Origin of the sequence: Rathayibacter sp. VKM Ac-2835, assembly GCF_013266705.1 — a bacterium.
Classification (GTDB): domain Bacteria; phylum Actinomycetota; class Actinomycetes; order Actinomycetales; family Microbacteriaceae; genus Rathayibacter.
In genome coordinates, this window is sequence record NZ_JABSNQ010000004.1 from 111,722 (window position 1) to 166,682 (window position 54,961).

The window sequence follows — 54,961 nt, forward strand, 5'->3', positions numbered from 1 at the left end:
TGGGCGTCGATGTCCTCGCCCTCCTCCTGCGGCCCGAGGCGGCCTCGGAGGACGTCGACGAGGACCATGACGGCGGAGAGGGTGAGGATCCCGCTGACGAGGAAGGGGAACACCCGCGGGCCGACCTGGGTGCCGGCCCCGGGGACCCGGATGGAGAACGCTCCGACGAAGACGAACACGCCGAGGGCGACGGCGAGCACGACGAAGATCAGCTCGCCGATCCTCCGTGCCCGCTCGCCGTCCGCAGGAGGGGCGGCGACCGCCCCTGCCTGCGAGACGGGAGGTGCGGACCGGGACATCAGTCGACCAGGCCGATGTTCTTCAGCGTCGCGCCGACCTCCGTGATGTCGGTCTCGAGGAAGTCGCCGAACTCGTCGCCGGTGAGGAACGCGTCGGTCCAGCCGCGCGTGTCGAGCTCGCTCGTCCACTGCTCGCTGGCGTGCAGCTCCGTGACGAGGTCGGTCAGCGCGGCGGTCTCCTCCTCGGACAGGCCGGACGGCGCGAGCACGCCGCGCCAGTTGGTGAGGGTCACGTCGTAGCCCGCGTCAGCCATCGTCTCGACGTCGGGCAGCGACTCGACCGGCTCGGCCGACGAGACCGCGAGGGCGCGCATGGTGCCCGCGTCGATGTGCTCGAGGAACTCGCCGACGCCGGAGATGCCCGCGCCGACGTTGTTCCCCAGGATCAGGGACACGGCCTCGCCGCCGCCGGAGTTCGGGATGTAGTTGAGCTTCTCCGAGATCTCGGTGCCGGAGAGGCCGGCGGCCTCGAGCAGGAGACCGGCGAGGATGTGGTCCGCGCCGCCGGCGGAGCCGCCGGTCACGGTGACGTCCTGGCCGTTCTCGACGATCGCCTCCGTGAGGTCCTGGAGGGTCTCGTACTCGGACTCGGCCGGGACCACGACGACGAGCGCCTCCTCGGTGAGGCGCGCGATCGGGGTCGTGTCCTCCATGCGCACGTCGGCGGCGTTGGTCTCCACCGCGCCGACCATCACCAGACCGGTGACCATCAGCGTGTTCGGGTCCTGCTCGTTGGCGAGCGCCGCGAGGCCGACGGTCCCGCCGGCTCCGCCGATGTTGGTGACGGGCGCGGATCCGACGAGGTCCTGCGCGGTGAGCAGCTGCGACATCGATCGTCCGGTCTGGTCCCAGCCGCCGCCGGGGTCGGCGGGGACGATGATCTGCAGCGACTCGACGGCGCCGCCCGAGCCGCCGCCGGAGCCGGTGGCGGGTGCTCCGGCGTCTCCGCCGGAGGAGCAGGCGGTGAGGGCGAGGGTCGATGCGGCGAGCACGACGAGGAGGGGCTTGGTTCGCATGGCGGTTTCTCTCCTTTGAGAAGGGCCCGGGTGCGGGATCGGGCGGGTTCGCGGCGACCGCGGACGGCGCGGTGCGCACGACAGAAGCTAGTGAGCGCCCGGCGGACGGCAGGGGTTACGGAACTAAGACGCCGGTTCCGTAACTATTGGTCTGCGCTCGAACGCTCTCGTTTCGATCTCGACGGGCACGGCGGCGGGTGGGCGGGGGTCATGATGGGCGGGTGGGTCGAGCACTGTCGCTTCGAGTGCAGCTCCTGGTTCTCCAGGCGCTGATCGTCGCCGTCGCCGTCATCGCGACCGGACTCGTCGCTGGCTCACTCCAGGAGCGCTCCCTGCGGGCGTCCTACCTCGACCGCATCACCGGGGTCGCCCGGTCGGTGGCGAACCTGCCGGCGATCACCGCGGCCTTCGACGACGAGGACCCCTCGGTCGTGATCCAGCCGATCGCCGAGGTGATCCGGGAGGCCTCCGACGTCACCTACGTGGTGGTCACGAACCGCGAGGGTCTGCGCTACTCCCACCCCGACACGGAGCGGATCGGGCAGCGCGTCTCGACCGATCCGTCGGTGCCGCTCGCCGGCGACACGTTCGTCGGCACGCAGACGGGAACGCTCGGCGAGTCCTGGCGCGTGAAGGTGCCCGTCTTCGACGCCCAGGGCGCCGTGATCGGGACCGCGTCGGTCGGGATCCTCGAGTCCGCCCTGCGCGAGGATCTGCTCGGTCACCTGGGCTGGCTGCTCTGGGCGATGGGCGGCGCCGCCGTTCTCGGCATCTTCGGCGCGGCCGGGGTGACCGCCATCATCCGGCGCCGGATCTTCCGGCTCGAGCCGAGCGAGATCGCCTCCCTCGTCACCCAGCAGGAGACGATGCTCCACCGGCTCTCCGAGGGCGTGATCACCGTCGACGACACGGGCCGCATCGTCGTGTTCAACGACGCCGCACGCGCCCTGCTCGGCCACTCCCCCGATCCCGCGCAGGCACCGCCGCGGGCGGAGGACGTGCTCGACGCGCCGCTGCTCGAGGTGCTCGAGTCCGGAGAGCGGGAGGGACGGCTCGTGCTCGCGGGCGAGCGGATCCTGATCGCCCGCGGCACGGGCACCCGCAGGGGCGACCGGACGGTCGGAGGGACGCTCCTGCTGCGCGACCACACCGAGCTGCACCAGCTGCTGCAGGACATGGACGGCGCGCAGTCCCTGACCGCGGGCCTGCGGGCCCAGGCCCACGAGTTCGCGAACACCATGCACGTCGTCTCCGGCCTGCTCGAGCTCGACTGCGTCGATGACGCGAGGGCGTTCCTCTCCCGCCTGGGCACGAGCGGGCCGCTCGGCGTCGGCGGGGCGATCGCTCCGGAGATGGTGATGGAGGATCCCGAGCTCACCGCGCTGCTGATGGTCAAGAGCGCGCTCGCGCGGGAGCTCCGGATCGATCTCGCGGTGTCCTCCACTCCGGACGCCGAGCTGCTCGCCGGACGCCTGCCCTCCGTCCTGCGCGACGACGTCGTCACGATCGTCGGGAATCTGGTCGACAACGCCCTGGAGGCCTGCGGCGCCGGTCACCGGGTGCAGGTGACGTTCTCCGTCGAGCGCGGAGAGCTGCTGATCGAGGTCGACGACGACGGCGAGGGGATCGCCCCCGACCGCTACGAGCACGTCTTCGAGGAGGGCGTCTCGTCCAAGCGGGGAAGCGCCGGCGCCGAGCACCGCCTCCACGGCCGCGGCATCGGGCTGACGCTCGTGCGCCGCGTCGCCGAGCGCAACCACGGCGCCGTCGCCGTGAGCGGATCGGCCTGGGGCGGCGCGCGCTTCACCGCCCGCCTCGGCCTCCCCTCGGCGACCGCGGCCCGAGGTGCCTCGTGAGCGCCCCGCTGTCCGTCGTCATCGTCGACGACGACACCTCGATCGCCACGCTGCACGAGCGCTTCGTCGCCGCCCACCCCGGCTTCCGCGTCGAGGAGGTCGCGTTCGACGGGCCCTCCGCCGTCGCCGCGATCCTCGCGCGGCGCCCGGACGTGGTCCTGCTCGACTTCCATCTGCCGGGACACTCGGGGCTCGAGGTCCTGCGGGCGGTCCGCGCCGCGGCCGGCCCGCAACCCGACTTCATCGCCGTCACCGCCGTGCGCGACGTGGAGAGCGTCCGAGCGGCCCGTGCGGCGGGAGTGCACCACTACCTCGTCAAGCCCTTCACCGCCTCGGCGCTGCGCAACCGGCTCGACGAGGTCGCTCACGACCGCCGGCTGTTCCAGGGCGCCTCGGGGCTCCAGCAGAGCGAGATCGACGCGCTCTTCACGCCGGGCCCTCGCGGGGCGAGCACCCCGAAGGGCCTCAGCGTCGAGACGCTCGAGTCGATCGTCGGCGCCCTCCGCGTCGACGTGGACGTCTCGGCGACGGAGGTCGGGGCGGCCGTCGGGATCTCCCGCGTCAGTGCCCGCCGCTACCTCGAGTACCTCGTCGGCTCCGGCCGGGCCACCCGCACGCTCCGGTACACGACCGGCCGGCCCTCCAGCGCCTACACCCTCTCGGGCTGATCCGCCCTCTCGGTCCGACCCGCCCTCTCGGATCGACCGTCCCCGCCCTCGCGGATCCCGGCCGGCCCGGCTAGACCGGGGTCGACTTCAGCAGCCGTGTCACCGCGATCATCGCGCCGCCCACGACCGCCGGGATCCCACCGCCGGGGTGCACCGAGGCGCCGACCCGCCACAGCCAGGGCCGCCAGGGGTCGCTGTAGGAGGGGCGGTGGAAGGGCCCGCTCTGCCAGGAGGGACGCGCCGCGCCGTAGAGGGCGCCGTGCGGCTCGCCGCCCTCGCCGTAGTACTGCGGATCGAGCACCGTCTGCTCGGCGAGGTAGTCGGTGAGAGGCCTCTCGAGCCCCATCGCCTCCGAGACGCGGTCGACCTCGCGCCGCACGAAGGGGTGCTCGACCGTGTAGCGACCGCCGTCGGCGGGCGCGGTGAGCAGGACGCCGAGGGTGCTGTGCGGATTCGGGTACACCTCGCCCGCGCGGTACTGGTTGACGAACACCATGGTGTCCGCCGGCTCGTCGCCCGCCTCGAGGCTGCGGTGGAGAGCCGCCGGCTTCGTCGGCAGCACCACGCTGTGCGTCGCGATCTCCGCCGGCAGCTCCTCCCGCAGCACGCCGTACACCGCGATCGCCGAGCAGGAGAGGGTGCGGGGGCGCAGACGGGGAAGCGCCGGGATCCGCGACGGACCCGTCAGCGCGGCGAGCCGGTCGGCGTCGACGGCACTGACGACGAGGTCGGCGGAATACCGCCCGGCGTCCGTGGTGACCGACCCGCGCTCGATGCGGACGACCCTCTCCCCGGTGCGCAGCTCGACCCCGGCCGCCTCGGCCAGCCGGCCCAGCGCGAGCACGATCTCGTACACGCCCCCGCGCGGCACCCAGGCCCCGGTCTCCGCCATGATCGCCGGCATGCTCGCGTAGAGCGCGGGGGTGCGCGAGGGCGAGACACCCGCGTTGAGGGTGTGGATCGCGATGATCTCGCGCAGCCCCTCCGGCAGCCACGGCAGGCTGTCGAGGTAGGCGCGCGTGGTGAGGCGCGAGCCGTAGACGGCCAGCAGCCTGCGCAGGGCGGGGAGGGCGGCGCGGTCGAGGGGGTCGGCGAGCAGCAGCTCGGTCACGTCGTCGGCGAGCGGCGCGTGCAGCTCGGAGAAGCGGCGCCAGGCCGGGTACCAGGGGTGCTCCGGCGCCACCGGCAGGGAGGTCTCCTCCCCGTCGAAGTAGTAGCGGCCCACCTCGGGCATCCGCACCAGGTCGAGCCGGCCGGCGTCCCCGACGCGGTCGGTCGTGCGGCCGTCGTCGCCGAGGCGCCGCAGCAGCTCGTCCCACACCGCGGGGAACGTCACCAGGGACGGCCCGGTGTCGATGCGGTCCTCCCCCAGCCGGAGGCGACGGCTCTTCCCACCGAGCTCGGCGGAGGCCTCGAGCAGGGTGACGCGGTGGCCCGCGTGCGCGAGCAGCGCGGCGGCGGTGAGTCCGCCCATTCCGCCGCCGACCACGACGACGCGGCTCACGACTCGCCCCCGAGCACGATCGAGACGAGGAGCAGCACTCCGGCGAACGACCCCGCGATGTACGGGAAGGCGACCGAGAGCCGGTACAGGCGGTGACCGGTCTCCGGCGTCGGGGCGCGCAGCAGGCTCGCCACGAGGACGCCGGCGATCAGGAGGTTGGCGGCGGCCACCGGCACGCTGACCACGGCGAACAGCGCCGTGGAGACGATCCACCAGGCCCCGCTCCAGAGGGCGGTCCCCCGCGGGCCGAGCCGCACCGCGGTGGTCGTGATGCCCGCATCGCGGTCCTCCACGATGTCCTGGACCGCGTCGAAGGCGTGCTTGGCCACGCTCCAGGCCATCAGGCCGAGGGCCGCGGGCCAGACCGGCGACACCTCGAAGGCCGCGGGCACGATGACCAGGGGCAGCGCGTACGCCGCATTGCTCAGCGAGTCGAGGAACGGCCGCGCCTTGAAGCGCAGCGGCGGGGCGGAGTAGAAGACGAAGACGCCCGCGTAGAGCAGGATCGCGGCGTTCGCGAGCGGCGGCAGCGCGAGGAGGAAGTAGACGAGGAACGGCAGGTTCACCGCGGCGACGGCCCAGGCGATGAGCCGCACCTCGGACTGCCGGATCCTCGCGCCCTCGAGCGAGCCCTTGCGGGGATTCGCCGCGTCCGTGTCCTGGTCGTAGATGTCGTTCACGCCGTAGATCAGCAGATTGAACGGCAGCGTGAGCCACAGGATGATCGGCAGGGCGCGCAGGTCGAACAGAGCGCCGGTGAGCCACACGGCGACGAGGCCGGAGCCGATGGTGTTGATCCAGAGCACCGGTCGCGAGATGTGCACGAGGCGGCGCACGGCGGCACCGATTCCGAGCGGCGCGGTGCTCGCCGTCCGCTCACTGCCATCAGTCACTCGCCCGAGGCTACCCGGCCTCGGAACGCAGGGTGATGACTTGCGGGCCACACTGGGGGGATGCGTATGATGCTCGCCACCGCCGGCACCCGGGGCGATGTGGAGCCGTTCGCGGCCCTCGCCCGGCACGCCGTCGCCCGCGGTCACGAGGTTCTGCTGGCCCTGCCGGACGACGCGGACGCCCCCGAGGGGGTGGACACCGTGGCCCTCGGTCTGGACGCTCGGCGGGTGCTCTCCCCCGCCGGTCGCACCCCGTGGGCTCTCGCGCACCACCTGCGCCGGGAGGTGCGGCCCGCGATGCGGCGGATGCTCGCCACCGCCGTGCGGGAGACGGTCGCCTTCGAACCCGACGTGGTCGTCCACCACCCGCTGATCCTCAGCGCGCCGATGGCGGCGGACGCGCTCGGCGTGCCCCGCGTGCTGGTGGAGTTCGCGCCGGTGGCCACGCCGAGCGAGCGCTTCCCCGCCGCCGGCGGTCCCACGGCCACCCGCGACCTCGGCGCCTACAACCGGCACACCTACGCCGTGCCGCGCAGTGCCGCGCGGCTCTTCGAGGCCGACGTCGCCCGCGCCGCCGCCGAGCTGCCGGGCGGTCGTCGTCCGGCCGGGCGGTCGCCGTCGCGCGCGACGCTCATGGCGGTGAGCCCCGCGCTGCTGCCGCGGCCCGACGACTGGCCGGAGCGGGTGCACCAGACGGGGGCGTGGTTCTCGGAGTCGTCGGCGTCTCCCGATCCCGCCGTCGCCGAGTTCCTGGCCGGCGGACCCTTCCTCGTCGCGTCGTTCGGCTCGATGGCGACCGGAGACGCCTCGGCTCGCGGCGACGCGATCGTCTCGGCCGCCCGCGCCCACGGCCTGCGGGTCCTGCTCGTCACCGGCTGGGGCGGCCTGGCGCTGCCGGCGGAGTCCCGCGGCTCCGACGTGCTGGCGGTGCGGGCGGCGCCCTTCGACGCGGTCCTGCCGGGCGCGGCGCTCGCCGTGCACCACGGCGGGGCCGGCACCTCCCACGCCGTCGCCCGGGCCGGCGTGCCGGCCGTCGTCGTGCCCGTCACCGCCGACCAGCCGTTCTGGGCCGCCCAGCTGCACCGGCAGGGACTGGCCGCAGCACCGGTCGCCCTGCGCCGCCTCTCGGGCGGCATCCTCGTGCCCGCGATGACCGACGCCCTGTCGCGGCGCGAGCGGGCCGCGGAGGTGGGCCGTCTCATGCGGACCGAGCACGGGGTCCAGCGGGCGCTGGACGCGCTCGAAGCCCTCTGAGACGAGGCGACCCGACGATCATCGGACGGGTTACGACGGGCGCGATCGGAACCGCGCCGTCGCCCGGCTCGGGCCGTCCGGTGTCCGCCTCCCCCGGCCCGGGCCGCGACGATCCCGCGGAGAGGGACCTCTCTCCCGTCGCGTCGCCCCCGGCGGGGTATCGGCACCAGGATGCTCCCCTCGAAGTCAACTAAGTTGACTTCATTGCTCGACGACAGATTGCTCGACCACAGAAGGAGAACTCATGTCCACGACTCCCGCACTCACCGCCCAGAGCTCGATCGGGGAATGGCTGAATAACCCCGAGGGCTCTGCTCTGATCCGCGACGTGCTCGGCGGCGCCGCCGGCGGCTTCGACGAGGCGAAGCTGGCGCCGGTGCGATCGCTGCCGCTGCAGCAGCTGGTCGCGCTCAGTCAGGGGCAGCTCACGCAGAGCGTCGTCGACGATCTGGTGCTCCGGGCGAACGGCGGCGTCATGCCCGAGGCCGTCGAGAGCACGGGCTGGCGCGAGAGCGTCGTCGCCGGGCGCTTCACGGGCAGGACCGTGATCGTGACCGGCGCGGCGTCCGGGATCGGCCGCGCCACCGCCTCCCGCATCGCCCGCGAAGGAGGGCGCGTCGTCGCCGTCGACATCTCGGCCGAGCGGCTCCAGGAGTTCGCGGCCTCGCTGCCCGACGCCGAGATTGTGCCCGTCGCCGGCGACATCACGAAGCAGGACGACATCGACGCGATCGTCGCGGCGGCCGGTGAGCGGATCGACGGCCTCGCCAACATCGCCGGGATCAACGACGACTTCTCCCCCGCCCATGAGACCTCGGACGCGGTGTGGGACCGGGTGATCGCCATCAACCTCACCGGCGGCTTCAAGCTCTCCCGCGCCGTGCTCCCCGCGATGCTCGCGGCCGCGGCCGGATCGATCGTCAACGTCGCCTCCGAGGCGGGGCTGCGCGGCAACGCGTCCGGCAACGCCTACACGGTGTCCAAGCACGGCGTCGTCGGGCTCACGAAGAGCGCCGCCTTCATGTACGCGGGCAGCGGGATCCGCGTGAACGCGGTCGCGCCGGGCGGTGTCGCCACGGGGATCCCCTTCCCGCCGAACGTCTCCGAGGTCGGCAGTGCTCGCCTCGCCCCGTTCCAGAGCGCCATCCCGTCCGTCGCCTCGGCGGAGCAGCTCGCGGCGTCGATCACCTTCCTGCTGAGCGACGACGGCGTGAACATCAACGGGGCGATCCTGCCCAGCGACGGCGGCTGGTCGGTGCAGTAGCCGCGGGCACACCGGCCGACCGGATCAGGTCCTAGGCGTCAGAAGGCTCTGCAAGGCGTCGCCGTAGCGCTCGACGATCCGGTCGTGGTCGGTGGCGAGGAGCACCTCGTCGCCGACCACCCACATCGAGTGCAGCAGGCCCCCGACGAGCGCAGCGGCCAGCCGAGCGCGCAGGTCGGCGTCCGACCCCGCCATGCGAGCGCGCAGCGGGGCCACGAACGCCTCCTCGTGCACGGCGCGGAGCCTCGCGCCGATCGCGGGCTCGCTCCCGCCGCGCACCAGGGCGAGGAAGACCGCCTGCGTGTCGCGCTCGTCCTCGAGCATCGTCGCGAGGAACGTGCGGCCGAAGTCCTGCAGCGGCACGTCCAGCTCCGGGCGGTCCCGGATGCTCACCTGCATCACCTCGAGGAACAGCGCCTCCTTCGATCCGGACCTGCGGATCACGACGGCGGGATCCACCTGCGCCTCGGCGGCGATCTCGCGGATCGTGACCCGCGAGTACCCCCGCTCCCGGAACAGCCGTTCCGCCGCCGCTCGGATGCCCGCGCTGAGGTCGGCAGGGGAACGGCGAGGCACGGTGGTCGATCGTACCGGCGAGCAGCGGGGTCCGCGGCGATCGAGGCTCGCGCGGTCCTCCTGTCCGCAACCGGACGTGTCCGCTAGAGGGTCTTGCCGCGAGGCGTCCCCGCCGGAACACTGAACCCGATGAGCACACACGGCGTCCGCGCCCCCCGGCCCTCCGACCTCGCGCGACGCACACTGATCGGTGCCGCCTGGTCGACTCCGGTCGTCGCGGTCGCCGTGGGCGCGCCGATGGCGGCGGCCAGCACCGCCGGGCCCACCGCCCGGGTGGCGTGGGACGGCCCGACGGGCGTGCAGAAGGAGTCGTCCCTCCTGCTCCTCGTCCTGCAGCCCCCTCCTCGCGACGCCCCGGTCGTCCGCGGGACCGGAACTCTCACCCTGACCGTCCTCGAGGAGTACGCCTTCTCGCCGGCGCGATCGGTCGTCGCGCCGGCGGGATGGACGGTGATCGACGACCACGGCCGGACGATCACGATGATCGCCCCCGCCGGGGTGCGGGCGGGCACCAAGGGCTTCAACGTCGAGTGGGGTGAGCTGTCGGGCAACTGGACGACCACGGCGACGTGGACCGAGAGCGACGTCACCGGCTCCGTCTCGTCGGCCATCGAGGTCGGACCGCGGGGCTTCCCCGCGATGCAGTGGACGACCAACCCCGCGGTCCGCGGCGGGACGTCGACGCTCCGGCTGACGGTACCGGCCGACTGCTACGCGATCGGCTACCAGGGGCTCGTGGTGATCCCGGCGGACCTCTTCGACGCATCGATGATCACCCTGCCCGCGGGCTGGTCCGTCCTCGACGAGGGCGATCCCGCGAACGCCTACGTCGGCGGCCCGACCATCGCCGGTGCGACCGACTTCGGCTTCGCCTTCGGCCCGGGCTCCTCCCCGATCAGCCCCGTCGTGCAGTGGATCGCACCGACGGCTCCCGGCACGACGCCGATCCAGGCACGACCGCCCCTCCGGCTCGCCCCGGCCTGACGCGCGCCCCGGCCTGACGCGCGCCCCGGCCTGACGCGCGCCCGCAGTGCGTCGCCGTGCCGACACCGACAGCCACTGCTTTCGAGTTCGTCGGTCGGATCCCGGCGATTTCCGCACCCGGGACGAGTCATCTGTGGTCTGCTGAGCTGCGCGCGGATCGAGCCGTGTCCCGCCCAGCACGCCGCTCGGGCGCCGCGCTTCCCCTGAACAGAAAGAGATCCGTGGAGCAGTCCGCCCCTCAGCACCCGTCCACCTCTGCACCGCTGACGCGCCGAGCACTCACAGGCCTGGCATGGAGCGCTCCCGTCGTCGCTCTCGCGGTTGCAGCACCGGCAGCAGCCACGAGCCAGCCCACTGAGACCGTCGGGCTTCGAATCCTCGAGCCGACGATCGAGGCGAGACCCGGAGAGACCTTCCCCATCCGAGTCCAGTTCCTCGACGCGGCCGGCCAGGGCGTCATCGCGAAGCTGGTGATCGTCAATGGTGACGGCGCCCTGATGTTCTCCCACCCCGGATACCGCGGCGGCGAATTCGACTCCACCACCTACGCCACCACAGACCAGACCGGCTCGGCGACCTTCACCGCGGAGCTCGACTCCGGCACCTCCCCAGGCCAGAACTACGACTACAGCGTGCGCAGCATTGGCAGCACCAGCACTGTCACCCTCGGGAAGGTAGTCGTCGTCTAGCGGCACTCCCGTCCCGGGCGCCGGAATAGCCAGGTGCTCCTCGCGCGCTTCCGCAGGCGTCTCCGTCAGAAGGCCGTCGAGTCCGTGTCGACCACGACCTCTGCCGCGATCCTGGACAGCGTCCCCTCCGCTGGCAGCATCGCCGCGCATGTCCTGGACCTAGGTGGGCGACGATCACTGCACGGGCTTCACCCGGACGGGTGCCAGGAGTGGGGCTGATGCGAGCTGACCTGGAACCGGTACCGTGCGAGCGGATCGTTGCGCTTGTGCGGCGGCACGAGAGGGGAATCACATGCTCCGACAATCCAGCCGCCGAGTGCGCATGACATCCATCGGCATCGCAGCCATGACTTTCGCCACCGCACTGACAGTCGGTGCCGCCGTGCCGGCACAAGCCGACGTCGCGTACGGGACGCTGCAGGGAACGGTGAGCGGCGCCGGAGCTGGTCCCGTCGCTGGCATCGACGTGATCCCCGTGAGTGACCAGGGGTACCAGGTCGGGGACGGTGCAACGAGCGATGCGGAGGGCCACTACTCCCTGAGCGTCGAGACCGGCTCTTACCAAGTGGCGTTCCTCCCGCCGACGGGGAGCCCCTGGGCGGCGCAGATGTGGGACGGGGTCCTCACCACTGCGGAAGCGTCCGAAGTCGACATCGTCGCCGACTCCACTACGACGGCCGACTCGACCCTGATTCTCGGCTCGACCGTCTCCGGCCGGGTCACCTGCGACGGCGTCCCCACCGGAGGCATCTCTGTCGGAGCCGTGAACCGCATCAACCTCCTGTTGGGGCGTGGGGCAGTGACGAACCCCGATGGCACCTACGCGATCACCGGCGTCATCCCGGGCAACGTCGAGATCTCGTTCCAGCCCTTCCCCATCGACTGCATCCCCGAGTTCTGGAAGGACGTCCCCCTCGGAGGAACTCCGACGCCTCTCCTCGTGACCGCGGGCCAGGACCGCTCAGGCATCAACGGTGAGCTTTCGAGCACCGAGGCACCCGAGCCCGCCATCCCGGCGAAGGTCGCCGCGGTCCTCGAGCGCCTGGGCATCGACGCGACCGACCCGCGCATCGCCGCCGCCTGCACGACCACGGCCGACTCCGCGCTGCAGCGCCGGATCGAGCGCCTCGGCGCGAACGTGCCGCTGTCCACCATCCGCCAGGTTCGCGCAGCGCTCTGCTGACCCCGGCATCGGCCGACCATCTCGATGAGACGGATGACCAGCCGTTGAGAGAAGCGGTCGTCGGCGAATGCCGGCGGCCGCTTCTTTTCGTCTCGAGCCCGACCACACAGTGCAAGCGCAGCACCGGAGTCGTTCGGCCACGCGAACCGGTAGCTTCCGTGACGCACCGACCGACGATCGTTTCGCACTCAGCTGCGCCGACTTCAGACATGCCGCAACACCTCCACGTTGAGCGCCAGGCGTCGACGTCTTGGTGGCAGGACTACTCACCAGGCACGACAGCGCGGGCATCTCGGCGTACAGCTGCTCCAGGCGCGCCAGAGCTCTCTCGTCCGCGATCCGGCGAGCGTCCGAGCTCACAGAGAGTCGTCCACCGGCGGGAGGGCCAGCGCGACCTCCACGGTCCGCGCGTCCTTCAACTGCGCACGCTGCACCGCCCGATACACGGTCGATCGAGCGACCTTGAACTCAGTTGCGAGCTCCGCGACGGTGTAGTTGCCGGCGTGATGCTCTGCGACCGGGTGTGCCTCGATCTTCGGCGAGAGCTTCGGCGCCCGCCCGCGCAGCCGACCCTTCGCCTTCGCGATCTTCATGCCCTCCTTCGTGCGAGAGCGAATGAGGTCGCCTTCGAACTCGGCGACCATTGCGAGAACGTTGAACAGGAGCCGGCCAATCGGGTCCTCCGGATCATGGACCGATCCCCCGATGCTGAGCTTCACCCCTCGGCGCGTGAGCTCGTCGACGATGTCCCGCGCGTCGGTGATCGAGCGCGCGAGCCGGTCGAGTTTCGTCACGAGCAACGTCGACCCGGTGTCGCACGCCGCCAGCGCCTCCCGCAACGCTGGACGATCGCGATTGCGACCCGTGAGACCGGAATCGACGTAGATCCGATCCGACGGAACGCCGGCCGCCTCGAGCGCGTCGCGCTGCGCGGTCGCGTCCTGCTTGTCCGTCGAGACGCGGGCGTATCCCACGAGAGCTGCCATCCGAACAATGTGTCATTTGGCGCCCCGCCATCGGGCATTTCATCGGGCGGGTCTAACGGGACAATCAGGGCCGCGAGATCTCGGCACGTTGTCAGTTTTCGAGGTCCTCTGCACAAGTTCGCAAGGTCCTCTGCACGACGCTTTGGGCTGCCCGTCGCGAAAGGCGGCACACGGCGGCTTCTAACGAAATGCTCATGCCGCTGCACTCTGGAGGGCGGGCGAGAGATATAACGTCAGCGGGCGAACGTGCGCCCGTAGACCGCCACGTCCAGTCGTTCGTCTCCGAGCGGCAACGCAGAGGCGAGGACACCTTCACAAGTGAACCCGAGCCGCTCAGCAACGCGCGAGCTGCGCTTGTTCTCCACCGCCGTCCGAATCTCAACTCGACGGATTCCTCGGCTTCGGACCTCCGTCAGCAACGCAACGCAGGCACGAGTCACGGCGCCACGACCCTCGGCCGCAGCGTCGATCCAGTACCCGAGTTCCGCTGTCTGCGTGTAGGAGTTCGTTCGAAGAGAGGCGGAACCGACGAGAGCGTCGCCGGACATGATGACGGTCGGCAGCACGGATCCCGCGGCGAAGTCCGCCAGCTGAGCACGAGTGAAGGCAGCGGTGCCTTCGAGTGTTTGGTCGTAGAGCGCCCACGACTCCCACCGCCGTAAACGCTCAAGATTGGCGAGCGTCAGAGCGTGCATCTCCTCGACGGTATCGAGGGTGCGTAACGCGAGCCGGAATCCACCGCCGAGTTCGTGAGTGAAACGCATGCGACTAGCATCTCGTAGGCAGCCCACTCCAACTACCGGAGCTGTCATTCGGAGCGTACGCCGGCATCGGGGAGCTACGTCTAGGTGCTCTTGCGCCCGAGGACGCGAAGGCCATCTGATCGCACCTCACCCGTGGGCGAGACGTGACGGTAGAGCGTCTGGCGCGAGATGCCCAGTTCTTTGCACAGGGCGCCGATGTTCGTCTCCGGCTTGCCCATCGAAGCCATCGCGAGTCGCACCTTGGCGGGCGTCATGGTGAACGGGCGCCCGCCGACCCGACCGCGTGCTCGAGCGGACGCGAGGCCCGCCATCGTTCGTTCGGAGATGAGCTCCCGCTCGAACTCGGCAAGGGCCGCGAAGATCCCGAAGACGAGCTTGCCGGCCGCGGTGGTCGTGTCGATCGCCGCTCCTTGACCCGTGAGCACTTTCAGCCCGATGCCGCGGGCGGTGAGGTCATGGACGGTGTTCACGAGGTGGTGAAGGTCGCGTCCGAGCCGGTCGAGCTTCCACACCACGAGCGTGTCGCCCTCGCGCAATGCCTTCAGGCACGACAGCAGACCCGGCCGATCATCCTTCCGGCCGGACGCGAGGTCGGCGTACAGCTGCGCGTCATCGACGCCGGCCGCGACCAGCGCATCGCGCTGCGGATCGGTGGTCTGCGTTCCGTCGGTGTGGAGTTGATCGCTCTGTGGCGGTGTTCTGCGATCGCATCATGGCGGCATCGAGTGACCGTCTGGGGTACACCCAAATCTGACGTCAGGCGCAGGACCCGAGCGCGTCCGAGTAGGGCCGTGTCGGGCCTTGTCTGACACTTGCCCCTGCTGCTCTTAGCCTTCAACTCGGCCGTAGGGCTGGTCGAAATTATTTGCGCTTCAGTTTGTAGTGCTGTCGGGGTCGTGGCTGTTTGTAGTGCTGTCGGGGTCGTGGCTGGCTGCCCAGGTGGCGAGTAGCGCGAGGTTGTCGGCGGAGGGTGAGCCGGTGTCTGCGGTGTAGGTGCCGATGGAGAGGCCAGGTTCTCCTGGCATTTCGAAGACGTCGTAGGTGAGGTCGAGGTCTCCGATGGCGGGGTGTCGGTAGATCTTCCGGCCGGTGCGGTGTTCGTGGACGTCGCGCTCGGCCCAGTTCTGGCGGAATTGTGGGCTGCGGGTGGAGAGTTCGCCGATGAGGGTGGTGAGTTCGGGGTTCAGCGGGTCGCGGCCTGCTTCAAAGCGGAGCATCGCGGCGGTGAGGCTGCACGCGAGCGCCCAGTCTTCGTAGAAGTGGGGGGCGCGAGAGTCGAGAAAGATGAATGTCGCCATGTTGGGGTGATCGACGTCGAAGAGGGGCGCAAACAGGGCTCGTCCGAGCATGTTCGATGCAACGAGGTCTTGGTGGGTGTTGTAGACGACTGCGGGCACATGCATGTTGTCGAGGACTCGTTGCACGGAGGCGCGGACGGTCCTGGTGGGGGCGTCAGTCCGGTGGGAGGGAAGGAGAGGTTGCTCGTGGGCGAGGTCGAAAAGGTGCGCTCGTTCTACGTCGGTGAGTTGAAGAGCGCGGGCGATGGAGCCGAGGACGCTCTCGGAGGCGCCGAGGATCGCGCCTCGTTCCAGGCGTGTGTAGTAGTCGGGGCTGAGCCCGGCGAGAGCTGCGACTTCTTCGCGGCGTAGCCCTGGAACGCGTCGGTCGCCGCCGGTGTCGGGGATCCCTGCGGCGGCTGGGGTGAGGTGGGCGCGGCGAGAAATCAGGAATTCGCGGATCTCGTCTTTGCTGCTCATCGTGGCTCCAGGGTAGATCTGCCGGTGCTGGGGTGCGGCAAGTGCCGCGCCCCAGCGGTGAGGTGGTTCAGAGGGTGAGGAGCACCTTGGTGGCGCGGCGCTCATCCATCGCCTTGTATCCCTCAGCGGCGTCCTCGATGGGGAGGGTGAGGTCGAAGACCTTGCCGGGGTCGATCTTCCGGTCCCAGATCAGCTGGATCAGGTCCGGGAGGTAGCGGCGCACGGGCGCGGGTCCGCCGAGAGCGTGGATGCCGGCGAAGAACAGCTGGATGCCGGGGATCTGAACGTCATAGTTCACGCCGACGTAGCCGAGGTGACCGCCGCCGCGGGTGATCCCAACGGCTTGCATGAACGACTCCTGAGTGCCGACCGCTTCGACGACGGAGTGCGCACCGAGCCCACCGGTCATCTCCATGATCTTCGCGATGCCCGCGTTGCCGCGTTCTTCGACGATGTCGGTGGCGCCGTAGAAGGTGGCGAGGGCCTGCCGTTCTGGGTGGCGAGACATGGCGATGATGCGTTCGGCGCCGAGCTGCTTCGCGGCGAGGACCGCCATCAGGCCCACGGCGCCGTCGCCGACGACGACGATGGTCTTCCCGGGTCCGGCTTGAGCGGCGTCGGCGGCGAACCAGCCGGTACCGAGGACGTCAGAGGCGGCGAGTAGCGACGGGATGAGGTCCGCATCGGGCTGACCGGGGGTGGCGACGAGGGTGCCGTCGGCGTAGGGGATGCGAGCCTTGTCGGACTGGGTGCCGATGGTCGCGGACACGAACTCCGCGTGCACGCACTTGGACTGGAAGCCGGACTGGCAGATCTCACACGTGTTGTCCGAGATGACGAACGAGCCGACCACGAAGTCGCCGACCTTGATCGTCATCACGTCCGCGCCGATCTCCTCGACGATGCCGACGTACTCATGGCCCATCACCTGATGATCGGCGTCCTCGACGCCGCGGTACGGCCAGAGGTCGGATCCGCAGATGCAGGTCGCGGTGAGGCGGATGATCGCGTCGGTGGGGTCGATGATCGTGGGGTCTTCGCGCTCCTCGACATGGACGTCGCCGGCCTTGTACATGATGACTTGACGCATGGGTCTCCTCGGGTTTCGACGCTCGGAGCGTCACCGGTGTGCTGAACGGGCCTGATTGTGGCGGCCCTGCACTCATGTAACGCCTGCGCCGGGTCGCTGTGGGAGGACGAATCCGGGCCCCCCACGATCCCGGGTCACGCTCCTACCGTGAAGCGAGTCGATCGCGTAGTTCTGCTGCGCCGGCTGGTCTTCAGCGTCACAAGCACACCCCCGAAAGGAACCCGTATGACTGAATCGAAGGTATGGCTGATCACTGGCAGCAGCCGCGGAATGGGCACAGAGTTCGCCCGCCGAGCTCTCGAGGTGGGCCACCGCGTCATCGCCACCGGCCGCAACGCTGACCGGGTACGAGACGCGCTCGGGGAGCACGAAAACCTGCTGCCCGTCAGCCTCGACGCGACCGATCCCGCATCGATCGAGACGGCAGTCCAGAGCGGCATCGACCGCTTTGGTCGCATCGACGTGCTCCTGAACAACGCCGGCAACTTCCAGACCGGATTTTTCGAGCAGCTCACCGATGCCCAGATCCGCGGCGAAATGGACACTAACTTCTTCGGCGCTTTGAACGTCACCCGCGCCGTTCTTCCGCTTCTGCGCGCGCAGGGTTCCGGGCAGATCGTCACTGTCACCTCGACCGCTGGTGTTGTCGGCTACCCCTTTGGCAGCGCCTACGCCGCGTCGAAGTTCGCGCTGGAGGGGTGGATGGAAGCCCTTCACGCGGAGGTCGAGCCGTTCGGTATCACCACCACGATCGTCGAGCCGGGAATGTTCCGCACGAAACTGCTGACCGAGGGCGAATCGACCCTCTGGCCGGAGCTGACCATCGACGTTTACACCGAGCAGACCGAACAGCTCAAGGGCATGTGGCGAAACCTCGACGGTAAGCAGCCCGGCGACCCGGCGAAGCTCGCCACCTCCCTTGTCCAGATCCTCGACCTCCCCGAGCCGCCCGAGCGGTGGGTCGCGGGCGATGACTCGATCGAAGGCGTCATTCAGAAGGGCAAGCAGCTCATCACCCAGGCCAACGCCCACCCGGAACTTTCCCGGAACCTGAGCCACGCCTGATCACGTCCCTCGCACCAGGAACGGTTCTTCGTCGACACCGATACCGGATGAACGGCAAATGATGCTGGCGCCCCGGCCGTCCACCCGCTCGTGACGTTGCCGGCCGGCCGCGGCCCGGTCTCTTGACACCTTCCCGACGTACGCGACGGATATCAGTGGCAGGCCCCGGCCTGACCCCCCAGAGCGCGGCCTGGAAAATTGCCGCTCATGGGGGGACGTAGTTCGCCCTGGCAGGGTCCACGTCCGATCGGTTTCGATGGACGTCGGTCGTCGGCACATTACGGCGAGTTGAAGCGCCCCTTCGCTGGGGTTGAACCCGATTCGAAAGCAGGCACCATCATGCGCGGAGTTATCTTGCACGGCCCCGGCGATGTTCGCGTCGAAGAGCGCGAGGATCCCACCATCCTCGAGCCCACCGATGCGATCATCCGCATCACTGCGGCATGCGTGTGCGGGTCAGACCTGTGGCCCTTCCGCGGTTTTGACCCCGTCAAAGAACCCATCCAGATCGGCCACGAGTACGTCGGCGTCGTCGAGGAGGTCGGCTCAGCCGTCACCCGAATCAAAGTCGGCGATTTCGTTGTCGGCCCCTTTGTCACCGCGGACAACACGTGCGAGATCTGCAAAGCCGGGTACCACACCCACTGCCCCAACCATGTGGACATGCCCACCATCGGCATGCAGGCCGAACGCGCCCGCATCCCCCAGGCAGACGGTTCCCTCGTCGCCACTCCCGGCCAGCCCGACGAGGACCTCATCCCGTCGCTGCTCACAGCGTCCGATGTCCTCGCGACCGGCTGGTACGGCGCTGTCTGCGCCGACGTCGGCCCGGGGAAGACCGTCGTCGTCATCGGCGATGGCGCGGTCGGTCTGATGGCGGTCCTCGCCGCGAAGCAGCTCGGAGCGGAGCGCATCATCGCGATGTCCCGCCACGCCGACCGTCAGGCTCTCGCCCGCACCTTCGGCGCAACCGACATCGTCGAGGAACGCGGCGACGAGGGTGTGGCGAAAATCAAGGAAATTACCGGAGGGTGGGGCGCCGACTCCGTCATCGAAGCCGTCGGCACCAAGGAATCGATGTCTCAGGCCATCCGTTCCACCCGCCCCGGCGGACACCTCGGCTACGTCGGGGTACCAGTGACCGTAGAGCTGAACGCGTTCGAGCTGTTCGGCAGCAGCATCAGCTTCACCGGTGGGGTCGCTCCCGTAATCCGGTTCCTCCCAGACCTGGTCGAGCGGATCTGGAACCGCAGCATCAACCCCGGTCTCGTGTTCGACCTCACCCTTCCGCTCGAGGACGCGGCTGAGGCGTACAAGGCGATGGATGAGCGCCGCGCCACGAAGGTACTGCTGCGTCCGTAACACCTCCTACCGGGGCCCGGCAACCTCCCCACCCCATGCTGGGCCCCTTCCCCGCGCCCGCACACGCCTCAAGGAGAACCACTGATGAGCACCATCGCAATCATCGGAGCCGGCCAAGGCCTCGGCCTAGCCGTCGCCCGCCGATTCGGGAAAGAGGGCCACTCCGTCGCCCTCATCGCCCGCAACCAGGACCATCTCTACGCTCTCACCGGCGCACTCACCGCCGAGGGGATCACCGCGGCGGGGTTCATCGCGAACACTCGCGACCCCGACTCTCTCCGGAGCGCGCTGGAGCATGCAGCGGAACGACTCGGCGTGATCGAGGTCCTGCAGTACAGCCCACTCCCGGCGAAGGAATTCATGCGACCGGTGCTCGAGACCGTCGCCGCGGACCTTCTGGGTCCGGTGGAGTTCTCCATCTACGGCACCGCCACCGCCGCCCACCAGGTCATCCCCGGCATGCGTGCACTCGGCGGCGGGAGCATCCTGCTGATCAACGGTGCCAGCGCCGTGCGCCCCGGCGCGAGCGTCACCGGCACCTCTGTCGCGTTCGCCGGACAAGCCGCCTACGGGCAACTCCTCCACGACGCCCTCGCCCCAGAGAACATCCACGTCGGCCAGCTCATCATCCCCCAGGGCATCGGCGGCGGAGACCCCGCACACGAACCTGACGCACTGGCAGACCGGATCTGGCACATCCACACCGACCGGGGCGAATTCCGCAGCTACGCCGCCCCGATGGACGACTAACTCTCACCCTAGTTATCGACGACGGCAACAACCGAAAAGGTTTTCTAGATGACCGACACCGCGAATCAACCCAAGCAGATCGGCGGCGGCCGTCGCGCACTCGGCGAGTTCGCTCCAAAACTCGCCGCACTCACCGACGACGTGCTCTTCGACGACGTATGGAACCGCACCGAACTCTCCGCCCGCGACCGCAGCCTCATCACCGTCGCCGTCCTTACCGCAGGTGGTGACACCGCTCAACTCGAGTTTCACATCGGCCGCGCCGTCGAAAACGGCGTCACGCCCGACGAAGTAATCGAGGCCATCACCCACGTCGCCTTCTACGCAGGCTGGCCGAAGGGTATGGGTGCCATGACCGTCGCAAAGAAGGTGCTCGGCGAGCACGACTCGAAGGAGAACCGTTGAATATCGAACCCACTCCCCCGACCATGAAGAACCCGCCGGAGCAGTTCGCGGGCGACGTCTGGCTCGACATGATCGCCGTCCCGCACGAGGACGGCCCACACATGACCGTCGGCCTGGTCCGCTTCGCCCCCGGCGCTCGGACCGCATGGCACTCCCACGAAAAGGGCCAGTATCTACGCATCACCCAGGGAGTCGGCCGATTCGGTACTCGGGACGGCAACGTTGTCGAAGTGCATGCTGGACAGACGCTCCACACGCCCCCCGGGCAAGAGCACTGGCACGCCGCGGCACCCGGCACCTTCATGGAACACATTGCGATGACCGAGAACGGTGACGATCCGTCCACAACCACGACATGGCGGGAGCACGTCACCGAGAAAGAGTTCAACGACCAGTAACGCCGCGGCGACGCTCAGAACACCCCATCTAGCCGTCAGGCGACCCGGGTCCACACGCGCCCAGGTCAGGTTGCTTCGGACAGTCGCTGGCTACTGACCCGCCTCGCAAAACAGTAGCTTTCTGAGACGCACCATCCGGCGGTCGCGCCACGCTCAATGGATCCGGATTCTCGGGACGTCCGCTGTCTCAGAAACACGTCTTGACGCGTTTCGTCTCAGCGGGGGACGCGGAGGGTGTTTCCGACTCAGAATGAGGTCATGAGGCTTCTCGGTTATACGCGTGTGAGTACGTCGAGCCAGGACGCGCAGCTGCAGCTCGACGCGCTCGTCGCCGCCGGCGTGCAGAAGCGCGACGTCTTCGCGGACGTCACCTCGGGGAGCAAGACCGCGATCGAGCGGACCGGGATGAAGAAGCTCCTCGAGTACGCCGAGGACGGGGACACCGTGGTCGTGTGGCGAGTCGACCGTCTCGGCCGCTCCCTGATCGACGTGCTGAACACGGTGAACCTGCTGCGCGAGCGCGGTGTGCAGGTCCGGTCGATCTCGGACGGCATCGATCCGTCGACGTCGACGGGCCGGCTGATGCTGAACATGCTCGCCACGCTCGCGGAGTACGAGCGAGAACTCATCGTGGAACGTGTCAACGCCGGCATCGCGGCCGCCCGCGCGAACGGCACCCGGTTCGGCCGGCCCCTGTCGGATCCGGTCGTGATCGCGGACAAGCTCGCGATCGCCGCAGATGCGCGAGCGCGCGGTCGCACCGCCGAGGACGCTGCTCGTCTCGTCGGGTGGAGTCGCGCGACGCTCTATCGCCACCAGCAGGCCCACGCGGCCCGCGAGAGTGCAGCGATGTAGCGACTGATGGACGGCCTCGAGCGGTGGCTGGGGTTGAAGGCGCTGTCGCAGGGCATTGACACGACGACTCCGGGCGGCCGGCTGTTTTTCCACATGCTCGCCGCGATCGCGGAGTTCGAACACGACCTCATCGTGGAGCGGACGCACGATGGTCTCGCTGCCGCCCGAGCTCGTGGACGTCAGGGCGGTGGACGGTTCAAGATGACGCCTACGAAGGTGAAGCAGGCGCGTGCGATGTACGACGAGAAGACCTACTCCGTGCAGCAGATCGCGGACACCTTCGGCGTATCTCGCGGCACCATCTACCGCCACCTCACCGAAGACCGCTGACGCAGGGCGCGCGACGCTGGGTGACCGAGAAAGGTGCCCTCGGGGTCGGCGGACGTCTACGGTGAGCGCGTGACGGATCTGCGCATGACTTTTGCTTCCCCAGACGAAAGCGCCGACGCGCAACGTGAGCCCAAGACCGCCAAAGAGAAACTGCTCTACTTCTCAAAAGTAGACCGATCAGTAGGGGCGTTTTTTCGCAATCACGTCGTTTCAATACTTGGATTAATCGCGCTCGGCGCCGTGCTAAATAGCTGGGTACTCGATATTGCTTTTGACCTGGTTCCGATCGGTCACTTACCAGTTCTATACGATCTTTGCCTCGCATACCTGACTGGTTGGTTTTTTCACATCCTCGTCGTAGTGATCCCGGAGCGTCGCAGACTCCGTCACCTTATTCAGACGTTGCAAGGCTCTCTCATGCTCGTCGCGAATAACGGTCACGATCTCATTAGAGACCTAGAATTTATCGGAAAATGTCCAGAGCGGAACATCAATGACGCCCATATTAACCTTGTCCTACGAACTATCGGCAACGGAGGCACTAAATTTGTTGCCGAGCGCTTGTCGGTCGCGCGGGATGCATTTCTCCGGCTTGAGCCGTATTTGACGCTTCTTCCGATCGAACTCACTGCAGCACTACAGCGGGTTGACCAGGTATTTCTTCATGATCAGCTGGATGTTCCGCGAAAGCTGACCTACGACAAGAGTCACACCGCAATGCAACCCGAAGACATTCGAAACAGTGGATCCATGTGGCCAAAAGTCGACGGAAAATATGTGCCGAAACGCTACACGTTGGTGGGGTGGGCCGAGCCGATCAAGGAATACTATCGGCGAACCGAAGCAGTGCGGGCTGCTATTCCCGCAAAGTATCTTTCGAAGAAAAACACAGAATCGGAGCATGTCGTATTCTGGCACATGCACAAGATGAATAGTGACTACCCATATACGGAATACCCACCGACCGCCTTCTCCGATGACTGGGTAGGCGAGCCACCTCAGCGACCCGCCTATTTACGCGATGATCAGTAGAACAGAGTTAAATCGCCACTGCCATCACTGCTGCCGCAGACGTCCGGCGAAGGCCGCTAGTCGGTCCCCTACCGGACGCTCGATCTGAGGAGAAGGATGCCTGGATGACGCTGAGAACCGAACCACGTCGTAGCAACCGCTGGCGAATACTCCATCTACGGAGCGCTGCTGACAGCGCTCAGCGCGTTCGGCACTTGGCCGGTCGCGATCGCAGCAACTCTGATTGCTCTCACGCTGCTCGCGCCCAGGATTGTCGCGGTCGTGACGCCCCTGGTTGCCGTGTTCCACTCCGGCGCTCCGGGCGAGCATGCACGCGAGCTCCAGGCTCTCTCCGCGGGCACTGATCGACCCCCGAAGAAGACGAAGCAGAAAAAGGCACCCAAGGACAATCGCCGCGACCCCACGGCGACCTAGTGTCGGCCGGCTACCTGATCGCCTGTTCGGTCGCGAACCCGCGCACCCTGCCTTACGTTCGGATCATGACCGCACCGTCCATCGAGCTGCTTCGCCGGGGAACCACCGATGAGATTGCAGTTCAGATACTCCAGGGGAGAGCCGAAGGCTCGGAGATCAGCGGCTACAACATCCTGAACGCAGCCAGGAACCAGTACGAGGGAGAACCAGACAAACCTCAACTCGTCGGCCGGCTGGGTGACGCTTGGGCCTGGCTCGTCGCGCACCAGTGTGTCGGCCAGGCCCTGAGTCCTCAGGGCACCATGCAGCGAGTGACTCGGCAGGGAGCCGCAATCGGAGCGAACCCGACTGCGCTCTTGCAGCTACAGGCTGACGAGTTGCTCTCCCCCAACTTGTCCCCACAGCTCCTGCCGTCTGCGAAGCCGACCTTCGTCCGGGGTGACTACGAAACCGCGGCCTTCGCAGCCATGAAAGCCGTCGAGGTGGAGGTCCGTCGGCTCAGTGGACTCTCCACTGATTTCATCGGGACCAAGCTGATGCAGGAGGCGTTCAAGACTGATGGGCCCCTTGCTGATGCTTCTGCCGAGGGTGGCGAACGTGTGGCGATGATGCAGCTCTTCATGGGCGCCATCGGCACCTTCAAAAACCCCGCGAGCCACCGCACCGTCGAGTACAACGACCCGCTTGAAGCGGCCGAGGTCATTCAGTTGGCAGACCTCCTCCTACGGATGCTTCGGCGCATCGCTGACCGAATCGAGAACACTTTGTCCAGCGCGCCGGAGGCCGGTACCGTTACCGCATGAGCGACGAGCCTGATGGAACTGAGGAATCCGAGATCCCGACGCCGCGCCCCGCAAGTGCTTGGACCAAGTCTCCGAAGAAGCAGTACCTCGACCAGCTCATCGCTGAGGACTACGACAGCATGGGCGAAGGCGCGCGCCGAGAGATGCTCGAAGACTGACGTCGGAGCCCGCGCCGGCGCGTCGCGCGGTACCGTCGTAGCCAGCAATGTCCGCGGTCGAACCTAGGGTGGGAAAGTGAAACTGCTCGCCCTGATCGAAGGTGTGCTCATCGGGCTGGCCGCGTTCGCTGTCGCTCGGCTCCTGAAGCGCGGCCACCGAGTCTCGCAACGCGCGATCGCACCGCTCGTCGGCCTGGTCGCGGCGGTCGTCGCCCTCTGCCTGATGGTGGTGCCGTTGATCGGATACGCCACAGGTGGGCTCCTCCAGCTGGGCGCCGGGATCGCGGCCCTCCTCTCGGGCGAAGCTGGAAGCGGACCGGCGAACCTGATCGCAGCCATCGCGCTCGCCCTCCTCCTCTACGTCGGAGCCTTCACCCTGAACGCACGCCGCCTCTTCAATACCGCTGCGGCCGGGGACGCCCACGCCCGCTGACATCTACAGCTCCTGGGATGGTTCCGCTGGACGATCGGCTATCGGGACGGTGTGAAGATTCGTAGGGTCGGACGCGTGGAACCGTCTTCCCAGCTCCCCGCCCTCGGGGCTCCGGCCACTCGTGCACTCGATGACGCGGGCGTGCACGACCTCAACGACTTGCGGCGGGTGGGATTCGACCACCTCGCCACCCTCCACGGAGTGGGGCCGAAGGCGCTCCGCCTCCTTCGACAGGCCCTCGACGCCGCCGACGGCACGGATCCCTCGACGACCACTCGAAGATAGTGATGTAACCGCTGTTACACTCTCGCCTGTGACTGATACCGCCTGGCTTCTCCTCGTCCCTCGTATCCCTGCTCAGCCCTCGCGCCACCGGGTCGCCGTCTGGCGGGAGCTGCGCCGCCTCGGAGCGGTGCCCGCCGCGGCGGGCATGTGGGCGGTCCCCGATCTGCCCGCGTTCTCCGAGGGCCTGACCTCGATCCGCGAGCTGGCCGCGCGCGGTGACGGTGGCCTGACCGTGTTCCGCGCGACGGGCCATAGCGACGGCGACGCGAACGATCTGCGCGACGTGTTCACGAGCGCCCGGGTGGACGAGTGGAACGAGTTCGTTGCGGACTGCGGGAAGTTCGACGCGGAGATCGATCGGGAGTTCGCGAAGGAGAAGTTCACCTTCGGGGAGCTCGAGGAGGAGGAGCAGAGCCTGGATCGGCTGCGCCGCTGGCACCGCGACCTGCTCCGCCGCGACGCCTTCGGCCAGCCCGAGGCACAGCAGGCGACCGGACGCCTCACCGCCAGCACCGAGAAGCTGGCGACGTACTCCGAGCGCGTCTACGCGGTGAATCTGCCGGCCGATCCCGTGATCCCGGAGTGACCCCCTCTTGGCTCGGACCACTCCTCGCCGTCGCCGGAGGGGTGGCACTCCTCTGGTGCGCCCTGGTCGCCGTGCTGTGGGCGCAGCAGCGTCGAGCAGGGCGCTCGGTCGACTGGCGCGCGGCGATGCGTCTCGTTCCCGACGTCGTCCGACTGCTCCGCGCGCTCATCGCGGATCGGACCGTTCCTCGCGTCGTGCGCTGGTCGCTGGTCGGCCTGCTCGCCTACCTCCTCCTCCCCGTCGATCTGATCCCCGACGTCATCCCTGTGCTCGGAGTCGCCGACGACGTCCTCCTCGTCGCCGTCGTCCTGCGCTTCGCCGTGCGGCGGGCAGGCGTCGCGACGATCAGTCGGCACTGGTTCGGCACCGACGAGGGGCTGCACAGCGTTCTGACGCTCACCGGCGCTGGAACCGGCTCCGAGACGGGACGATCGGAGCACCTTCCGCCCTCGTAGGTCTAGTATCTGCGTATGCACTTGGATACGGAGACAAGCAGACACGGCGTCGACTCGGAGTACGTCGAGCTGGCCGTGGAGGTGTTCGCGATGCTCGCCGACGCCACGCGCGTGCGCATCGTCCTGGCCCTGCACGACGCGGGCGAGCTGCCGGTGAACGCCCTGGCCGAGGCGGTGCAGAAGAGCCCAGCGGCCGTATCGCAGCACCTCGCGAAGCTGCGGCTCGGGCGAATGGTGCTGACGCGCCGGGAGGGCACGACGATCCACTACCGGCTCACCGACGAGCACGCCTCCGAGCTTGTCGTGGACGCGATCAAGCAGGCGGAGCACGTCGTCGGACACGCGCCGCACCATCAGGGGGACGGGGCGGCGGGATGACCGGTCGCGAGCACGAACGCACGAGCCCTCACGAGCACCACGACGATCACCCGCACGACCACGAGCACGAGCATTCGCACCCGCACGACCACGACCACGACCATGCGCACGACCACCCGCACGACCACGAGCACGGCCACCCGCACGGCGGCCTGCGGGGATTCCTCTACGACCTGTTCGTGCCCCACACCCACGATGCGGCCGACTCGATCGACGACGCGCTGGAGGCCTCGACGGCGGGCGTGCGCGCGCTGAAGATCAGCCTTCTCGTCCTCCTCGCGACCACCGTCCTGCAGGCGGCGCTCGTCGCGCTCACCGGCTCGGTCGCGCTGCTCGCGGACACGATCCACAACTTCGCCGACGCGCTGACCGCGGTGCCGCTCTGGATCGCGTTCGTCCTCGGCCGCCGCGCCGCCACCCGCCGCTACACCTTCGGCTTCGGGCGCGCGGAGGACCTCGCCGGCATGGTCATCGTGCTCGTCGTCGCACTGTCCGCTGTCGTCGCGGGCTGGGAGGCCGTGGCCCGACTTCTCGACCCGCGCCCGATCGAGAACCCGTGGCTGCTCGTCGCGGCCGGCCTGATCGGCTTCGCCGGCAACGAGCTGGTCGCCATCTACCGCATCCGCGTCGGCCGTCGGATCGGGTCCGCGGCCCTCGTCGCGGACGGTGTGCACGCGCGCCTCGACGGCTTCACCTCACTCTCCGTCGTCCTCGGCGCGATCGGCGTGATGCTCGGCTTCCCGCTCGCGGACCCGATCATCGGGCTCCTCATCGCTGCGTCGATCCTCGTTTTGCTCTGGGGGACCGTGCGATCCATCGGCGCCCGCCTGATGGACGCGATCGCTCCAGACCTGCTCGACCGCGCCGAGCACGCCCTCCAGAACGCCCCGGGCGTGACGGCGGTCGAGAGCCTCCGACTGCGCTGGATCGGGCACCGGCTCACCGGATCGGCCACCGTGCGAGTCACCGCCACCAACTTCGCCGACGCCGCCAGCACAGGAGCCCTGGCCGAGAAGCAGCTTCGCCAGGAGCTCGGCAATCTCGACGTCTTCGCTGTCGCGATCGCGCCCACGCTCACGCCCGCGACCCGGTAGACGATCCTCTAACGGGACAGCCCGCGCCCCCTCTTGCTATGCACGACGGGGTTCCATCGTCTCGATCGACGTCGAACGCTCACCCGCGACGTCGACGCAGACAGGAACAGCGCTATCGAGCCCCTCTGGTGGGTCCACTACGTAGGTCCAGAGAACAGCGTCGTCCTGGCACAAGCTCGACTTACCGACCCATCGTTGTGTCGTGATGCGTAGGTGATCGGAGGCGATCACCTCCAGCGCGACAGGCACGAGAGGACAGTTGCCGCTTCCGATGATGGTCACCTCTAGACCGGCTTCGTCATCCAGCCACCGCGCAGGGCTGGTCGCGAAACCTTCGACACCACCGCGGTAGAACGAGCGGTAAACAGCACCCTCTGGAGCGGGCACAGGAGAGTTCTCGACCAGCGGCAGCTCGGTTTCAGCGGGAGCGCAGCCGACCATCATCAGGCCGAGCAAGCAGGCTCCCGGCAGAATCAGACGACGACCCCTCATGCGCGTCAGCCTATGCTCCGACCTATCAAGATCGTCACGCTCGCCGGCGCGGACCACCTTCGCCGCGCGCACACCGGTCGATCGGTGAGAACGTCTAACGATCTGCCCGGTCAGCGATTCCCTAGCGGAACGGCCACTGCGCCTTCATGCTCGGTCTAGCGCCGGTTGCAGAACAGCGACGAACGCCAGCACTATCACCAGGGTCGCTATCGTCGCCGCAAAGAGCGCCTGGCGGGCGGGAGAGTCCAGCAGGCGTCGGGTCGTGCCGTTGACTTCAGCAGCACTTGCGATGGGTTCGTTCTTCAGAGGTCACGCCGGGCGGTGAGTGGCTCGGAGCCGAGAACCTCCAGCAGGGCGAGGTTCTCGGCGTCGCGTGAGCCTGCCGGTGCGGTGTAGAGCACGAGGTGCTGGTCTCGCTCGGTGATGGCGAGGGAGTCGCAGTCGACGGTGATCGCCCCCACCGGTGTACGGCGGAACGTCTTCCGCAGGGGTGGCGGCGTCTGAACGTCGTGCCGGCTCCAGAGCCGTGCGAACTCGGCGCTGCCGGTCTGGAGGTCGTCGATGAGTTCCGCGACGACGGGGTCTGAGGGGTACGTGGCGTGAGCGTTGCGGAGCTGCGTGACGACGCCCTCTTGGAACGCGATCTCGTCCGAGATTCCGTAGATCGCTTCCGTTGGCTGCTCGGCGGCGAGGAAGGTCTTCCTCGCGAGGTTGCGGTCGCGCGGCGGCAGCAACGAGAAGTCCTCCATGAGGGCTGCTGCGAGCTCGTTCCATGCGAGCACCTCGAAGGTGGCGGACAGGACGATGCCGGCGGTGTGCGGGAGTCGTTCGAGGAGCGCGAGGACGCTCGGTCGAACGTCGCGAAGGTGCAAGCCCGACGGGGTCGGAGCGGTGCCGGCGAGCCGGTGCAGGTGGTCGGACTCCTCGGACGTGAGACGGAGAGCACCAGCGATACCACCGAGGACGACGTCCGACGGTCGAGGAGCGCGGCCCTGTTCGAGACGGGCGTAGTACTCGGTGGAGATGTGCGCGAGAACGGCGATCTCCTCCCGGCGCAGTCCCGGTGTTCTGCGGCGTGGTCCCGACGGTAATCCGACGTCCTCCGGCCGAAGACGCTCGCGGCGACTTCGGAGGAACGCTGCAAGCTCACCCTTGTCCATGCTCCCCAGTGTGCGCCTGCGCCGGCGATGGATCCTCGTACCGTTTGTGCCTGGATGCGGATTCTGCGGGCGGCGACGGTGTTCGTATGACACACACCAACGAATCCACACCGATCGGCCTGTTGACCGGCAAAGTCATCTTCATCACCGGAGCCAGCCGTGGCATCGGCGCCGCAGCGGCTCGCCTCTTCGCCGGCGAGGGTGCCGCTGTCGTGCTGGCGGCCCGCAACACGAAAGCGCTCGGCTCGATCGTCGACGAGATCCGCGGTCAGGGCGGCACGGCTGATGCCGTTGCCATGGACCTCGCTGACCGGGCGAGCATCCGCGCCGCCGTGGACCACGTCGAGGAGCTCCACGGACGCCTCGACGGCGCCTTCAACAACGGCGGCGTGAACCAGCAGAACGTCGGTCCCCTCGACACCACTTCCGACGACGACATCGACGAGCAGTTCGCGGTGAACTTCCGCGCTCACTGGGTCGCGATGCTCGCCGAAGCAGCCCTCATGCGGAGATCCGGAGGAGGTGCGATCGTCAACACCTCCAGCATCGGCAGCCGCCGCGCCGTTCCGCCCCTGCCCGCCTACGGGGCGATGAAGCGAGCACTGAACAGCATCACCGAGACCGCGGCCGTGACCTGGGCCGGGGAAGGCATCCGCGTCAACGGGATCACGCCAGGTGGAACCGCAACGGAGATGATGGACGAGTGGGAGACGAAGACGCCGGGCATCATCGACGCGAACAACGCAGCTAGCCCCCTCGGCCGCATGGCGACCGCCCTCGAAGTCGCCGAAGTCGCCGGTTTTCTCCTGAGCGACCGCGCCTCAGCCGTGACGGGCGCCATCGTGCCCGTCGACGGCGGCGCCGGCGCCTGAGGCAGGGGGAACGAACATGACCGACACAACCACCGACAACGGCTCGACCCGCGGTAGCGGACCCTCTTGGACGGACCTCAGCAGCCGGGTGGCGGTCGTCACCGGGGCCAGCCGAGGGATCGGGCAAGCGATTGCAATCCGACTCGGCCTCCTCGGCGCCAGCGTCGTCGTGAACTACTCACGCGACGCAGCAGGAGCAGCAGACACCGTCGCCGCCATCACGGCAGCCGGCTCCAACGCCGTGGCCGTCCAGGCCGACGTGTCAGATCCGAGGCAGGTCGACTCGCTGTTCACCTCAGCGCTAGCGCAGTTCGGAGGTGTCGACGTCGTCGTGGCGAACGCCGGTATCGATGAAACCGGCGGACCGATCGTCGACGTCACCGAAGCGGATTACGACCGGATGTTCGGCGTCAACGCCAAGGGTGCGTTCTTCACGCTCCAGCAGGCAGCACGCACGGTGAACCGGGGCGGAACGATTCTCTACATCGGATCAGGTTCCGTACTGCGACCCGTCGGAGGGTTCGGGCTCTACGCGTCCAGCAAGCTGGTCGGCGGGTACCTCACCGGGGTGCTCGCTCAGGAGGTCGGGGGACGTGACGTGACCGTCAACACCATCATCGCCAGCGCGACGGACGGCGCCGGGTACTTCGCCGCCGCGTCCGATGACGACCCGCTCCGCACGCTGGTGCAGACCGCCAGCCCCCTCGGATCAAGGATGGGCTCGGTCGATGACGTAGCCGACGCGGTCGAGTTCTTCGTCGGCCCGCTCGCACGCTGGATCAGCGGCGGTGAACTCCTCGTCAGCGGCGGACAGAACTGAAGGCGAGTATGCGGTGGGGGGACGTCGGTGCGAGCGCGACGGCGTGGCGAAGAAGGCCGCCATGCAGAGCGTCGAGCAATGTGAGTGCGGCCCGATGCGGATCCACATCGTGACGCAAGGGGGAGCGCTCGAGGAGTGCGGTGAAAGAGCGCGCTTGCTTGCTCCAGCCGTCCCGTAGGAGCGCAGCTGATGCCGGAGACCAGATGTCGCGCATCAGAGCACCGAGGCCCGACCGAGCCGCCTCGGACGATGAGGCTGCGAAGTTCTCCTCGAGGTAGGCGCGGAGCTCGGCCACTTCGTCGCCTGGTCGCGTCGAAGGTCGACGTCCTGTCCCGGATCAGGTGGTCGTTGAGGTCGAGGGAGCCGTCGAAGTAGTCCTGCGCCGGCGAGGGGAAGCCCGCGGCGACCGCGTCGGCGGCGACGAGGAAGGTGACGGAGACGGCCTCAGCGGCCGGAGTCGCGATGCGATCCACGACGGTCACGGTCATAGTCTTCCCTTCACGGGATCGAACACACGTTCGAATCGGATCGAGTGCAAGCCGATGCCACTGACACTCCCCCTTCCGCTCCTCCGCCGCGGCTGAGAGCCGAGGTGGACAGGCGGGGTCGGTTCTCCGAGCTCGGTCCTCCCGTCAGCCCGCCGCCCTGACCGGCGGCACCTCCGACGAGATCCGCAACCCGGTCCCGCCGTGCGAGTCGGCGATCAGCCGGCGCACCCACTCGGAGTTGATCGGTGGCGTCGCGCCGGTGAGGAACGTGAAGCGCAGCGGGATGGTCGGATGCATCCAGAGGGTCGTGCGGCCGTTGCCGACCTTCAGCGAGTCCTTCCAGGAGAAGAAGAAGCCCTCGTTGCGGCCGAGCTTGGCGCCGATCACGATCTTCAGGTGGGCGAGGAGGCGGTCCTCGAAGTCGACCTCGTACGAGGAGTTGTACACGAGCCTGCCCATGCGGGTCCTGCCGTCGGATGCACCTGACGCGGTGCCGAGACCCACCGGGAAGACGTCCGGGCGGTCGGGGCGAAGGCTACGCCCCTTCGGACCGCAGGAGGGCGATCCCTCGGGGGCCGACCCGGGTCCGTCCGGTGCCCGCGTTCGTCGGTGTTCCGCCGCGTCGCCTCTGGTGCGCACCGCCGGGGTGGCCTACGCTCGCTCCGACCTCGATTCGACCTGCGCCCGGACCCGCGCATCTCGTCACCGGCGCGGTGCCTTCACGGGCGGTGATCGTCCCCCCTGGATCCCTTCCTCGAAGAAGAGGTCATGTCCCCGGCAGGCACCGCAGTCGCACTCGCTCTCGAAGCACTGATCGCCTCCCTGGTGACTCCGGGGGCCATCCATCCCGGCCTGGCCCGGCAGGTCAGCGATCATGCGGCTCGAGCGCTCCGCCCGACTCTGCATCGCCGCATCCCCGCCGACGGCTCTCCGCTCGCGGCGTTCACGGGGGTCGGCGCAGAGCCCGCCGGCTCCGCAGCCGCGCACCTCTGATGACGGACGGCACACCCCTGCACCGGTCGCCCTCGAAAGGCACTCCGTCAGGCGCGCCGCCGACTCTCGTCGAGGTCGCCGCCTCCCTCCCCGGCCCCGTCTACACCTTCGCGTCACCGCACCACCTCGAGCCGTTCACCGCCTCGGCCGCCCTCGCCAGCGGACGCACGGTCTCCGTCAGCGTGTCCTACACCTTCTACCGGCATCCCGCTCGGAGGGAGGACCCGCGCAACTTCGTCGACCTCTCCCCTGCGCAGCGCACCGCGATCGCCCGTGCCGACTCGTCGACCCTGCCCGCGTGGCTGCGCGATCAGATCCGCCGCATGCGCTACCCCACCCTGTTCGAGGCGGTGCGGACCTCGCTGCCCATCCCCGCCGAGCGCGCGAACCCGCTCGAGGCGCGCCTCGAAGCGCACCTCGTCGACTCCCTGCGCTCGCTCTTCCCCGGCCAGCCCGTCTCCGAGCGCCTCCGCACCGTCCGCGGCGCACCGCTGGCCGGCCACGAGGTCCGCCGGGGCGTGCCGCTGCCGATCGACGGCGAGCCGCACCGCAGCCACCGGGTCGAGATCGCCCCGCACTTCCTCGCGATCGGTGCCCGCCTCGACGACCGCTACGTCACCGCCGTGATCCCCTGGGAGCTGCGCACCCTGATCACGCCGGCCCTCGAGACGCTCTGAGCCCGGGGGACGGCACGGGCCCCGACCCTGCGGTGCACGGACCCGGAGTGTCGCATCGCCCGGCCCCTCCCCCGCTGCTCGAGGACGATGGTGAAGAACGCGCCCTCGTCGTCCCGTGATGCGCTCGGCCGCGAGGGAGCCGCGCCCGGTCTCCTCCCCGCCGGAGGAGAGGAACTCGGAGACGCTCTCGCCGAGGATCCCCGCGGTACAGGTCTTCCGCATCACGACCGCGCCGACCCAGTCCCCGTCGCCGTCCAGGCCTGGCAGCGGCGCCGGGTCCCAGCCGCTCCTCGAGAAGCGGGCCGTGAGCGTCGTCGGGCGCGACGCGAGGTCGTCGGAGTCATCGGTCGTGCTGACGAGTGCAGGAAGCCCGCCGCGCCGACGCGCCGATCGACTGGTCAGCCGGTGCTGTATGGTCACCGCATGCTGACCAGTGCTTCGCGCCTCGACGTCATGAACCGCCAGGGCCGGGCGATGGCCGACCCGACCCGCTCGCGGATCCTGCTGTCCCTGATCGAGCAGCCCGGGTATCCCGGCGAGCTGGCGCGGTCGCTCGGGCTGACGCGCTCGAACGTGTCCAATCATCTGACCTGCCTGCGCGGCTGCGGGATCGTCGCGGCGGTCCCGGAGGGGCGCAGCACCCGGTACGAGCTCGCGGATCCGCACCTGGCGAGGGCGCTGACGACGCTGGTCGACGTGGTGCTCGCGGTCGACGACGGCGCGGAGTGCACGGACGAGGACTGCGACGTCCCGCTGTGCTGCGGGGTGCCGGAGTGAGCGCGGAGTGCTGCGGCAGCGACGAGCCGACCACCCCGCGCCGGACCCCGGTGTTGCGATCGCGGAGCACCGGAGACGTCTGCTGCGCGGCCGAGGGCGCACCGGTCACCGTGGCCCTCGGCTCGCGCCCCGCGTCGACCGAGCACGAGCGGATCGACCACGACGGTCCCTCCGGATCGGAGCACGGCCCTCGCGCTCACGACGACGACGACGACGACGAGCACGACCACGGCTCCGGCGAGGAATCGGTCGTGTGGTGGCGCGACCCCGGCGTCCTGATCCCGCTCGCCGCCGGTGTGCTGCTGCTCGCCGGCTCCGTCCTGGAGTGGACGGGGCTGGAGCTCGCGGGCACGGTCGTGCTCGGCGCGAGTCTCGTCGTCGGCGCGTCGACGTTCACGCCGGGAGCCGTGCGGCGGCTGCTGCGCGGCAGGCTCGGGGTGGGCCTGCTGATGACGATCGCGGCTGTCGGAGGCGTCCTGCTCGGACACGTCGGGGAGGCGGCGGCTCTGGCGTTCCTCTTCTCGATCGCGGAGGCGCTCGAGGACCGCGCGATGGACCGGGCCCGCGGCGGCCTCCGCGCCCTGCTCGATCTCCTCCCGGACACCGCGATCGTCTCCCGCCTGCACGGCGACGTGACGGTCCCCGCCCGCGAGCTGCGCGAGCTCGACCTGCTCGTCGTGCGCCCCGGCGACCGGATCGCGACGGACGGCGTCGTCGTCTCCGGCCGCAGCAGCATCGACACGTCCGCGGTCACGGGCGAGTCGATCCCCGTCGACGTCGTCCCGGGCGACGCCGTCTCCGCCGGGGCGATCAACGGCGGCGGAGCCCTGCAGATCGAGGCGACCGCCGCGGGCACGGACAACTCCCTGACGACGATCGTGCGGCTGGTCACGCAGGCCCACGCCCGCAAGGGCGAGCGGGCCCGGCTCGCGGACCGCATCGCGAAGCCCCTGGTCCCCGCCGTGCTCCTGCTCGCCGCGGGCATCGCCCTGCTCGGCGTCCTCCTCGGCGACACCACCACCTGGACCGAGCGGGCCCTCGTCGTGCTCGTCGCCGCGTCTCCGTGCGCCCTCGCGATCGCCGTGCCGGTGACGGTCGTCTCCGCGATCGGCGCGGGCAGCCGCTTCGGCCTCATCATCACGTCCGGCGAGGCGTTCGAGCGTCTCGGCACGGTGCAGGTCGTCGCGTTCGACAAGACCGGCACCCTCACCGCCGGCCGCCCGAGCGTCACCGACGTCGCCACCGCTCCCGGCGTGTCCCGCGAGGACGTCCTGTCCCTCGCCGCCGCGCTCGAGGCGCGGAGCACCCACCCGCTCGCCGCGGCGATCCTCGCCGCCGCCCCGGCACCCGCGCCGGTCGACGGCGTCGTCGAGCATCCCGGCGACGGCATCACCGGGACCCTCGCCGGAGTCCCGGTGCGCATCGGCAGCCCGCGCTGGGTGCCCGCGGGAGGGCTGACGGCCCGGCTGGAGGCGATGGAGAGCGCCGGGATGACGGCCGTCGTCGTCGAACGCGGCGGCACGGTCCTCGGCGTGATCGGCATCCGAGACGAGCTCGAGCCCGGGGCGGTCGAGACGATCGCGGAGCTCGAGCGGCAGCACATCGGCGTCGTCATGCTCACGGGCGACAACACCCGCACCGCGCACGCCCTCGCGGCTCAGGCCGGCATCTCCGATGTCCGCGCCGAGCAGCGGCCTGCCGACAAGGCCGCCGCGATCGAGCAGCTCCGCCGGCACTGCCGGGTGGCGATGATCGGCGACGGCATCAACGACGCCCCTGCGCTCGCGAGCGCGGACGTCGGGATCGCGATGGGCGCGACAGGCTCCGCCGCCGCGATCGAATCCGCGGACGTCGCCTTCACCGGCACGGACCTCCGACTGATCCCCGCCGCGCTCCTGCACGCCCGGCGCGGCCGCCGCATCATGACCGCCAACCTGATCCTCGCGCTCGCCGTGATCGTCGTCCTCCTCCCCCTCGCACTCCTCGGCCTCCTGGGCCTCTCCGGCGTCGTCCTCGTCCACGAGCTCGCGGAGGTCGTCATCATCGCCAACGGCCTCCGCGCGGCCCGCCGCGCATCACCCGCCCTCCCGCCCGCCTGACCGCCTCACCGCACTCGCCCCCTCGCCTGACCGCGCCCGCCCCCGCTGCACCCCTCCCACCCCCGAGCGGACCGGCAACGGGCTCCAGCACCTCACCAGCCACCCTCCCGGGTCCCCTCGCGGCGCATCCGGAAGCAGCGCGCCACGATCAGCACCTTCCTCGTCGAGCACGCCGCGCTCGTGCCGATCGGCTTCTGGGCCGCCGTCGCCGTCGTGACGGCGCTCGCCGCGGTGCTGCACCACCGACGCGGAAGACGCTCCTCGTCCTCGCGGCGCTCGCCCTCCTCGCCGGGGTGGGGACGAGGCCGTCACCCGGACCGACCCTCCTCGCCTTTATGCTCGCAGGAGGAGGTGTCGACGATGATGCACCCGGCAGGAACACGAGTCTCTCCCGGCCCGGACGAGGCGGAGCGCCGCCGTCGCGAGGCCGCAGCCCGAGCGATGCGGGAGAGCGGTCGCCCGCTCACGACCTTCGCCGTCCGCCACCGCCGAGGACTCGACGTCGCCTTCCTCGTCGACGGCACGGAGGGCGACTTCCAGATCGGCATGGGCGCCGCCTCGGAGGACTTCCGGAGCGTCCTCACCCTCGGCGTGGACCAGGAGGGCGGCCGGATGCACGCGGTGTCCGAGTGGATCGTCGACGGGAGGACCCGCCCCGTCCCGATCAGGATCCTGCACCGGTCGTCGACGGTGATCCTCGTCGAGGCCGCGCACCTCCCGCTCGAGCGCCGCCCCGCCTCGCTGAAGTGCTGGTCGTTCCTCCGCCGGCACGGCGTCGACCATCACGCGGAGGTCGTCGACCACGTCTCCCCGGAGCTGTCGGGACTGCCCCCGGTCGAGTTCGTGACCGACCCGAGGACGTCCCCGGCCCGCTGACCGCGGCGCACGGATCCGTCCCACGCTCCGACCAATCCGCCCGGGACGACCGCTGCGAAAAGGGTCAGGACGTCCTGGTCCGGACAGGGCGGTGCCTCACCCGATGGGGTGCCGCCCTGCGACCGGGGATGACGACGGGGGCCGCACGGAGCCGCAGCCCCGCGCCGGCCGTCAGGCGAAGTCGGCCGTGTCGCCGACGAGGCGCGTGTTCTCCGCCGGGATCGGCTCGACCGCGGCGAGGGCGACCTCGGCCGCGAACTCGCCCACGTTGTAGAGCTTGCCCGCCGACTCGCGGCGGGAGCTGATCGCGCCGGGGTTCGAGCGCTCGAGCAGCGTCGCGGTGATGGTGCCCTCGATCATGTCGCCCGAGACGACGACGAACTCGACACCGCGCTCGGTCAGCGCCGGGATCCGCTCGCGCAGGGCGTCCTCGCCGGCGCGCTTGGACAGCGCGACCGGCTCGTACTCCGGCATGGTCGGGGTCGTCCGGATGAAGTGAGCCTGGTGGCTGGTGACGAAGACGATGCGCGAGCCCTCGCCGAGCAGCGGCAGCGCCGCCTCGAGCGTGGCGACCTGCGAGTCGCGGTTGAGGACCATCGCGTAGTCCTCCCCCATGTTGCTCTCCATGCCGCCGGAGGCGTTCAGCACGAGCACGTCCAGCCCGCCGAGCCTCTCCTGGATCTCGGCGAAGAGAGCGGCGCGCGAGGACGCGTCGGTGAGGTCGGCGCCCACCGCGAAGGCGGAGCCGCCCGCGGCGGTGATCTGGTCGACGAGCTTCGTCGCGCGCGGAGCCTTCGAGCGGTAGTTCACGACGACGCTCGCGCCGGCCTCGGCGAAGTAGCGGACGGTGTCGGCGCCGATGCCGCGGGAGGAGCCGGTGACGAGGACGCGCTTGCCGTCGAGCGAGCCGGGGGCGAGGGGGTTGGACACGAGGAGATCCTCCAGGACGCCGGCGCAGGAGCCGGATCGGGCACGGGTGACGGGCCCACGGCCCGACGCAGGAGCCTACCAAGGCGCCGCCGACCCCGTCGGTCCCGCGCCGCCCACCCCCCTCTCAGCCCGCCTTGCTACCGTGGACTCCCGTGCTCGTAAGGGGAAGGAGCACCGCATGGACGCAGTGACTCAGTACGCCTGGATCCTCTGGATCGCCCTCATCCTGATCTTCGTGATCGTCGAGATGATCACCTTCGAGTTCACCTTCCTGATGCTCGCGGTCGGCAGCATCGGCGGCCTCGCGGCCGGCCTCCTCGGCGCCCCGTTCTGGGTGCAGGTCCCGGTCGCCGCGGTCCTCGCGGTGCTGCTGCTCTTCACGGTCAGACCCTCGCTGCTGCGGCTGCTGAAGCGCGGCGGCGATCCGACGCCGACCGGAGCCGACGCGCTGCTCGGCCTCGCCGGCAGCGTCGTGATCGCGGGGCCCGGCCCCGGTCAGGTGAAGCTCGTCAACGGCGAGACGTGGACGGTCAAGCTGTCCCCCCTCGTCGAGACCCGCCCGCTCGGTGTCGGCGAACGCGTCGTCGTCACCGCCATCGAGGGCGCGACAGCCGTCGTCGTCCCCGCCGAAAGGAGTTCGTCGTGAACACCGCAGCAATCGTGACGACGGTGATCATCGCGGTCATCGTCCTCTTCGCCCTGGTGGTGCTGTTCAAGGCCATCCGCATCGTCCCGCAGGCCACGGCCGGCGTGGTCGAGCGCCTGGGCAAGTACCACCGCACCCTCCTCCCCGGACTGAACCTGGTGATCCCGTTCATCGACCGGGTCCGCCCGTCCGTCGACCTGCGCGAGCAGGTCGTCTCCTTCCCGCCGCAGCCGGTGATCACCGAGGACAACCTGGTCGTGTCGATCGACACGGTCGTCTACTTCCAGGTGACCGACGCGCGCGCCGCCACCTACGAGATCGCCAACTACCTCGGCGCCGTGGAGCAGCTCACCACCACCACGCTCCGCAACGTGGTCGGCGGGCTGAACCTCGAGGAGGCGCTGACCTCCCGCGACAACATCAACGGCCAGCTGCGCATCGTCCTCGACGAGGCCACCGGCAAGTGGGGCATCCGCGTCGGACGCGTCGAGCTCAAGGCGATCGACCCGCCGATCTCCATCCAGGACTCGATGGAGAAGCAGATGCGCGCCGAGCGCGATCGCCGCGCCGTCATCCTCACCGCCGAGGGCACGAAGCAGTCGCAGATCCTGAACGCGGAGGGCCACCGCCAGGCGGCGATCCTCGCGGCCGAGGGCGACGCGAAGGCCGCGGTCCTCCGAGCCGAGGGCGAGGCGAAGGCGATCACCACCGTCTTCTCCGCCATCCACGAGGGCCGCCCCGACAACGAGCTCCTCGCCTACGAGTACCTGCAGATGCTGCCGAAGATCGCCGAGGGCAGCGCGAACAAGCTCTGGATCGTGCCGAGCGAGCTCACCGAGGCGCTCAAGGGCATGGGTCAGGCGTTCGGCAAGAACTCGCCGACCCGCCCGGAGCGCGAGCAGGACGGCTCGGGCATGACTCCCCCGGCCCCGTCCTTCTAGGGCTCCTCCGCCATGACGACTCCGCGGCCGCCGTTCCTCTCGGGACGGCGGCCGTTCGTCATCGCCCACCGCGGCTTCGCGCCGGGCGCGGAGGGGAACACGCTCGAGTCGTTCCAGCGGGCCCTCGCCGCGGGGGCCGACCTGCTCGAGACCGACGTCCGCGCCTCCCTCGACGGCGTCGCGGTGCTCGTGCACGACGAGGAGGTCGTCGACGCGTCCGGGCTGCGCCACCGCGTCGACCGGACGCGCTGGGAGGAGCTCGCCGAGTGCGTCCTCCCGTCCGGTGAGCGTCTCGTCACCCTCGCCGAGGCCCTGCGGCGACTGCCGACCGCGCGCTTCAACATCGACGTCAAGGCGAGGACCGCCGTCCTCCCGGTGGTCGAAGCGGTCCGCGCCGCCGGGGCACGGGACCGCGTGCTGATCACCTCCTTCTCGGAGTCGCGCCGCCGCGCCGCCGTCCGTCACCTCCCCGGCGTCGCGACGTCCGCCTCGGCGCCCCGGTTCGCGGCGGCCCTCGTCGGCGCGCATCTGGGGCGGGCGGCACTCGTCCGCCGGGCCCTCCGCGGCATCGACGCCCTGCAGGTCCCGGAGCGCGCGCTCGGCCTCGCGGTCGCCTCACCGCGGATCCTCGCCCGGTTGCGGGTCACGGGAGCCGAGATCCACCTCTGGACGATCAACGATCCCGAGGGGATGCGGGCTCTCCTCGAGCTCGGCGTCGACGGCCTCGTCACCGACCGCACCGATCTCGCCCGGGCCGCCGTGGACGACCGAGCGGACCGCGCCGACGACCGCGCCGGACGCGACGGGAAAGGCCCGGTCACCTGACGATCCTCTGGCAAACGGGGGCCTCTCCGGACCACCCCCAGGTCCGCGGTCGACACTTGTCGGAGCACAGCGAGAGGAGACCACACAATGGCAGATCGAAGCTTGCGCGGGATGAGGCTCGGCTCACAGAGCCTGCAGAGCGAAGAAGGCGTCGTCTTCTCACCGCGGTCGACGTTCACGTACCACTGCTCGGATTGCGGCCACGACACCGACATGGTGTTTTCGGCCGACGCCGAAGCGCCCGAGACCTGGGAGTGCCGCAACTGCGGCCACGAGGCCGTGCTGCTGGTGGATTCGAAGCCCGTCGTCGTCGACCGGGGCGAGCAGAAGGCACCGCGCACCCACTGGGACATGCTGCTCGAGCGCCGCACCCGTGCGGAACTCGAGGAGCTGCTCGAGGAGCGGCTCGCCTACCTCCGCGCCCGTCGCGGAGAGCACAAGATCGGCGCGTAGCGCCCCAGGGTCCTGCTCGGCCGGCGTCCTCGCCGGCCGGCGGACCCTTTTCCGTGCCCGGACGCGCTTGAGGCCTAGCGCCGGCGTCGCGGCTCGCGCGTCCGCAGCACGAACGAGACCAGCCCGATGAGGCTCGCCGCGAGGAAGTACCAGCCGAGGTTCCGCGCCCACACCAGAGCCGGGGTCGTCGTGGACGCGAGCGGGACCTCGTCCACCATGGTGCCGGGCTCGAACCACTCCAGCGAGTCGATCGTCGATCCGTCGGGAGCGATGATCGCGCTCGTGCCCACTGTCGAGATGTTGACCACGCTGCGGCCGGTCTCGATCGCCCGCAGCCGCGCGATCGCCAGCTGCTGCACGCTCTCGTCGGTCCGCCCGAAGTCGGCGTTGTTCGTCTGCGCGAGCACCAGCTGCGCACCGCCGTCGACCATCGCGTTCGTCAGCGAGTCGTCCGAGATGTCGAAGCAGATCGCGATGCCCGCGAGGATCCCGTCGATGTCGAAGACGTTCGAGCGCGTGCCGATCGAGTAGTCGCGGCTGACCAGGTCCACCAGGTCGGGCGCGAACATCCGCCAGAACGCACGGTCCGGCATGTACTCGGCGAACGGCACCGGATGCACCTTGTCGTAGACCTGGGTCGCGCCCTCCCCCGCCTTCCAGAGCAGCGAGCTGTTGTAGAAGACGTCGTCGGAGGGGTTCGTGATCGTCCCGACGATGAAGGGCGCGTCCATGGTGCTGCTGAGGTAGTCGAGGACGGCGGCGGACTGCGCGTTCCGGGTCGGATCGATGTCGACGCCGTTCTCGGGCCAGACGACCATGTCGACGTCCTCGCCGATGATCGGCAGGGTCGCGGAGGTGTGGTCCTCGAGGATCTGGCCGCGGTAGCTCTGCGAGAACAGGCCGGCGTCGGAGTCGCCCTGGACCGCCGCGATGCGCGTCGTCCCCTCGGTCGGAGCGGGCCAGGCCGGGAAGACCAGCGCGACGATCGAGAAGCCGGCGACGACGGCCGCGCGGCCCGAGGCCGGCACGGACGTCGTCCGCACGGCCTGCGCCAGCGTCGCCGCCAGGAACGCCACCACGAAGCTCAGTCCGGAGAAGCCGACCCAGGCCGCCAGATCGGCGAGCGGGCCCATCGACTGCGACAGCGCGAGCCGCCCCCAGGCGAAGCCGCCGTACGGCCACTGGATCGTGATCGTCTCGCGGCCCACCCAGAGCGCGGCGACCAGCGCGGGCAGCCCGATCATCCGACCGAGCGGGCCCGTCCAGACCCGCTGGCCCCTCGTCAGCAGCATCGCGGTGAGCCCGGAGGAGAGCGCGAAGAAGATCGCCTGCAGTCCGGCCAGCGCCGCCCACGGGACGAGGCCGAGGTAGAGGGTCAGCCACTGGATGTGCACGCCCCAGAAGACCGCGCCGCCGACCAGGCCGACGAGTGCGCCGCTCCAGAAGCCGCGCCCGGCCAGGGCGAAGAGGATCGCGGCGGTGCCCACGATGGCGAGCGGCCAGACGTCGGAGTCGGGGAAGCCGCGGTCGAGGACCGCCCCGCCGAGGGCCGCGAGCGGGATCGCCAGCCACAGCGGTGCCGTGCGCCCGGTGGGCGCCGAGATCACCGCCCTCATGCGACCGTCGAGTACGCGACGATGCCGTGCCGGACGAGCTCGAGGGCCGCGCGCGCGGCGCGCCCGACCTTGCCCTCCGCCACCAGCGAGAGCTGGTCGAGCAGGTCGATCGTCTGCTTCGCCCAGCGGACGAAGTCGCCGGCGGCCATGTCGGACTCGCGGAGGACCGCGTCGAGCGGCATCCCGCGCGCCCACATGTTCATCGGCAGCGCCAGGGTGGTCGAGATCGGGTTGCTGCCCGGCAGCCGGTGGTCGCGCTCGACGTCGTCGAGCTTCGCCCACAGCAGCTGCGTCTTCTCCAGCGCCTCGGGGAAGGTGCCGCGCGGCAGGAACTTCTCGCCCAGCGTCCCCTCCTCGCGCCGGGGCTCGAAGACCAGGCAGCACGCCATGGCGGCGAGCCCGGCCGGGTCGAGCTCGGTCCAGGCCTGCTTGCGCAGGCACTCGGCCACGAGCAGGTCGCGGTCACCGTAGATGCGCTTGAGGGTGCGGCCGTTCGGCGTGAGGGACAGCTCGCCCGCCTCGTCGCGCCGGAAGTAGCCGAGCTCCATCAGCACGTCCGTGATGCGGTCGAAGATGCGCGCGACGGCGCCGGTCCGCGAGCGGATCTGGCGCTCGATCTCGTCGGTCTCCTTGCGGAGCTTCCACCAGCGCTCGGCCCAGCGGGCGTGCTGCTCGCGGTCGGAGCAGGCGTGGCAGGGGTGCGCCTTCATCCGCCGGCGCAGGTCGCTCAGCTGGCCCTGGCGCTTCTCGCGCTCGCTGTGCGAGGCGGACTCGCCCCGGACGGCGCCGCGGCGCTCCAGCTCGCCGATCTCGCGGCGGATCGCGGCGTATTGCTCGAAGTCGCCGAGGTGGCACTGCATCGCCGTGACGTAGCCCTCGAGCGAGGTCTCCTGCTGCCGGACGCGGCGCGCCAGGTCGACGACGGAGCGGTCGGCCTGGAACTGCGCGAAGGACGACTCGAGGATCTCGCGCGTGCGGGTCCGGCCGAACTGGTCGATCAGGTTCGCCGCCATGTTGTAGCTGGGGCGGAAGCTCGAGTTGAGCGGATAGGTGCGGCGCGAGGCGAGCGAGGCGACGGCCTGCGGATTCATCCCGCCGCGCCACTGGATCACCGAGTGCCCCTCGACGTCGATGCCGCGGCGGCCGGCGCGACCGGTCAGCTGGGTGTACTCCCCCGGCGTGATCGGCACGCGGGCCTCGCCGTTGAACTTCTCGAGCTTCTCGAGCACGACGGTGCGCGCGGGCATGTTGATGCCGAGCGCGAGCGTCTCGGTGGCGAAGACCACGCGGACCAGGCGGCGGAGGAACAGCTCCTCGACGACCTCCTTGAACGCGGGCAGCATGCCGGCGTGGTGAGCGGCGACCCCGCGCTGCAGCCCGTCGAGCCACTCCCAGTAGCCGAGGACGGCGAGGTCCTCGTCGCGGATGGTCCGGCAGCGCTCCTCGACGATCGCGCGGATCTCGTCGCGCTCGTGCCGCTCGGTGAGCCGGACGCCGGAGCGCAGCACCTGGCGGACGGCCTGGTCGCAGCCGTTGCGGCTGAAGACGAAGAAGATGGCGGGCAGCAGGTTCTTGCCGCGCAGGATCTCGACGACCTCGGAGCGCGGGACGAGGTCCTCGGTCCGCGTCTCGTGGAAGCGACCGCCGCCACCGCCGCGGCCCCGCCCGGAGCCGCGACCGCCGCGCTCGACGCGGGTGCCGCCCTGCGCGAGGCGCGCGAGCTCGGGATTGACGCGATTGGTCGCCGCGCGCCCGGACGAGTCGAACAGGTCGAGCAGCTTGCCGCCGACGAGGACGTGCTGATCGAGCGGCACGGGCCGCTCCTCCGAGACGATGACCTCGGTCTCGCCGCGGACGGTCTGCAGCCAGTCGCCGAACTCCTCCGCGTTGGAGACGGTGGCGCTGAGCGACACCAGCCGGACCGACTGCGGGAGGTGGATGATGACCTCCTCCCAGACGGCGCCGCGGAAGCGGTCGGCCAGGTAGTGCACCTCGTCCATCACGACGTAGGCGAGGTCGCGGAGCAGATCGGAGTCCGCGTAGAGCATGTTCCGCAGCACCTCGGTCGTCATGACGACGATCCGGGCGCGCGCGTTGACGTTCGAGTCACCGGTGAGCAGGCCGACCTCGGACGCTCCGTAGTCCTCGACGAACTCCTGGAACTTCTGGTTGCTGAGCGCCTTCATCGGCGTCGTGTAGAAGACCTTGGCGTTCGGATCCTGCATCGCGAGGTGGATGGCGAACTCGGCGACGGCGGTCTTGCCGGCGCCGGTCGGCGCGGCGACGAGGACGCTGCGGCCGTCGTCGAGCGCGCTGCAGGCCTCGTACTGGAAGGGGTCCAGGTCGAACGCGAGGGTCGAGCGGAACGCCTCGACCCTCGCGTGGCCCTGTCGTGTGCGGAACGCCGCGAAGCGCTCGGCGGGAGTGGCCCCGGTCACGCCGGCAGGTCGGAGGGGCTGCCGTCGAAGACGACCTGGCGCTTGGCGGCGCGGCGGTCGTGCAGGAGCGCGATCCCGCACGCGGCGAAGAACAGGATCGTGATCGGGATCGCGAGCATGAACATCGAGATCGGGTCGGCGGCGGGCGTCGCGATCGCGGTGAAGAGGACGATGACCATGATCGCGATGCGCCACGACTTGATCATCAGCGAGCCCGGGAGGATGCCGACGAAGTTCAGCAGCACCAGGAAGACCGGCAGGACGAAGGCGACGCCGACGACCAGGACGAGCTTGAGCACGAAGTCGTAGTAGACCTTCGCGTCCAGGAAGCTCGCCGCGTCACCGCCGGTGAAGCTCGTGAGGAGCTCGACGATGTGCGGGAAGACGAACCAGCCGGAGAGGCAGCCCGCGAGGAACAGCGGGATGGCCGTCAGGATGAAGCCGACGCCGTAGCGGACCTCCTTGCCCGTCAGCCCGGGCACCAGGAAGGCCCAGATCTGGTAGAGCCAGACCGGGCTCGCGATCACGATGCCGATGGTCATCGCGATCTGCAGGCGCAGGTCGAACGCTCCCGTGATCGTCGGGAAGTTGAGGACGGCCTCTTTGTTCTGGCTCGACGCCACGACGCTGATCGGCGCCTTGAGGGCCTCGAAGACCCAGTCGGAGAGGAACCAGCCGGCGACGCAGGCCACGGCGATCGCGATCGCCGCGATGAAGAGCCGGTTGCGAAGCTCGATCAGGTGAGACCCGAGGGACATGCGTCCCTCGGGGTTCTTCCCCGATCGCTTCGTCCGTGGCTTCTTCGCTGCCACGGAGGTCATTACTTGAGCGGGGACTCGGGCGGCAGCGTCGTGCCGGTGCCGGTGGTCGTGCCCGTCGAGCTCGCCGTGCCGGTCGAGCTCGTCGTGCCGGTGGCCGTGGTCGAGTCCGTCGCGTCGTTGCGCTCGGTCCCGTCCTCGTCCTTCATGGTCTTGACCTCGCTCTTGAAGATGCGCATCGACTGCCCGACGCTGCGCGCGAGCTGGGGAAGCTTGGGCGCACCGAAGAGGAGGAGGATGACGGCGAGGATGATGACGAGGTGCCACCCCTGGAGTCCAGCGAACATTGCAGTCTCACTTCACTTGTCGGTTGCGGTGTACCAGGAGCTTACCCCGTTCGATCCGGAGAGACCGGCGATCCTCGGTCCTCTCCCGGCGGGCGTCCCGGCGGGACTCGTGGCCGCGGCGGACCTCGTCGCGATCGGCGAAGAGCGAGGACGGCGGTCTCGTCGACGCCTCGGCCGGCTCCGGGACCTGGAGCGCGTCGAGCTTCGCCGTGACCTCCTCGAGCTGTCCGAGCAGGAGCCGGCCCTTCCGCCAGTAGGACAGCGCGAACAGCACGAGCACCGCGAGGGCGGCGATCGCGAGGCCGAGCCAGATCAGGATCCAGGACCACCAGGTCACGGCGTCTCCTCTCCGTTGGCCGCGAGAGCGGCGCGGGTCCACTCGGCGACGGCGGTCCTCGCCGCCTCGGGGGCGACGACGGTCACGAGGCCGGGCAGCGACGCGACGAGGCGGGTGAGCCCGGCGAGGTGCGCGACGCGGATCCTGACGAGGACCCCTGAACCCTCGTCTCCGGCGGGAACCGACGGGAACTCGGCGTCCGCGGCGTAGTCGCCCAGCAGCGGGACCGAGCCCGGCGCGACCCGCAGGTCGATCAGCAGGTCCGAGGCGGACGCCTCGAAGAGCCGGTCGGGCAGCGTGACCTCGTTGCGGCGGCGGACGATCGGCGTCCCGGTGTCGGTGAGGGCGCGCATGCGGTCGACGCGGAAGGTGCGGACTCCCTCGCGCAGGTGGTCCCAGCCGCGCAGGTACCAGTCGCGGTCGACCGACTCCAGCAGGAACGGGTCGACCAGCCGCGACTCCGTCTCGCCGCGCGCACTGCGGTAGTCGAAGGCGAGCTGCGTCCCGGCGGCGAGCGAGGTGCGGATCGTGGCGAGCGAGGCGTCGGCGCCGACGCCCCGCGCCACCGCCACGGCGGTGGGGGCGGAGGAGGCGCCGCGGGCGAGCTTGCCCATCAGCGAGGCGATGCGGTCGTTGCCCTGGTTCTCGGGCAGGGCGGCGAGGTACTGCATCCCGGCGATCAGGGCGGCGGCCTCGCGCGCCGAGAAGCGCGGCGAGTCGTCGATCGCGACCTGCTGGGTGAGGACGATCTGGTCGTTCTCCTCGAAGTCGTCCCAGCTGATGTCGAAGAGGTCGTTCGACTGGTACTGCGCGGTCTCGCCGGGGATGCCGGAGACGGCGATCAGGCGGACGGCACGGCGGACCTCGTCCTGGGGGATCTCGAAGTGCGCGGCGACCTCGGCGACGCTGACGCGCCCGCGATCGAGGAGGTACGGGACGAGCGAGAGCAGCACGGCCAGGCGGTCGCGGGCCTGGAGCGAGCGGGGCCTAGCCACGGCCGGCGCCCCGGTGGTCGGCGACGGAGTGGTCGGCGAAGGAGCGGCGCAGACGGTCGACGACCTTGCGGCGCAGCTCCTCCGGTTCGAGGACGACGACCTCGGGGCCGTAGCCGGCGAGCTCGTCGGCCAGGACGTCGGCGTCGGTGAAGTGCAGGCGCAGCAGGTCCGCTCCCTCCCCCGCGGCCTCGGCCCGGACGCCGAGGCGGAGCGCGGCGTCCGAGTCGGGGGCGACGCGCAGCAGGGCGGTGCTGCGGGCGAGGATCTCGTCGAGCTGGGCGAGGGCCGTCGCGGCGTGGTCGCCCGGCTCCGGCGGGGCCGTGCGGCCGGTGGTCGCGACGGGGCCGACGATCCGGGAGAGGAGGAAGGTGCGGGTGCCCTCGGCGGTCTCGTCCCAGCCGTGCAGGTGCCAGCGGCCCTGGTGGTTCACGAGCGCGCGCGGCCGGACCGTGCGCGTCCGCGGCTCGTCGCCGCCGGGCTTGAGGTAGGGGAAGCGGACGACCTGGCCGCGGTCGAGCGCGGCGTTCAGCGGCTCGAAGGACGCCTCGCGCACCCGGATCGAGGGGCTGATGCCGATCACCGGGTCGACCGAGTCGACGCCGAGCGAGCGCAGCTTGATCAAGGCGCGGCGCGACTCCGCGGAGAGCGTGCCCTCGCGCCAGACGGCACCGGCGAGGCGCAGCAGGGCCATCTCCTCCTGATCGAAGGAGAGGTCGGCGGGGAGGTCGTAGCTGCGCTTCGCGATCCGGTAGCGGACCGTCTGGGTGTTGCCCGGGTCCCCCGGGGCGTCGACGGTCTCGATCGGGATGCCGAGCTCGCGCAGATCGTCCTTGTCGCGTTCGAACTGCCGCTCGAGCGAGGCGCGGTCACCGCGGTCGGAGCGCTGCCGGTAGCCCTGCACCGTGGAGAGCACGTCCGACTTCGTCAGCCCGTTCTCGGCGGCCACGAGGGCCAGCACCAGGTTGAACAGACGCTCCTCGGCCGGGATGCGGCTCGAGGTCGAAGCGTCGGCGGGCACGCCCTCCAGTCTAGGGCCGGGCCCACCCGCTCCCGACGAGCCTCGGAAGCCCGTGGACCGGCGCAGCCGCCCTGCACTCATGCTGGTCGAGCAGCCCCGCAGGGGCGTACCGAGACCCGCCGTTCCCAGCAGGGCGGGCCTGCAGTACCCACGTCCGACGCCGGTGGATCTCGATGCGCCCGCTCTGCGGGCTACTCGATCAGCAGAAGAGAGGCACACCCCGAGCATGCTGGTCGAGCAGCCCGCAGGCGCGTATCGAGAGCCCGCTCGATCAGCGAGGACGGAGCAGCTCGCTCAGTCGACGGCGAGGACGTCGGCGACGAAGACGATGGTCGAGTCGGCGCTGATGCCGCTGCCCTCCGGCGGGGTGTCGCCGTAGCCGTCCTCGGGCGGGATGATCGCGATGACCTGGGAGCCGACCGGCTGGCCGATCAGTGCCTCGGCGAAGCCGGGGATCACGCCGCCCTGGCCCTGGGTCGCGACGAAGGTCGCCGGGGCGCCCTTCTGCCAGCTGGAGTCGAAGATCGTGCCGTCGGCCCAGAGCCAGCCGGTGTACTGGACGACGACCGTGTCGCCGTCCTCCACGACCGCGCCGTCGCCCTTCTTGAGCTGCGCGATCTCGAGCGTCGTCGGCGCGTCGCCCGACGGCTTGGCCAGACCGGGGACGCCGTCGGGGTCCAGCGTCACGGCGGGGAAGCCGTTCGGGACGGGCTGGGCGTCGCCGTTCGCGCGGGCGAGGGAGGCCTTCTCGATGTCCGCGACGAGCACCAGGGTGTCGTCGGGCGAGATGCCGAGCTGGGCGGAGGAGTCGCCGAAGCCGTCCTCCGGGGCGATCGCGATCGCGACGCGCGAGCCGACCTGGCTGCAGAGCAGGCCCTGGTTGAGCCCGACGAGTCCGGCGCCGCCGACCGTGAAGGTGGCGGTGCTCGCTCCGTCGTAGGGCGAGGCCTCGAGGACCGAGCCGTCGGCGCCGTTGAGGAGCGTGTAGTCGATCGTGACGAGCTGGCCCTTCTCGAGCGGGTCGCCCGAGCCCTCGATCAGCGTGCTGACCTGGGTGCCGTCCGCGTTCAACGGCGAGGGCACCGTCACGTCGGGCTGCTCGCCGAAGTCCCCGGTCGCCTCGACGGCCGACGACGAGGCGCCGGACGAGTAGGGGGCGTCGCAGTCGGCCGTCGACGAGGATGCGGAGCATCCGGTCAGGGCGGCGACGATGCCGATGCCGGCGATGAGCGCGGTGGTCCTGCGCACGGGTCCTCGTTTCACGAAGTGGGAGTGGTGGGGCCCGAGTGCGAGACCATCGGGACGGCGGCTCGGCCCGGGGACCGGAAAGCCGGGATCAGCTTAGACGATGCCCTCGTCGTCGCCCGGGCCCGGCGCAGCACCGCCGTCGCCGTCGCCGTCGGCCTCGCCGAAGCCCCGCGCCCGCGAGAGCTCGGCGCTGGTGGCCGACTCGCGCACGCGCTTGCGCAGGCTCTTCGGGCTGACCGCCCGCTCCCCCAGAGCGCCCGGGGTCCAGGCCTCCACGTCCTCGTCGCTGAAGTCGGTCTTGGACGGCCTGCGCTTGAGCTCGGGCAGGACGGCACCCGGAGCGAGCCGGCGCGCGGTGATGAGGAAGCCGGTGTGGCCGATCATCCGGTGATCCGGGCGGACGGCGAGGCCCTCGACGTGCCAGCCGCGGACCATCGTCTCGTTCGACGCCGGATTGGTGAACAGGCCCGAGGCGCGGATCGCCTCCGCGACCCGCGAGAGCTGGGTCACGGTGGCGACGTAGCAGAGGAGGACGCCACCGGGGGTGAGCGCGTCGGCGGCGACGTCGAGGCACTCCCAGGGCGCGAGCATGTCGAGCACGACGCGGTCGGCCTCGCCGGGGGCGACGGCGCCGGGCAGCTCCTCGACGAGGTCGCCGACGGTCACGCTCCAGTTGTCCGGGGTGTAGCCGAGGAACGTCTCGATGTTGGCGCGGGCGACGTCCGCGAACTCCTCGCGGCGCTCGAAGGAGGAGAGCCGGCCGCCCGGGCCGATCGCGCGCAGCAGCCAGAGCGAGAGCGCTCCGGAGCCGACACCGGCCTCGACGACGCGTGCGCCGGGGAAGACGTCGGCGAGGGCGAGGATCTGCGCGGCGTCCTTCGGGTAGACGATCGCCGCTCCGCGCGGCATCGACATCACGAAGTCGGCGAGCAGCGGGCGGAGGGCGAGGTGCTCGACGCCGACGGTGTTGACGACGACGGAGCCGTCGGGCAGGCCGATGACCGTGTCGTGCTCGATCCCGCCGCGATGGGTGTGGAAGACCTTGCCCGGGATCAGCGTGATGGTGTTCATCCGCCCCTTCGGCCCGGTCAGCTGCACGCGGTCGCCCGCGCGGAAGGGTCCGGAATGCTGCAGTGCCTCACCGGTCATCGGCGGGCCTCCGTCTCGGTCGTGAGCGCGCGACTGCGGTGCTCGGAGGACACCAGCGCGAGGTCCGCGACGGTTCGGCCCGCGAGGGTGGGCCAGAGGGAGTAGGGGGCGTCGGGGTCGAGCTCGAGCTGGTGCGGCACGCCGATCGCGGCGGCGCCCGAGGCGACCGCGGAGGCGAGGCCGGCGTGCGAGTCCTCGATGGCGACGCAGGCGAGCACCTCGACGCCGAGGGTGCGCGCGGCGAGGAGGTAGGCCTCCGGATGCGGCTTGCTCTGCTCGACCATGTCGCCGCTGACGACGGTCTCGAAGGCGGGGAACGGGAGGCGGTCGACGACGGCGTGCGCCATCCGGCCGATCGACATGGTGACGAGGGCCTGCGGCACACCCGCGTCGCGGACGGCGGAGAGCAGCTCGAGCGCACCGGGACGCCACGGGATGCTCTCGGCGAGCTGCGCGACGACCTCGTCGGTCATCCGGTCGATGATCGCCTCGACGGGCAGGTCGACGCCCTTGCCCTGGAGGATGCGGGCGGAGGCGGGGAGGCCGGAGCCGACCAGGCTCATCGCGTCCTCGTGGGTCCAGACGCCGCCGAAGGAGGCGACCAGCGCGTGCTCCGACGCCATCCAGTAGGGCTCCGTGTCGACGAGCGTGCCGTCCATGTCCCAGAGGACCGCCGCGGGAGCGCCCTCCGGGAGCGGGGGCTGCGGCCGGGACACGGGGAGGGAGGTGTCGGAAGTCACGAGCGACCATCGTACCGGCAGCCCCGATCGGGCCGACCGTACGCGGACAGCGGAAAGACGCGGGCCGGACGGAGGGGTCCGGGGCCGGGTCCTATCCTTGACGAACGGGTCCAGCGCACGCAGCGCTCCCCGGACATCGAGCCGAACACGGAGACCTCGCCTATGAACGTGATCAAGGGGAACGTCCTGGTCGTGGCCTTCGAGGGCTGGAACGACGCGGGTGACGCGGCCAGCGGCGCGGTCCGCCTGGTGAAGGACGCCGGCGAGTTCGTGCCCCTCTTCTCGGTCGACGCCGAGCAGTACTACGACTTCCAGTACACCCGCCCGATGCTCTCGATCGGCGAGGACGGGCGCCGCAGCCTCTCCTGGCCCGGCACGCAGATCTTCGGCCCGGCCGACACCTCCGTCGACGCGGAGAGCGCCCTCTACGTGATGATCGGCACGGAGCCCTCGCGCAGCTGGAAGAGCTTCGCCGCGGAGGTCGTCGACGCGATGCTCGCGATCGACATCTCCGCCGTGGTCTTCCTCGGCGCCATGCTCGCCGATGTGCCGCACACCCGGCCGATCTCGCTCTTCGCCTCGAGCGAGAACGCGGAGATGCGCGCGCAGTTCGAGCTCGAGCGCTCCACCTACGAGGGGCCGGTCGGCATCCTCAGCGTCATCGGCGAGGCGGCGCAGAAGGTCGGCATCCCCGCCGTCTCGCTGTGGGCGTCCGTGCCGCACTACGTGCACAACGCGCCGTCGCCCAAGGCCATGCTCGCGCTTCTCGAGAAGCTCGAGGAGGTCGTCGGGCTGGCGATCCCCCGCGGCGACCTCGTCGAGGAGGCCGGCGAGTGGGAGCGCGGCATCGACGCCCTCGCGCTCGACGACGAGGAGATGGCGGCGTACATCGCCCAGCTCGAGCAGGCGCGCGACACCGTCGACTCGCCCGAGGCGAGCGGCGAGGCCATCGCCCAGGAGTTCGAGCGCTACCTCCGCCGCCGCGGCGACGGCCGCTCGGGCGAGGAGCCCTGGCGCCCGTAGGCAGCGCGCCGGGTCTCGATACACCGCCTGCGGCGGCACTCGACCAGCATGGGTGGCGGTACATCCCGCGAAGCCAGTCCGCCCGGCTGCAGGCAGCCGCCTTCATGCTGATCGAGCAGCCCGCGGAGCGGGCGTATCGAGATCCACCCCGCCCGCGGGCCGAGCGCAGGCTCAGCCCAGGCGGACGCCGAGCAGCGCGTCGATCGCGTCGCGGAGGAGGGCGGGATCGTCGACGCCGCCGGCGATCGCCTCGTCGAGCACCGCGAGCGCACCCGGGGTGTCCAGGTCCACCGCGAGCACGGCGCGCAGGCGCTCGAGCACGTCCGCGGCCGACGCCGCTCCGATCGAGGCGAGCGACGACTCCCACCGTGCGAGGCGGGCCTCGGCGGCGGGCAGGTCCTCGGGCAGCCACTCCCAGTCGGAGCGGTAGTGGTGCGCCAGCAGCGCCAGGCGGATCGCGCGCGGGTCCGTCCCCTGCGCCCGCAGCCGCGACACGAGGACGAGGTTGCCGAGCGACTTGCTCATCTTCTCGCCCTGGTACGCGACCATGCCGGCGTGCGCGTAGGCGCGGGCGAGCGGACGACCGGACAGCGAGGCGGCGTGCGCGGCGGAGAACTCGTGGTGCGGGAAGATCAGATCGCTCCCGCCGCCCTGCAGCGTGAACTCCGGTCCGAGGCGGTCGAGCGCGATCACCGAGCACTCGATGTGCCATCCCGGGCGGCCCCGGCCGACGGCGGCGTCCCACGCGGGCTCGCCCGCGCGCTCGGCGCGCCACAGCAGCGGATCGAGCGGGTCGCGCTTGCCTGCGCGGTCGGGGTCTCCCCCGCGCTGCGCGAAGAGCTCGGCCATGGTCGCGGCGTCGAGGTCGCTCTCGCTCCCGAGGCGCCAGACGTCGCTCTCGCCGGCGGCGATGTCGTAGTAGAGGTCCTCGCCGCCGTCGACGGCGGCCTCGGGGGTGGCGACGCGGTACGCGACCCCGGTGCGCTCGAGGCGGGCGACCGCCTCCGCGATGGGCGCGATCGTCTCGGTGACACCGTCGTAGTGGTCGGGCGGCAGGATCCGCAGCGCGGTCATGTCGCCGCGGAACAGCTCGACCTGCTCCTCCGCGAGGTCGCGCCAGTCCACGCCGTCGCGCGTCGCCCGCTCGAGCAGCGGATCGTCGACGTCCGTCACGTTCTGGGCGTAGAGCACCGAGTAGCCGGCGTCGCGCCAGAGACGCTGCACCGTGTCGAAGGCGAGGTAGGTCGAGGCGTGGCCGAGGTGCGTCGCGTCGTACGGGGTGATGCCGCAGACGTAGAGGCGGGCGGTGCCCTCGTCCGCGACGAGCTCGACGGGCGCGCCCGTCGCGGTGTCGTGCACGGCGGGCACGGGTCCGCGGCCGGGCAGGGCCGGCACGGCCGGAGCGTTCCAGGTGCGCATCTAGGCGGCGAGGAGGCCCGTGCTCAGCGCGACCATGAGGACGACGCCGAGGACGATGCGGTAGATCACGAACGGCAGGAAGCTGCGGCGCGAGATGTAGCTCATGAAGAAGGCGATCACGACGAAGCCGACCACGAAGGCCACGATCGTCGCGACGAGCGTCTCGAGACCGCCGACCTGGATCTGGTTGGGCAGGATCTCCGGGTCGCTGATGCTCTTGTACAGCTGGTACAGACCGCTGCCGAAGACGGCGGGGATCGCGAGGAGGAAGGAGTAGCGGGCCGCGGCCTTCCGCTCGTAGCCCATGAAGAGGCCGGCCGTGATGGTGCCGCCGGAGCGCGAGACGCCGGGGACGAGGGCGAGCGCCTGCGCGCCACCGAAGATGAGGCCGTCGCGGACGTTCAGGTCGCGCAGGCGGCGCTTCTTCGCGCCCACCGCGTCGGCGATGCCGAGCAGGATGCCGAAGACGATCAGCGTGGTGGCGACGACCCAGAGCGAGCGGAGAGTGGTCTCGATCTGGTCCTGGAAGAGCAGGCCGAGCACGATGATCGGGAGGCTGCCGACGATGATCAGCCAGCCCATCCGGGCGTTCGCGTCGGTGCGCGGGACCTTGCCGACCAGCGACCGGCACCAGTTCGACACGATCTTCACGATGTCGCGCCAGAAGTAGATGATGACCGCGGTCTCGGTGCCCAGCTGCGTGATGGCGGTGAACGCCGCGCCGGTGTCCTTGCCGTCCAGTCCGGGGAGCAGCTCGCTCACGATCCGGAGGTGGGCGCTGGAGGAGATGGGGAGGAATTCCGTCAGACCCTGGACGAGTCCCAGGATCAGCGCTTCGAGCAGGCCCATGCGTCACTTTCGAGGAGGGCTGGGGCGTCGTCGGCCAGCAGGCGGTCGGTGGTGGTCGTCGATCTGACCATCAGGATCGCAGGAGGAGATCGGTCAGGACCTTCCTGCCAAACACTAGTGCGTCGAGTGGAACCCGCTCATCGATCCCGTGGAACAGCGCCGGGAAGTCGAGCGAGCCCGGCAGCTGGAGCGGCGCGAAGCCGTAGCCGGTGATGCCGATCGTCGAGAGAGCCTTGTTGTCGGTGCCCCCGGACAGGAGGTACGGCAGCACCTCGGCCTCGGGGTCGAAGCGGCGGAGCGAGGCCGCCATGCTCTCCACGAGCGGTCCGGCGAAGGGGACCTCGAGCCCGATGTCGCGGTGCTGCACCAGGATCTCGACGTGCTCGCCC

59 protein-coding genes and 2 pseudogenes (2 of these 61 cut by a window edge) are annotated in these 54,961 nt (G+C 70.1%); 33 read left to right on the forward strand and 28 right to left on the reverse strand.

Annotated elements, in window-relative coordinates:
- Positions 1 to 299, reverse strand: the 5' portion of a protein-coding gene (locus HRK28_RS17015) for a tripartite tricarboxylate transporter TctB family protein (protein ID WP_160089503.1). Its footprint begins 277 nt before the window's first position; only the first 299 of its 576 coding nucleotides appear in the window; its start codon is at positions 297 to 299; the stop codon falls past the left edge of the window.
- On the reverse strand, positions 299 to 1,315 hold the full coding sequence (locus HRK28_RS17020; protein ID WP_173252497.1) for a tripartite tricarboxylate transporter substrate binding protein: 1,017 nt from the start codon (positions 1,313 to 1,315) through the stop codon (positions 299 to 301). Before HRK28_RS17020 ends, HRK28_RS17015 begins: the two co-directional genes overlap by 1 nt.
- A gap of 245 nt (positions 1,316 to 1,560) precedes the next feature.
- Here HRK28_RS17020 and HRK28_RS17025 point away from each other — a divergent pair, with 245 nt between their 5' ends.
- Both HRK28_RS17025 and HRK28_RS17030 read left to right on the forward strand, forming a co-directional pair.
- Positions 1,561 to 3,171, forward strand: a complete 1,611-nt coding sequence (locus HRK28_RS17025) for a sensor histidine kinase (protein ID WP_173252498.1) — start codon at positions 1,561 to 1,563, stop codon at positions 3,169 to 3,171.
- Positions 3,168 to 3,839 (forward strand): response regulator, encoded by a 672-nt coding sequence (locus HRK28_RS17030; RefSeq protein ID WP_173252499.1) that lies wholly within the window; start codon positions 3,168 to 3,170, stop codon positions 3,837 to 3,839. Before HRK28_RS17025 ends, HRK28_RS17030 begins: the two co-directional genes overlap by 4 nt.
- 70 nt (positions 3,840 to 3,909) lie before the next feature.
- Here HRK28_RS17030 and HRK28_RS17035 read toward each other — a convergent pair whose 3' ends face one another.
- Both HRK28_RS17035 and HRK28_RS17040 read right to left on the reverse strand, forming a co-directional pair.
- Complete coding sequence (locus HRK28_RS17035) at positions 3,910 to 5,343, reverse strand: FAD-dependent oxidoreductase (protein WP_173252500.1); 1,434 nt, start codon at positions 5,341 to 5,343, stop codon at positions 3,910 to 3,912.
- Positions 5,340 to 6,236, reverse strand: coding sequence for a UbiA family prenyltransferase (locus HRK28_RS17040; RefSeq protein WP_173252501.1), 897 nt, complete (start codon positions 6,234 to 6,236; stop codon positions 5,340 to 5,342). The genes HRK28_RS17035 and HRK28_RS17040 overlap by 4 nt, the downstream gene beginning before the upstream one ends.
- 60 nt (positions 6,237 to 6,296) lie before the next feature.
- On the opposite strand from HRK28_RS17040, the gene HRK28_RS17045 reads away from it, so the two are divergent.
- Together HRK28_RS17045 and HRK28_RS17050 are read left to right on the forward strand one after the other, a co-directional pair.
- Positions 6,297 to 7,490 carry a glycosyltransferase gene (locus tag HRK28_RS17045; protein WP_173252502.1) on the forward strand — a complete coding sequence of 398 codons (1,194 nt, stop codon included), beginning with the start codon at positions 6,297 to 6,299 and terminating at the stop codon, positions 7,488 to 7,490.
- Between the two features lie 244 nt (positions 7,491 to 7,734).
- The gene (locus HRK28_RS17050; protein WP_173252503.1) at positions 7,735 to 8,754 is read left to right on the forward strand and encodes an SDR family NAD(P)-dependent oxidoreductase; all 1,020 of its coding nucleotides are present in this window, start codon (positions 7,735 to 7,737) and stop codon (positions 8,752 to 8,754) included.
- 24 nt (positions 8,755 to 8,778) lie between these two features.
- Here the strand turns inward: HRK28_RS17050 and HRK28_RS17055 are convergent, their stop codons facing one another.
- On the reverse strand, positions 8,779 to 9,330 hold the full coding sequence (locus tag HRK28_RS17055; RefSeq protein WP_173252504.1) for a TetR/AcrR family transcriptional regulator: 552 nt from the start codon (positions 9,328 to 9,330) through the stop codon (positions 8,779 to 8,781).
- A gap of 129 nt (positions 9,331 to 9,459) precedes the next feature.
- Between HRK28_RS17055 and HRK28_RS17060 the strand changes: the two genes are divergently transcribed.
- The 3 genes from HRK28_RS17060 to HRK28_RS17070 all read left to right on the forward strand — a co-directional run bounded on the left by HRK28_RS17060 (position 9,460) and on the right by HRK28_RS17070 (position 12,186).
- Positions 9,460 to 10,314 (forward strand): hypothetical protein, encoded by an 855-nt coding sequence (locus HRK28_RS17060; protein ID WP_173252505.1) that lies wholly within the window; start codon positions 9,460 to 9,462, stop codon positions 10,312 to 10,314.
- Positions 10,315 to 10,535: 221 nt separating this feature from the next.
- On the forward strand, positions 10,536 to 11,003 hold the full coding sequence (locus HRK28_RS17065; RefSeq protein ID WP_173252506.1) for a hypothetical protein: 468 nt from the start codon (positions 10,536 to 10,538) through the stop codon (positions 11,001 to 11,003).
- 475 nt (positions 11,004 to 11,478) lie between these two features.
- Complete coding sequence (locus tag HRK28_RS17070) at positions 11,479 to 12,186, forward strand: hypothetical protein (protein WP_173252507.1); 708 nt, start codon at positions 11,479 to 11,481, stop codon at positions 12,184 to 12,186.
- Between the two features lie 356 nt (positions 12,187 to 12,542).
- Here HRK28_RS17070 and HRK28_RS17075 read toward each other — a convergent pair whose 3' ends face one another.
- The 5 genes and pseudogenes from HRK28_RS17075 to HRK28_RS17095 form a co-directional block, all read right to left on the reverse strand.
- Complete coding sequence (locus HRK28_RS17075) at positions 12,543 to 13,172, reverse strand: recombinase family protein (RefSeq protein WP_173252508.1); 630 nt, start codon at positions 13,170 to 13,172, stop codon at positions 12,543 to 12,545.
- Positions 13,173 to 13,405: 233 nt separating this feature from the next.
- On the reverse strand, positions 13,406 to 13,936 hold the full coding sequence (locus HRK28_RS17080) for a GNAT family N-acetyltransferase (RefSeq protein ID WP_173252509.1): 531 nt from the start codon (positions 13,934 to 13,936) through the stop codon (positions 13,406 to 13,408).
- 80 nt (positions 13,937 to 14,016) lie between these two features.
- A pseudogene (locus tag HRK28_RS17085) lies at positions 14,017 to 14,604 on the reverse strand (recombinase family protein); the annotation flags it as partial.
- Between the two features lie 204 nt (positions 14,605 to 14,808).
- The gene (locus HRK28_RS17090; protein WP_173252510.1) at positions 14,809 to 15,693 is read right to left on the reverse strand and encodes a helix-turn-helix transcriptional regulator; all 885 of its coding nucleotides are present in this window, start codon (positions 15,691 to 15,693) and stop codon (positions 14,809 to 14,811) included.
- Between the two features lie 67 nt (positions 15,694 to 15,760).
- Positions 15,761 to 16,783, reverse strand: a complete 1,023-nt coding sequence (locus HRK28_RS17095; RefSeq protein WP_173252511.1) for a zinc-dependent alcohol dehydrogenase family protein — start codon at positions 16,781 to 16,783, stop codon at positions 15,761 to 15,763.
- 225 nt (positions 16,784 to 17,008) lie between these two features.
- Between HRK28_RS17095 and HRK28_RS17100 the strand changes: the two genes are divergently transcribed.
- The 15 genes from HRK28_RS17100 to HRK28_RS17170 all read left to right on the forward strand — a co-directional run bounded on the left by HRK28_RS17100 (position 17,009) and on the right by HRK28_RS17170 (position 27,586).
- The gene (locus HRK28_RS17100) at positions 17,009 to 17,848 is read left to right on the forward strand and encodes an SDR family oxidoreductase (RefSeq protein ID WP_173252512.1); all 840 of its coding nucleotides are present in this window, start codon (positions 17,009 to 17,011) and stop codon (positions 17,846 to 17,848) included.
- Positions 17,849 to 18,187: 339 nt separating this feature from the next.
- Positions 18,188 to 19,210, forward strand: a complete 1,023-nt coding sequence (locus HRK28_RS17105; RefSeq protein WP_173252513.1) for a zinc-dependent alcohol dehydrogenase family protein — start codon at positions 18,188 to 18,190, stop codon at positions 19,208 to 19,210.
- 84 nt (positions 19,211 to 19,294) lie between these two features.
- Positions 19,295 to 19,960, forward strand: a complete 666-nt coding sequence (locus HRK28_RS17110) for an SDR family NAD(P)-dependent oxidoreductase (RefSeq protein WP_173252514.1) — start codon at positions 19,295 to 19,297, stop codon at positions 19,958 to 19,960.
- A 48-nt stretch (positions 19,961 to 20,008) separates the two neighbouring features.
- Positions 20,009 to 20,365, forward strand: coding sequence for a carboxymuconolactone decarboxylase family protein (locus HRK28_RS17115; RefSeq protein ID WP_173252515.1), 357 nt, complete (start codon positions 20,009 to 20,011; stop codon positions 20,363 to 20,365).
- Entirely contained in the window at positions 20,362 to 20,763 is a 402-nt protein-coding gene (locus HRK28_RS17120; RefSeq protein WP_173252516.1) for a cupin domain-containing protein, read from the forward strand. Before HRK28_RS17115 ends, HRK28_RS17120 begins: the two co-directional genes overlap by 4 nt.
- A 258-nt stretch (positions 20,764 to 21,021) precedes the next feature.
- Positions 21,022 to 21,618, forward strand: coding sequence for a recombinase family protein (locus HRK28_RS17125; protein ID WP_070409155.1), 597 nt, complete (start codon positions 21,022 to 21,024; stop codon positions 21,616 to 21,618).
- A 6-nt stretch (positions 21,619 to 21,624) separates the two neighbouring features.
- Positions 21,625 to 21,948 (forward strand): recombinase family protein, encoded by a 324-nt coding sequence (locus HRK28_RS17130; protein ID WP_173252517.1) that lies wholly within the window; start codon positions 21,625 to 21,627, stop codon positions 21,946 to 21,948.
- Positions 21,949 to 22,017: 69 nt separating this feature from the next.
- Complete coding sequence (locus HRK28_RS17135; protein WP_173252518.1) at positions 22,018 to 22,980, forward strand: hypothetical protein; 963 nt, start codon at positions 22,018 to 22,020, stop codon at positions 22,978 to 22,980.
- A 479-nt stretch (positions 22,981 to 23,459) separates the two neighbouring features.
- Positions 23,460 to 24,197 (forward strand): TIGR02391 family protein, encoded by a 738-nt coding sequence (locus HRK28_RS17140; protein WP_173252519.1) that lies wholly within the window; start codon positions 23,460 to 23,462, stop codon positions 24,195 to 24,197.
- Positions 24,194 to 24,355, forward strand: coding sequence for a hypothetical protein (locus HRK28_RS17145; RefSeq protein WP_173252520.1), 162 nt, complete (start codon positions 24,194 to 24,196; stop codon positions 24,353 to 24,355). The genes HRK28_RS17140 and HRK28_RS17145 overlap by 4 nt, the downstream gene beginning before the upstream one ends.
- A gap of 76 nt (positions 24,356 to 24,431) precedes the next feature.
- Positions 24,432 to 24,788, forward strand: coding sequence for a hypothetical protein (locus HRK28_RS17150; RefSeq protein ID WP_173252521.1), 357 nt, complete (start codon positions 24,432 to 24,434; stop codon positions 24,786 to 24,788).
- Between the two features lie 313 nt (positions 24,789 to 25,101).
- Entirely contained in the window at positions 25,102 to 25,659 is a 558-nt protein-coding gene (locus HRK28_RS17155; RefSeq protein WP_160089591.1) for a Chromate resistance protein ChrB, read from the forward strand.
- Positions 25,660 to 25,700: 41 nt separating this feature from the next.
- Positions 25,701 to 26,114, forward strand: coding sequence for a YkvA family protein (locus HRK28_RS17160; protein ID WP_367948465.1), 414 nt, complete (start codon positions 25,701 to 25,703; stop codon positions 26,112 to 26,114).
- A gap of 15 nt (positions 26,115 to 26,129) precedes the next feature.
- Entirely contained in the window at positions 26,130 to 26,492 is a 363-nt protein-coding gene (locus HRK28_RS17165; protein WP_160089593.1) for a metalloregulator ArsR/SmtB family transcription factor, read from the forward strand.
- On the forward strand, positions 26,489 to 27,586 hold the full coding sequence (locus tag HRK28_RS17170; RefSeq protein WP_173252523.1) for a cation diffusion facilitator family transporter: 1,098 nt from the start codon (positions 26,489 to 26,491) through the stop codon (positions 27,584 to 27,586). Before HRK28_RS17165 ends, HRK28_RS17170 begins: the two co-directional genes overlap by 4 nt.
- A 36-nt stretch (positions 27,587 to 27,622) precedes the next feature.
- Here the strand turns inward: HRK28_RS17170 and HRK28_RS17175 are convergent, their stop codons facing one another.
- Both HRK28_RS17175 and HRK28_RS17180 read right to left on the reverse strand, forming a co-directional pair.
- Entirely contained in the window at positions 27,623 to 28,078 is a 456-nt protein-coding gene (locus HRK28_RS17175) for a hypothetical protein (RefSeq protein ID WP_173252524.1), read from the reverse strand.
- 302 nt (positions 28,079 to 28,380) lie between these two features.
- The gene (locus tag HRK28_RS17180; protein ID WP_173252525.1) at positions 28,381 to 29,238 is read right to left on the reverse strand and encodes a helix-turn-helix transcriptional regulator; all 858 of its coding nucleotides are present in this window, start codon (positions 29,236 to 29,238) and stop codon (positions 28,381 to 28,383) included.
- An 86-nt stretch (positions 29,239 to 29,324) separates the two neighbouring features.
- On the opposite strand from HRK28_RS17180, the gene HRK28_RS17185 reads away from it, so the two are divergent.
- A complete protein-coding gene (locus HRK28_RS17185; protein WP_173252526.1) occupies positions 29,325 to 30,110 on the forward strand; it encodes an SDR family NAD(P)-dependent oxidoreductase in 786 nt (261 codons plus the stop codon).
- 16 nt (positions 30,111 to 30,126) lie between these two features.
- Positions 30,127 to 30,930, forward strand: coding sequence for an SDR family oxidoreductase (locus HRK28_RS17190; RefSeq protein ID WP_173252527.1), 804 nt, complete (start codon positions 30,127 to 30,129; stop codon positions 30,928 to 30,930).
- Positions 30,931 to 31,244: 314 nt separating this feature from the next.
- Here HRK28_RS17190 and HRK28_RS20295 read toward each other — a convergent pair.
- Positions 31,245 to 31,418: pseudogene (locus tag HRK28_RS20295) on the reverse strand (LexA family protein); the annotation flags it as partial.
- Between the two features lie 144 nt (positions 31,419 to 31,562).
- Positions 31,563 to 31,877, reverse strand: a complete 315-nt coding sequence (locus HRK28_RS17195) for an ATP-dependent DNA ligase (protein WP_160089605.1) — start codon at positions 31,875 to 31,877, stop codon at positions 31,563 to 31,565.
- A gap of 533 nt (positions 31,878 to 32,410) precedes the next feature.
- On the opposite strand from HRK28_RS17195, the gene HRK28_RS17200 reads away from it, so the two are divergent.
- The 4 genes from HRK28_RS17200 (at position 32,411) to HRK28_RS17215 (ending at position 36,840) form a co-directional block, all read left to right on the forward strand.
- A complete protein-coding gene (locus tag HRK28_RS17200) occupies positions 32,411 to 33,088 on the forward strand; it encodes a hypothetical protein (RefSeq protein WP_173252528.1) in 678 nt (225 codons plus the stop codon).
- 423 nt (positions 33,089 to 33,511) lie between these two features.
- Positions 33,512 to 33,865 carry a helix-turn-helix transcriptional regulator gene (locus tag HRK28_RS17205; RefSeq protein ID WP_173252529.1) on the forward strand — a complete coding sequence of 118 codons (354 nt, stop codon included), beginning with the start codon at positions 33,512 to 33,514 and terminating at the stop codon, positions 33,863 to 33,865.
- Positions 33,866 to 34,116: 251 nt separating this feature from the next.
- Positions 34,117 to 35,964, forward strand: coding sequence for a heavy metal translocating P-type ATPase (locus HRK28_RS17210; protein ID WP_367948480.1), 1,848 nt, complete (start codon positions 34,117 to 34,119; stop codon positions 35,962 to 35,964).
- Positions 35,965 to 36,405: 441 nt separating this feature from the next.
- Positions 36,406 to 36,840 (forward strand): hypothetical protein, encoded by a 435-nt coding sequence (locus tag HRK28_RS17215; protein WP_173252531.1) that lies wholly within the window; start codon positions 36,406 to 36,408, stop codon positions 36,838 to 36,840.
- A gap of 171 nt (positions 36,841 to 37,011) precedes the next feature.
- Here the strand turns inward: HRK28_RS17215 and HRK28_RS17220 are convergent, their stop codons facing one another.
- Positions 37,012 to 37,770: an SDR family oxidoreductase gene (locus HRK28_RS17220; RefSeq protein WP_160089615.1), complete on the reverse strand. Its 759-nt coding sequence runs from the start codon at positions 37,768 to 37,770 to the stop codon at positions 37,012 to 37,014.
- A gap of 178 nt (positions 37,771 to 37,948) precedes the next feature.
- Here HRK28_RS17220 and HRK28_RS17225 point away from each other — a divergent pair, with 178 nt between their 5' ends.
- From HRK28_RS17225 to HRK28_RS17240, 4 genes are all read left to right on the forward strand, one after another.
- Complete coding sequence (locus tag HRK28_RS17225; RefSeq protein WP_160089617.1) at positions 37,949 to 38,416, forward strand: NfeD family protein; 468 nt, start codon at positions 37,949 to 37,951, stop codon at positions 38,414 to 38,416.
- Positions 38,413 to 39,357 carry an SPFH domain-containing protein gene (locus HRK28_RS17230; RefSeq protein ID WP_160089619.1) on the forward strand — a complete coding sequence of 315 codons (945 nt, stop codon included), beginning with the start codon at positions 38,413 to 38,415 and terminating at the stop codon, positions 39,355 to 39,357. The genes HRK28_RS17225 and HRK28_RS17230 overlap by 4 nt, the downstream gene beginning before the upstream one ends.
- 12 nt (positions 39,358 to 39,369) lie before the next feature.
- The gene (locus HRK28_RS17235; protein ID WP_173252532.1) at positions 39,370 to 40,182 is read left to right on the forward strand and encodes a glycerophosphodiester phosphodiesterase family protein; all 813 of its coding nucleotides are present in this window, start codon (positions 39,370 to 39,372) and stop codon (positions 40,180 to 40,182) included.
- Between the two features lie 87 nt (positions 40,183 to 40,269).
- Positions 40,270 to 40,635 carry an RNA polymerase-binding protein RbpA gene (locus tag HRK28_RS17240; RefSeq protein ID WP_123446336.1) on the forward strand — a complete coding sequence of 122 codons (366 nt, stop codon included), beginning with the start codon at positions 40,270 to 40,272 and terminating at the stop codon, positions 40,633 to 40,635.
- 74 nt (positions 40,636 to 40,709) lie between these two features.
- On the opposite strand, the gene lnt is transcribed toward HRK28_RS17240, so the two are convergent.
- The 10 genes from lnt to HRK28_RS17290 all read right to left on the reverse strand — a co-directional run bounded on the left by lnt (position 40,710) and on the right by HRK28_RS17290 (position 51,281).
- Positions 40,710 to 42,242 carry an apolipoprotein N-acyltransferase gene (lnt, locus tag HRK28_RS17245; protein WP_160089623.1) on the reverse strand — a complete coding sequence of 511 codons (1,533 nt, stop codon included), beginning with the start codon at positions 42,240 to 42,242 and terminating at the stop codon, positions 40,710 to 40,712.
- Positions 42,243 to 42,247: 5 nt separating this feature from the next.
- The gene (locus HRK28_RS17250; RefSeq protein ID WP_160089625.1) at positions 42,248 to 44,689 is read right to left on the reverse strand and encodes an RNA helicase; all 2,442 of its coding nucleotides are present in this window, start codon (positions 44,687 to 44,689) and stop codon (positions 42,248 to 42,250) included.
- Positions 44,686 to 45,447 (reverse strand): twin-arginine translocase subunit TatC, encoded by a 762-nt coding sequence (gene tatC, locus HRK28_RS17255; RefSeq protein ID WP_160089627.1) that lies wholly within the window; start codon positions 45,445 to 45,447, stop codon positions 44,686 to 44,688. Before tatC ends, HRK28_RS17250 begins: the two co-directional genes overlap by 4 nt.
- Before the next feature lie 62 nt (positions 45,448 to 45,509).
- Positions 45,510 to 45,794: a Sec-independent protein translocase subunit TatA gene (gene tatA, locus HRK28_RS17260; RefSeq protein WP_160089629.1), complete on the reverse strand. Its 285-nt coding sequence runs from the start codon at positions 45,792 to 45,794 to the stop codon at positions 45,510 to 45,512.
- A gap of 7 nt (positions 45,795 to 45,801) precedes the next feature.
- On the reverse strand, positions 45,802 to 46,131 hold the full coding sequence (locus HRK28_RS17265) for a hypothetical protein (protein ID WP_160089631.1): 330 nt from the start codon (positions 46,129 to 46,131) through the stop codon (positions 45,802 to 45,804).
- Positions 46,128 to 47,126 carry a YafY family protein gene (locus tag HRK28_RS17270; RefSeq protein WP_160089633.1) on the reverse strand — a complete coding sequence of 333 codons (999 nt, stop codon included), beginning with the start codon at positions 47,124 to 47,126 and terminating at the stop codon, positions 46,128 to 46,130. Before HRK28_RS17270 ends, HRK28_RS17265 begins: the two co-directional genes overlap by 4 nt.
- On the reverse strand, positions 47,119 to 48,144 hold the full coding sequence (locus HRK28_RS17275) for a YafY family protein (protein ID WP_244231619.1): 1,026 nt from the start codon (positions 48,142 to 48,144) through the stop codon (positions 47,119 to 47,121). The genes HRK28_RS17270 and HRK28_RS17275 overlap by 8 nt, the downstream gene beginning before the upstream one ends.
- A gap of 294 nt (positions 48,145 to 48,438) precedes the next feature.
- The gene (locus HRK28_RS19820) at positions 48,439 to 49,392 is read right to left on the reverse strand and encodes an FKBP-type peptidyl-prolyl cis-trans isomerase (protein WP_160089637.1); all 954 of its coding nucleotides are present in this window, start codon (positions 49,390 to 49,392) and stop codon (positions 48,439 to 48,441) included.
- A 93-nt stretch (positions 49,393 to 49,485) separates the two neighbouring features.
- Positions 49,486 to 50,541, reverse strand: a complete 1,056-nt coding sequence (locus tag HRK28_RS17285; protein ID WP_173252534.1) for a tRNA (adenine-N1)-methyltransferase — start codon at positions 50,539 to 50,541, stop codon at positions 49,486 to 49,488.
- Positions 50,538 to 51,281: an HAD family phosphatase gene (locus tag HRK28_RS17290; protein WP_279630794.1), complete on the reverse strand. Its 744-nt coding sequence runs from the start codon at positions 51,279 to 51,281 to the stop codon at positions 50,538 to 50,540. Before HRK28_RS17290 ends, HRK28_RS17285 begins: the two co-directional genes overlap by 4 nt.
- Positions 51,282 to 51,443: 162 nt before the next feature.
- Here HRK28_RS17290 and HRK28_RS17295 point away from each other — a divergent pair, with 162 nt between their 5' ends.
- Positions 51,444 to 52,304 (forward strand): proteasome assembly chaperone family protein, encoded by an 861-nt coding sequence (locus HRK28_RS17295; RefSeq protein WP_160089641.1) that lies wholly within the window; start codon positions 51,444 to 51,446, stop codon positions 52,302 to 52,304.
- 171 nt (positions 52,305 to 52,475) lie between these two features.
- Here HRK28_RS17295 and mshC read toward each other — a convergent pair whose 3' ends face one another.
- From mshC to HRK28_RS17310, 3 genes are all read right to left on the reverse strand, one after another.
- A complete protein-coding gene (gene mshC / locus HRK28_RS17300; protein WP_173252535.1) occupies positions 52,476 to 53,723 on the reverse strand; it encodes a cysteine--1-D-myo-inosityl 2-amino-2-deoxy-alpha-D-glucopyranoside ligase in 1,248 nt (415 codons plus the stop codon).
- Positions 53,724 to 54,572: an undecaprenyl-diphosphate phosphatase gene (locus HRK28_RS17305; RefSeq protein WP_160089645.1), complete on the reverse strand. Its 849-nt coding sequence runs from the start codon at positions 54,570 to 54,572 to the stop codon at positions 53,724 to 53,726.
- A 70-nt stretch (positions 54,573 to 54,642) separates the two neighbouring features.
- Positions 54,643 to 54,961, reverse strand: the final stretch of a protein-coding gene (locus HRK28_RS17310) for a M20/M25/M40 family metallo-hydrolase (protein WP_173252536.1). 1,010 nt of this gene lie beyond the right edge of the window; the window shows 319 of its 1,329 coding nt (coding positions 1,011-1,329); its start codon lies beyond the right edge, outside the window — the gene reads right to left on this strand; the stop codon is at positions 54,643 to 54,645.

What these genes read in the sequence shown, in the direction of transcription:
- HRK28_RS17020 (WP_173252497.1), bottom strand. Translation starts at nt 1,315, where the DNA reads ATGCGAACCAAGCCCCTCCTCGTCGTGCTCGCCGCATCGACCCTCGCC.
- HRK28_RS17045 (WP_173252502.1), top strand. Translation starts at nt 6,297, where the DNA reads ATGCGTATGATGCTCGCCACCGCCGGCACCCGGGGCGATGTGGAGCCG.
- HRK28_RS17050 (WP_173252503.1), top strand. Translation starts at nt 7,735, where the DNA reads ATGTCCACGACTCCCGCACTCACCGCCCAGAGCTCGATCGGGGAATGG.
- HRK28_RS17060 (WP_173252505.1), top strand. Translation starts at nt 9,460, where the DNA reads ATGAGCACACACGGCGTCCGCGCCCCCCGGCCCTCCGACCTCGCGCGA.
- HRK28_RS17075 (WP_173252508.1), bottom strand. Translation starts at nt 13,172, where the DNA reads ATGGCAGCTCTCGTGGGATACGCCCGCGTCTCGACGGACAAGCAGGAC.
- HRK28_RS17080 (WP_173252509.1), bottom strand. Translation starts at nt 13,936, where the DNA reads ATGCGTTTCACTCACGAACTCGGCGGTGGATTCCGGCTCGCGTTACGC.
- HRK28_RS17090 (WP_173252510.1), bottom strand. Translation starts at nt 15,693, where the DNA reads ATGAGCAGCAAAGACGAGATCCGCGAATTCCTGATTTCTCGCCGCGCC.
- HRK28_RS17095 (WP_173252511.1), bottom strand. Translation starts at nt 16,783, where the DNA reads ATGCGTCAAGTCATCATGTACAAGGCCGGCGACGTCCATGTCGAGGAG.
- HRK28_RS17100 (WP_173252512.1), top strand. Translation starts at nt 17,009, where the DNA reads ATGACTGAATCGAAGGTATGGCTGATCACTGGCAGCAGCCGCGGAATG.
- HRK28_RS17105 (WP_173252513.1), top strand. Translation starts at nt 18,188, where the DNA reads ATGCGCGGAGTTATCTTGCACGGCCCCGGCGATGTTCGCGTCGAAGAG.
- HRK28_RS17110 (WP_173252514.1), top strand. Translation starts at nt 19,295, where the DNA reads ATGAGCACCATCGCAATCATCGGAGCCGGCCAAGGCCTCGGCCTAGCC.
- HRK28_RS17115 (WP_173252515.1), top strand. Translation starts at nt 20,009, where the DNA reads ATGACCGACACCGCGAATCAACCCAAGCAGATCGGCGGCGGCCGTCGC.
- HRK28_RS17125 (WP_070409155.1), top strand. Translation starts at nt 21,022, where the DNA reads ATGAGGCTTCTCGGTTATACGCGTGTGAGTACGTCGAGCCAGGACGCG.
- HRK28_RS17130 (WP_173252517.1), top strand. Translation starts at nt 21,625, where the DNA reads ATGGACGGCCTCGAGCGGTGGCTGGGGTTGAAGGCGCTGTCGCAGGGC.
- HRK28_RS17140 (WP_173252519.1), top strand. Translation starts at nt 23,460, where the DNA reads ATGACCGCACCGTCCATCGAGCTGCTTCGCCGGGGAACCACCGATGAG.
- HRK28_RS17145 (WP_173252520.1), top strand. Translation starts at nt 24,194, where the DNA reads ATGAGCGACGAGCCTGATGGAACTGAGGAATCCGAGATCCCGACGCCG.
- HRK28_RS17165 (WP_160089593.1), top strand. Translation starts at nt 26,130, where the DNA reads ATGCACTTGGATACGGAGACAAGCAGACACGGCGTCGACTCGGAGTAC.
- HRK28_RS17170 (WP_173252523.1), top strand. Translation starts at nt 26,489, where the DNA reads ATGACCGGTCGCGAGCACGAACGCACGAGCCCTCACGAGCACCACGAC.
- HRK28_RS17175 (WP_173252524.1), bottom strand. Translation starts at nt 28,078, where the DNA reads ATGAGGGGTCGTCGTCTGATTCTGCCGGGAGCCTGCTTGCTCGGCCTG.
- HRK28_RS17180 (WP_173252525.1), bottom strand. Translation starts at nt 29,238, where the DNA reads ATGGACAAGGGTGAGCTTGCAGCGTTCCTCCGAAGTCGCCGCGAGCGT.
- HRK28_RS17185 (WP_173252526.1), top strand. Translation starts at nt 29,325, where the DNA reads ATGACACACACCAACGAATCCACACCGATCGGCCTGTTGACCGGCAAA.
- HRK28_RS17190 (WP_173252527.1), top strand. Translation starts at nt 30,127, where the DNA reads ATGACCGACACAACCACCGACAACGGCTCGACCCGCGGTAGCGGACCC.
- HRK28_RS17195 (WP_160089605.1), bottom strand. Translation starts at nt 31,877, where the DNA reads ATGGGCAGGCTCGTGTACAACTCCTCGTACGAGGTCGACTTCGAGGAC.
- HRK28_RS17200 (WP_173252528.1), top strand. Translation starts at nt 32,411, where the DNA reads ATGACGGACGGCACACCCCTGCACCGGTCGCCCTCGAAAGGCACTCCG.
- HRK28_RS17205 (WP_173252529.1), top strand. Translation starts at nt 33,512, where the DNA reads ATGCTGACCAGTGCTTCGCGCCTCGACGTCATGAACCGCCAGGGCCGG.
- HRK28_RS17215 (WP_173252531.1), top strand. Translation starts at nt 36,406, where the DNA reads ATGCGGGAGAGCGGTCGCCCGCTCACGACCTTCGCCGTCCGCCACCGC.
- HRK28_RS17225 (WP_160089617.1), top strand. Translation starts at nt 37,949, where the DNA reads ATGGACGCAGTGACTCAGTACGCCTGGATCCTCTGGATCGCCCTCATC.
- HRK28_RS17235 (WP_173252532.1), top strand. Translation starts at nt 39,370, where the DNA reads ATGACGACTCCGCGGCCGCCGTTCCTCTCGGGACGGCGGCCGTTCGTC.
- HRK28_RS17240 (WP_123446336.1), top strand. Translation starts at nt 40,270, where the DNA reads ATGGCAGATCGAAGCTTGCGCGGGATGAGGCTCGGCTCACAGAGCCTG.
- tatC (WP_160089627.1), bottom strand. Translation starts at nt 45,447, where the DNA reads ATGTCCCTCGGGTCTCACCTGATCGAGCTTCGCAACCGGCTCTTCATC.
- tatA (WP_160089629.1), bottom strand. Translation starts at nt 45,794, where the DNA reads ATGTTCGCTGGACTCCAGGGGTGGCACCTCGTCATCATCCTCGCCGTC.
- HRK28_RS17285 (WP_173252534.1), bottom strand. Translation starts at nt 50,541, where the DNA reads ATGACCGGTGAGGCACTGCAGCATTCCGGACCCTTCCGCGCGGGCGAC.
- HRK28_RS17295 (WP_160089641.1), top strand. Translation starts at nt 51,444, where the DNA reads ATGAACGTGATCAAGGGGAACGTCCTGGTCGTGGCCTTCGAGGGCTGG.
- mshC (WP_173252535.1), bottom strand. Translation starts at nt 53,723, where the DNA reads ATGCGCACCTGGAACGCTCCGGCCGTGCCGGCCCTGCCCGGCCGCGGA.
- HRK28_RS17305 (WP_160089645.1), bottom strand. Translation starts at nt 54,572, where the DNA reads ATGGGCCTGCTCGAAGCGCTGATCCTGGGACTCGTCCAGGGTCTGACG.